Source organism: Edaphobacter bradus (assembly GCF_025685645.1).
Classification (GTDB): Bacteria; Acidobacteriota; Terriglobia; order Terriglobales; family Acidobacteriaceae; genus Edaphobacter; species Edaphobacter bradus.
This window is the reverse complement of record NZ_JAGSYF010000002.1, coordinates 115344-173014: the sequence shown is the minus strand read 5'-3', so window position 1 is coordinate 173014 and position 57671 is coordinate 115344. Positions and strand designations below refer to the sequence as shown.

General features: G+C 56.9%; 42 protein-coding genes (2 of these 42 cut by a window edge). 19 read left to right on the top strand and 23 right to left on the bottom strand.

The window, feature by feature from the left end:
- Both OHL16_RS06865 and OHL16_RS06860 read right to left on the bottom strand, forming a co-directional pair.
- Positions 1 to 462, bottom strand: the 5' portion of a protein-coding gene (locus OHL16_RS06865) for a YkgB family protein (RefSeq protein WP_263366374.1). It extends 114 nt beyond the left edge of the window; 462 of the gene's 576 nt are visible here — the first part of the coding sequence; the start codon lies at positions 460 to 462; its stop codon lies off the left edge, out of view.
- A 283-nt stretch (positions 463 to 745) separates the two neighbouring features.
- Complete coding sequence (locus OHL16_RS06860) at positions 746 to 1285, bottom strand: carboxymuconolactone decarboxylase family protein (RefSeq protein WP_263366373.1); 540 nt, start codon at positions 1283 to 1285, stop codon at positions 746 to 748.
- A gap of 121 nt (positions 1286 to 1406) precedes the next feature.
- On the opposite strand from OHL16_RS06860, the gene OHL16_RS06855 reads away from it, so the two are divergent.
- Positions 1407 to 2285 (top strand): AraC family transcriptional regulator, encoded by an 879-nt coding sequence (locus OHL16_RS06855; protein ID WP_263366372.1) that lies wholly within the window; start codon positions 1407 to 1409, stop codon positions 2283 to 2285.
- A gap of 327 nt (positions 2286 to 2612) precedes the next feature.
- On the opposite strand, the gene OHL16_RS06850 is transcribed toward OHL16_RS06855, so the two are convergent.
- The 7 genes from OHL16_RS06850 to OHL16_RS06820 all read right to left on the bottom strand — a co-directional run bounded on the left by OHL16_RS06850 (position 2613) and on the right by OHL16_RS06820 (position 15584).
- Complete coding sequence (locus OHL16_RS06850; protein WP_263366371.1) at positions 2613 to 3692, bottom strand: AI-2E family transporter; 1080 nt, start codon at positions 3690 to 3692, stop codon at positions 2613 to 2615.
- 713 nt (positions 3693 to 4405) lie between these two features.
- Positions 4406 to 4750 carry a hypothetical protein gene (locus tag OHL16_RS06845; RefSeq protein WP_263366370.1) on the bottom strand — a complete coding sequence of 115 codons (345 nt, stop codon included), beginning with the start codon at positions 4748 to 4750 and terminating at the stop codon, positions 4406 to 4408.
- A 189-nt stretch (positions 4751 to 4939) separates the two neighbouring features.
- Positions 4940 to 5389, bottom strand: a complete 450-nt coding sequence (locus OHL16_RS06840; protein ID WP_263366369.1) for a cupin domain-containing protein — start codon at positions 5387 to 5389, stop codon at positions 4940 to 4942.
- A 249-nt stretch (positions 5390 to 5638) separates the two neighbouring features.
- Positions 5639 to 6394 carry a hypothetical protein gene (locus OHL16_RS06835; protein ID WP_263366368.1) on the bottom strand — a complete coding sequence of 252 codons (756 nt, stop codon included), beginning with the start codon at positions 6392 to 6394 and terminating at the stop codon, positions 5639 to 5641.
- Between the two features lie 1051 nt (positions 6395 to 7445).
- Complete coding sequence (locus tag OHL16_RS06830) at positions 7446 to 9095, bottom strand: hypothetical protein (protein WP_263366367.1); 1650 nt, start codon at positions 9093 to 9095, stop codon at positions 7446 to 7448.
- 55 nt (positions 9096 to 9150) lie between these two features.
- Positions 9151 to 11094 carry a glutamine--fructose-6-phosphate transaminase (isomerizing) gene (gene glmS, locus OHL16_RS06825; protein ID WP_263366366.1) on the bottom strand — a complete coding sequence of 648 codons (1944 nt, stop codon included), beginning with the start codon at positions 11092 to 11094 and terminating at the stop codon, positions 9151 to 9153.
- A gap of 134 nt (positions 11095 to 11228) precedes the next feature.
- Positions 11229 to 15584, bottom strand: coding sequence for a beta strand repeat-containing protein (locus OHL16_RS06820; protein ID WP_263366365.1), 4356 nt, complete (start codon positions 15582 to 15584; stop codon positions 11229 to 11231).
- Positions 15585 to 15750: 166 nt separating this feature from the next.
- Between OHL16_RS06820 and OHL16_RS06815 the strand changes: the two genes are divergently transcribed.
- The 3 genes from OHL16_RS06815 to OHL16_RS06805 are packed head-to-tail and all read left to right on the top strand — an operon-like array spanning position 15751 to position 21224.
- A complete protein-coding gene (locus OHL16_RS06815; protein WP_263366364.1) occupies positions 15751 to 17526 on the top strand; it encodes a mechanosensitive ion channel domain-containing protein in 1776 nt (591 codons plus the stop codon).
- A 55-nt stretch (positions 17527 to 17581) separates the two neighbouring features.
- The gene (locus tag OHL16_RS06810; protein WP_263366363.1) at positions 17582 to 18787 is read left to right on the top strand and encodes an acetate/propionate family kinase; all 1206 of its coding nucleotides are present in this window, start codon (positions 17582 to 17584) and stop codon (positions 18785 to 18787) included.
- A gap of 28 nt (positions 18788 to 18815) precedes the next feature.
- Positions 18816 to 21224 carry a phosphoketolase family protein gene (locus OHL16_RS06805; protein WP_263366362.1) on the top strand — a complete coding sequence of 803 codons (2409 nt, stop codon included), beginning with the start codon at positions 18816 to 18818 and terminating at the stop codon, positions 21222 to 21224.
- A gap of 69 nt (positions 21225 to 21293) precedes the next feature.
- Here the strand turns inward: OHL16_RS06805 and OHL16_RS06800 are convergent, their stop codons facing one another.
- Positions 21294 to 24668: a TonB-dependent receptor gene (locus tag OHL16_RS06800; RefSeq protein ID WP_263366361.1), complete on the bottom strand. Its 3375-nt coding sequence runs from the start codon at positions 24666 to 24668 to the stop codon at positions 21294 to 21296.
- Positions 24669 to 24998: 330 nt separating this feature from the next.
- Entirely contained in the window at positions 24999 to 25682 is a 684-nt protein-coding gene (locus OHL16_RS06795) for an RNA polymerase sigma factor (RefSeq protein WP_263366360.1), read from the bottom strand.
- A gap of 171 nt (positions 25683 to 25853) precedes the next feature.
- On the opposite strand from OHL16_RS06795, the gene OHL16_RS06790 reads away from it, so the two are divergent.
- Both OHL16_RS06790 and OHL16_RS06785 read left to right on the top strand, forming a co-directional pair.
- Entirely contained in the window at positions 25854 to 26258 is a 405-nt protein-coding gene (locus tag OHL16_RS06790) for a DoxX family membrane protein (protein WP_263366359.1), read from the top strand.
- Between the two features lie 34 nt (positions 26259 to 26292).
- Positions 26293 to 26631 (top strand): hypothetical protein, encoded by a 339-nt coding sequence (locus OHL16_RS06785; protein ID WP_263366358.1) that lies wholly within the window; start codon positions 26293 to 26295, stop codon positions 26629 to 26631.
- A gap of 3 nt (positions 26632 to 26634) precedes the next feature.
- Here OHL16_RS06785 and OHL16_RS06780 read toward each other — a convergent pair whose 3' ends face one another.
- Positions 26635 to 27462 (bottom strand): glycosyltransferase family 2 protein, encoded by an 828-nt coding sequence (locus tag OHL16_RS06780; protein WP_263366357.1) that lies wholly within the window; start codon positions 27460 to 27462, stop codon positions 26635 to 26637.
- Positions 27463 to 27694: 232 nt separating this feature from the next.
- Between OHL16_RS06780 and OHL16_RS06775 the strand changes: the two genes are divergently transcribed.
- A complete protein-coding gene (locus tag OHL16_RS06775) occupies positions 27695 to 28216 on the top strand; it encodes a GNAT family N-acetyltransferase (RefSeq protein WP_263366356.1) in 522 nt (173 codons plus the stop codon).
- A gap of 164 nt (positions 28217 to 28380) precedes the next feature.
- Here the strand turns inward: OHL16_RS06775 and OHL16_RS06770 are convergent, their stop codons facing one another.
- From OHL16_RS06770 to OHL16_RS06745, 6 genes are all read right to left on the bottom strand, one after another.
- Positions 28381 to 30189 carry an ArnT family glycosyltransferase gene (locus OHL16_RS06770; RefSeq protein WP_263366355.1) on the bottom strand — a complete coding sequence of 603 codons (1809 nt, stop codon included), beginning with the start codon at positions 30187 to 30189 and terminating at the stop codon, positions 28381 to 28383.
- Positions 30126 to 32030, bottom strand: a complete 1905-nt coding sequence (asnB, locus tag OHL16_RS06765; RefSeq protein WP_263366354.1) for an asparagine synthase (glutamine-hydrolyzing) — start codon at positions 32028 to 32030, stop codon at positions 30126 to 30128. Before asnB ends, OHL16_RS06770 begins: the two co-directional genes overlap by 64 nt.
- 419 nt (positions 32031 to 32449) lie before the next feature.
- Positions 32450 to 33676: a beta-ketoacyl-[acyl-carrier-protein] synthase family protein gene (locus OHL16_RS06760; RefSeq protein ID WP_263366353.1), complete on the bottom strand. Its 1227-nt coding sequence runs from the start codon at positions 33674 to 33676 to the stop codon at positions 32450 to 32452.
- A gap of 38 nt (positions 33677 to 33714) precedes the next feature.
- A complete protein-coding gene (locus tag OHL16_RS06755; protein ID WP_263366352.1) occupies positions 33715 to 33975 on the bottom strand; it encodes an acyl carrier protein in 261 nt (86 codons plus the stop codon).
- 157 nt (positions 33976 to 34132) lie between these two features.
- Positions 34133 to 35101, bottom strand: coding sequence for a type III polyketide synthase (locus tag OHL16_RS06750; RefSeq protein WP_263366351.1), 969 nt, complete (start codon positions 35099 to 35101; stop codon positions 34133 to 34135).
- A 221-nt stretch (positions 35102 to 35322) separates the two neighbouring features.
- Entirely contained in the window at positions 35323 to 36186 is an 864-nt protein-coding gene (locus OHL16_RS06745) for a TTC39/IML2 family protein (RefSeq protein ID WP_263366350.1), read from the bottom strand.
- A gap of 451 nt (positions 36187 to 36637) precedes the next feature.
- On the opposite strand from OHL16_RS06745, the gene OHL16_RS06740 reads away from it, so the two are divergent.
- Together OHL16_RS06740 and OHL16_RS06735 are read left to right on the top strand one after the other, a co-directional pair.
- Positions 36638 to 37219: a PEP-CTERM sorting domain-containing protein gene (locus OHL16_RS06740; protein WP_263366349.1), complete on the top strand. Its 582-nt coding sequence runs from the start codon at positions 36638 to 36640 to the stop codon at positions 37217 to 37219.
- A gap of 365 nt (positions 37220 to 37584) precedes the next feature.
- Positions 37585 to 38331 carry a PEP-CTERM sorting domain-containing protein gene (locus tag OHL16_RS06735; protein WP_263366348.1) on the top strand — a complete coding sequence of 249 codons (747 nt, stop codon included), beginning with the start codon at positions 37585 to 37587 and terminating at the stop codon, positions 38329 to 38331.
- Positions 38332 to 38459: 128 nt separating this feature from the next.
- Here OHL16_RS06735 and OHL16_RS06730 read toward each other — a convergent pair whose 3' ends face one another.
- The gene (locus OHL16_RS06730; protein ID WP_263366347.1) at positions 38460 to 39434 is read right to left on the bottom strand and encodes an SDR family oxidoreductase; all 975 of its coding nucleotides are present in this window, start codon (positions 39432 to 39434) and stop codon (positions 38460 to 38462) included.
- Positions 39435 to 39736: 302 nt separating this feature from the next.
- Between OHL16_RS06730 and OHL16_RS06725 the strand changes: the two genes are divergently transcribed.
- Positions 39737 to 41104 carry a nucleotide sugar dehydrogenase gene (locus OHL16_RS06725; RefSeq protein WP_263367421.1) on the top strand — a complete coding sequence of 456 codons (1368 nt, stop codon included), beginning with the start codon at positions 39737 to 39739 and terminating at the stop codon, positions 41102 to 41104.
- 53 nt (positions 41105 to 41157) lie between these two features.
- Here OHL16_RS06725 and OHL16_RS06720 read toward each other — a convergent pair whose 3' ends face one another.
- The 3 genes from OHL16_RS06720 to OHL16_RS06710 all read right to left on the bottom strand — a co-directional run bounded on the left by OHL16_RS06720 (position 41158) and on the right by OHL16_RS06710 (position 44864).
- Complete coding sequence (locus tag OHL16_RS06720; protein WP_263366346.1) at positions 41158 to 42315, bottom strand: glycosyltransferase; 1158 nt, start codon at positions 42313 to 42315, stop codon at positions 41158 to 41160.
- 42 nt (positions 42316 to 42357) lie between these two features.
- Positions 42358 to 43608 carry an O-antigen ligase family protein gene (locus OHL16_RS06715; protein WP_263366345.1) on the bottom strand — a complete coding sequence of 417 codons (1251 nt, stop codon included), beginning with the start codon at positions 43606 to 43608 and terminating at the stop codon, positions 42358 to 42360.
- Positions 43609 to 43751: 143 nt separating this feature from the next.
- Complete coding sequence (locus OHL16_RS06710) at positions 43752 to 44864, bottom strand: glycosyltransferase family 2 protein (RefSeq protein ID WP_263366344.1); 1113 nt, start codon at positions 44862 to 44864, stop codon at positions 43752 to 43754.
- Positions 44865 to 45251: 387 nt separating this feature from the next.
- Between OHL16_RS06710 and OHL16_RS06705 the strand changes: the two genes are divergently transcribed.
- Genes OHL16_RS06705 through OHL16_RS06695 form a run of 3 tightly spaced genes read left to right on the top strand, consistent with a single transcriptional unit; the run spans position 45252 to position 48999 of the window.
- Complete coding sequence (locus OHL16_RS06705) at positions 45252 to 46781, top strand: flippase (protein ID WP_263366343.1); 1530 nt, start codon at positions 45252 to 45254, stop codon at positions 46779 to 46781.
- Entirely contained in the window at positions 46778 to 47989 is a 1212-nt protein-coding gene (locus tag OHL16_RS06700) for a glycosyltransferase family 4 protein (RefSeq protein ID WP_263366342.1), read from the top strand. Before OHL16_RS06705 ends, OHL16_RS06700 begins: the two co-directional genes overlap by 4 nt.
- Positions 47990 to 48018: 29 nt before the next feature.
- On the top strand, positions 48019 to 48999 hold the full coding sequence (locus OHL16_RS06695; protein ID WP_263366341.1) for a glycosyltransferase family 2 protein: 981 nt from the start codon (positions 48019 to 48021) through the stop codon (positions 48997 to 48999).
- Here the strand turns inward: OHL16_RS06695 and OHL16_RS06690 are convergent.
- The gene (locus OHL16_RS06690) at positions 48996 to 50045 is read right to left on the bottom strand and encodes a glycosyltransferase family 2 protein (protein WP_263366340.1); all 1050 of its coding nucleotides are present in this window, start codon (positions 50043 to 50045) and stop codon (positions 48996 to 48998) included. The two genes, OHL16_RS06695 and OHL16_RS06690, sit on opposite strands and share 4 nt — an antisense overlap.
- A 224-nt stretch (positions 50046 to 50269) precedes the next feature.
- Here OHL16_RS06690 and OHL16_RS06685 point away from each other — a divergent pair, with 224 nt between their 5' ends.
- The 6 genes from OHL16_RS06685 to OHL16_RS06660 form a co-directional block, all read left to right on the top strand.
- Positions 50270 to 50398, top strand: a complete 129-nt coding sequence (locus OHL16_RS06685) for a hypothetical protein (protein WP_263366339.1) — start codon at positions 50270 to 50272, stop codon at positions 50396 to 50398.
- Positions 50399 to 50751: 353 nt separating this feature from the next.
- Positions 50752 to 51894 (top strand): hypothetical protein, encoded by a 1143-nt coding sequence (locus OHL16_RS06680; protein WP_263366338.1) that lies wholly within the window; start codon positions 50752 to 50754, stop codon positions 51892 to 51894.
- A 32-nt stretch (positions 51895 to 51926) separates the two neighbouring features.
- Positions 51927 to 52718: a polysaccharide deacetylase family protein gene (locus OHL16_RS06675; protein ID WP_263366337.1), complete on the top strand. Its 792-nt coding sequence runs from the start codon at positions 51927 to 51929 to the stop codon at positions 52716 to 52718.
- Complete coding sequence (locus OHL16_RS06670; protein WP_263366336.1) at positions 52715 to 53866, top strand: glycosyltransferase family 4 protein; 1152 nt, start codon at positions 52715 to 52717, stop codon at positions 53864 to 53866. Before OHL16_RS06675 ends, OHL16_RS06670 begins: the two co-directional genes overlap by 4 nt.
- A 29-nt stretch (positions 53867 to 53895) precedes the next feature.
- Positions 53896 to 55047, top strand: coding sequence for a glycosyltransferase family 4 protein (locus tag OHL16_RS06665; protein WP_263366335.1), 1152 nt, complete (start codon positions 53896 to 53898; stop codon positions 55045 to 55047).
- Between the two features lie 838 nt (positions 55048 to 55885).
- Positions 55886 to 57671: the 5' portion of an Ig-like domain repeat protein gene (locus OHL16_RS06660; protein WP_263366334.1), read on the top strand. 3788 nt of this gene lie beyond the right edge of the window; the window shows 1786 of its 5574 coding nt (coding positions 1-1786); the start codon lies at positions 55886 to 55888; its stop codon lies beyond the right edge, outside the window.

Genomic DNA, 57671 nt, shown 5'->3' with positions numbered 1-57671 from the left:
CCTCATCCCGTGAATCCCAGGTACGGAAATAATCGCGCCGGGGGTAGTTATGACCATAGTGCTGGTTGTAAAGAACATGATCGTTGCGATGAGCCCTCCTACGATGCCGGCCTTGGGGCGAAAATAGCCTGCGATAATCAAGACGGCGGAAAGCCACTCGGTAAGGCCGATAAGGTCCGATCCCATATAGGGACCGAATAACTTAAAGTGCCACCAGATCAGAGGGCTGTTAGAAACCAGGGGAACTATGCCTTCGGCGCCGGGAGCCGTCATCTTATAAGACCCGGCCCAAAGGAGCATAACGATCATGCCAATACTGGTGATCAGGAAGGGGACATTGCGATCATTTATCCATGCAGCTAATTTGGTTAAATTGCTTTTTGTTTTAGTTGAGAGGTCAGCAGAAAACATTATGTCTTCTTTTTCCGCGATAGTTGCTTGTCCTGACAGAACCCGGTTCATGATAGCTTCTCCTTACTGTGGTTGAGGTAGTTGCGTATATGTGCTCTGCCAATAGGCACCCCTTCAATACTCCGGTGGGTGCCCATCAGCGTGGAGCAGAACGGATCTTGTCTGTCCGACGATGATCACGTGCTCGTTGCCCCTAGATGGAATGAGGTAGCGAAGCGCGAATGAAGCGATAGTCAAGGTCTCCCTGGAAGAGCCGCATTTGATAGAAACTTGATAAGCTTGATCATCGTTTTATCCTTTCCTTCCATCCTTGCCGCAGTCCTGTGCGCCCGAATCAGAACTTCACCTCCACCACGGGAAAGTCGATCTCAGTACCGGCAAGTTCATTGGCATAGTTGGTCAACGTATTCACCGCGACATTGGCAACGACCTCCATCATCAGGCCGTCATCGATCCCCGCCTTCCGCGCGTTCTTGATATCCTCGTCCGAAACATGACCGCGCTGACGAACGATCTTCTTCGCGAACGACGCCAGCGCACGGTCAAAGGGATCCTCGCCGTCTCCTGCACGCGCCTTCAGGGCTTCCGCCTCGCTTACGCCTTCAGCCTTCGCCATGGCCGTATGCGCCGAGAGGCAGTACTGGCACTCGTTCTCCTGGCCTACCGCCAGGGCCACAATCTCGCGCTGAGCGGCTGAAAGGCGGCCACGCGAAAGCGTCTTCGACAGCGACAGGAACCCATCCAAAGCCACGGGAGCATGTGCCAGCGTCGCAAACAGGTTCGGAACCATTCCCAGACTCTTCCCTACCTGGGAAAGCGTGCTGGCAACCTTGTTATCGACATTCGATGAAACAACAGGACTAATGCGGGACATCGTCTTCTCCAATCTCCTGAAGCGCCTCAGCGCCGCTCAGGAATCGTTCTGAGTATGAGATGGTACGAATTGTCACGCGGAGTATCGTTGAGATATCTTATAGTCTCGTTGAGGTCTCATCATGGATCGCCTCGCCCCATTCTTCGAACGATTCACGCTCTCCGCGCGCATGTTTTACTCCGGAGCCTTCTGTGGCATCTCCCCAAACCTGGACGAACAGGCCGGCCACCTTCACGTCCTCAAAAAAGGAAGGCTGACCGTCACTCATCCCAACGCTCGCCCCATCGTCGTCAATACTCCGAGCATCATCTTCCTCCCGCGCCCTCATCAACATCGTCTTCACGCCTCCGAGGAAGAGGGCACCGAGCTCGTCTGCGCCACCGTCGAGTTCGGCACCGGTATGCTGAACCCTCTCACCGCGTCCTTCCCCGAGCCCTTCATCATCCCGCTCGACTCCCTCCCTGAACTCACGCCAGCGCTCCAGCTACTCTTCTCCGAGTCCTCCTCCGACCTCCCCGGCCGCCAGACCGCGCTCGATCGCCTCTTCGAATACGTCCTCGTGCTCCTCTTCCGTTCAGCCATGAACGCGCGCCTGGTCGACAGCGGGGTCTTAATCGGCCTCAGCGACCCTCGTCTCACTAAGGCCATCGAGGTCATGCACAAACACCCTGAGACCTCCTGGACACTCGAAGAGCTCGCCCAGCGCGCCGGCATGTCGCGCGCACGCTTCGCTGCTCACTTTCGCAAAGTCGTCGGCATCACGCCCTTCGACTACCTCACCAACTGGCGCCTCGCCATCGCCCAAACCATGCTGCGCAAAGGCAACTCGCTGAAGCTCATCGCAACCGCCGTTGGATATGCCAACGCCACGGCTCTGACGCGAGTCTTCACCCAGCGTCTCGGAATGTCCCCATCGGAATGGCTGGCTCGCAGCCGTAATGACGTCGTTCAGCGGTACGCACGGGACCCAGTCGGAGCAGGTGGAGGTGCTCGGGCATGAGGACGTAGCCGAAGAGATAGAACAGGTGGCGCCTCGGAGTTTTTCGAGAGTCTTCAGGAAGACGATACGAGCGTGGTTGTTGTTCAGGTGTGGGAGTCGCCGGTGACAACTGAAGGTGATGAAATGATCGTGGCCTTCGGTTTGGTAACGCTTCACCACCCCAGCGGGCAAAGACCGCCCGCTGGGGACGCCGGCTTCAGACGGCTCGGTATGAGGTCATCGTAAACTCAGACATCCTCGGGCCTCACCCATGCGCGATGAGGCCGCGCATGAATGGGGCACCCGATGTGTGGGCGAGTTTTTTATGTGTGGGCCACCCGTCCACTATCATGCGATTCCTTGTTTCGCGATCTCAGGGCCCTGCAGCCAGGCAAGAAAGAGCTTGTAGCCGACGGACAGAATGATGGCGCCAACAAAGAGGCCGATGGTACCCATGACAAGGAATCCACCGATCGCACCCAGAAAGATCACAGCGGTAGGAACGGCCGCGCCGCGCCCCAGCAGCAGGGGCTTTAGCACGTTGTCGATAAGACCGACGAAGGCGCACCAAAGCAGAAACAAGACTGCCTTCGTCGTGCTGGCGATAGCAAACATGTAGATGACGGCCGGGATGAGCACAACGGCGCCGACCTGAAGGACCGCAGCGAAGAGAAAGATCAAGGTCCACAGGCCCGCGCCGGGAATTCGGGCGACCAGAAAGCCGAGTCCGGCGAGTACGGTCTGGATCAATGCGACGCCGAGGATTCCGTTCGTGACGCTGCGGATGGTCGATGCCGCGAGCTCCTCGTATTCGGGGCCCTGATCGCCGAAGAGGCGGTTGGTCAGCGAGCGCGAGACTTTGGCGCAGCCCGAAGCCTTCGCGAGCAGAACGCCAGCAAGCAGAATGGACAGGACGAATTGCAGAACAGTGAGACCGACTCCGGCGGTGGCGGAGAGCAGACCGGGGACGATTGCTTTAATCTGCGGAGCGAAACTCGTGAGCAGTTCGGTGAGGTTGGTGGAGGCCATGGTCCAGGCACGGAACAACGGCGCCCCAATGAGGGGCCAGGTGGCGACGCTGTCGGGCGGAGGGGGGACGCTGAGGGTTCCATTCTTGATGTGAGTGGTCAGGTTCTGGACGCCCTCAATCATCGTCTCCGTCAATAAGGCGACCGGGACGATCAGGACAGCGAGGAAGAGCAAGGTACCCAGGACCGCGGCCAGCGTTCCGCGTCCGCCGAGGAGGCTCCGGAACTTGCTGTATGCGGGATACACGGCGATTGCAATGATGATGCCCCAGGCGACGAGAGGGAGAAATGGGCGCAGAATAAGGAGGCACGCCGTTGTGAGGAGAGCGAGAAGACCGATGTTGATTGCGACTTCAAGGGCGCGCTGGACGTGATCCTTTGAATGCGCTTCTGTGGCCACGGATATGTCCTTTTGGAGCGGATTGGACTGGATCCCGGGTATTTACTGTGGCCCAATATTACTCTTGCGAATCAGTTCAGCAAGAGTACTGACGCGTCGCTCCCCCCTCCCCCGGTTTTTTGTGCAAAATCTTCCAAACAGAGACTTTAGGTTTGGACTTCGTGCACAATTGGCGTGCCAAACCCAGGAAATCCAAGGAATTTGGCATGGAGTTGGCGCAATGTCTTCAAAAGACAGTTGTTCGTTGCGGTTATAGGTTGCAAGTTGATCAAAAAGTAAAAGCCCCGGGTTGGTCCGGGGCTCTTTTCTCTTCTGTTTCTATTATAGCGAGTGGCACGAACTGGCATGCCACTTCGGGCGAGTTTATTTGTTGTTTGTTTTGTGTTGGTTAGGGGCGTTTTTGCGAGTTTGGGGACTTGACACCATGTGAAGATGGCGAGGTTGTGGGAGCGGCGGGCCCTCTCGATGACTCGTTCGAGGATGTTCTTAGGTTCGGGGTCTTCAAGATGGGGAAGACGTCGGTAACAACTGAAGGTGATGAAGTGGAGGTTGCCCGTTTTCTGGTATCGCATTAGGCCTGTGGGCATCGAGGGATTTTAGCTTGTCCGGGTTCGCGCATTCGCGCGAATGACCCACTCGTGCGATGAGACCGCATGAATGGGGCACCCGATGTATGGGCTGGTTCTTATGTGTGGGCCACCCGCGGGCTGGGGTTATGGGGCTGGGCTCTTTTCTACGCGGACGATCTTGCACTCGAGCTTTTTGTTTTGCCGGGTTTTGATCTTTGCCTTGTTCTTGTCGATCTCGTAGTTGATCTGGCTGCCGACGACGAACTCGGTGGCGTCGGTGGATTTTTTTGAATTGGTGCGGCAGGTGTAGCTGTGGCCTTCGGCGTCGAAGGAGAGGTCGTAGGCCTGATGCTTGTGCTGTTTGTCCGTGGTTCCGAAGGGTTGGAGGTCCTTGAGCGTGGCGGGGCCTTTGAGCTTATCGGCGGACGCGGAGAGCGTGGCGGCGATGGCTGCCAGGGCGAGGATCGCGGTTGTGGCTGTTCTGCGCATGGATTCACCTCGAGAGAGGATTGTAGGCGGAGAGAAAGGCGGGCGGGACTAGCAGTTTTGATAGGGACGGAATCGCAGCGGTTCGCGCATTCGCGCGAATGACCCACTCATGCGATAAAACCGCATGAATGGGGTACCCACATTGGGAAATTTATGGGTGGGCCACCCGTCCGGATCGCCACTCCTAATTCAATATTCCTCTTTCTCTCCCTTCGCGGGAATTGAGGTGGGAACACCTGGAGTGCCGGCATAGGTGATGAGCAGTACCGTAGGTTCGTCACCTGACTCTCCCCGATGTACATCGTCAACGGTCTCGCCTAGGGCTTGCCCCTGATGAAGGACCAGAGTTTTACCGCTGTCCCTGTCGTGCAGAGTGAGAGTGCCGGATAGCACATAGACGACATTTGGAAACGGATGGGTGTGCCATGGCAGAGCGGTATGTGGAGCGATGGTCAGCTTGATCATTGTGAGTTGCGGCTGCCCGGTTGGATAGTGTGTGTAAGGTTTGCCGTTCCAGGATTGTGTCGTCTGTAAGAGGAGATCGCGGTGGCCGCTGGCAACGTTTTGAGCGAGGATGACCGCCAAAGATGCTCCGCAGAGGATGACGGCTATTGCAAGGATGCGGTATTTGGAAATCATATCGGACCTCTCCATGGACATTAGGTTTGGCTATGCGGTCGCTTGAAGGTGATGAAGTGGTCGTGGCCTTCGGTTTGATAACGTTTGTGACGGCTCGGCATTAAGTCATCGTAACGCCAGGCATCCCGGACCCCACCCATGCGCGATGAAGTCGCGCATGAATGGGGCACCCGATTTATGGGTTGGTTGGATGTGTGGGCCACCCGTCCCACCCGCCCACCCATCCTTCAACACACAGATTTAGTCAGGTTATGGGTGGGCTACTCGTTCCTTATATTGCTCCATGAGCGTCAAAATCAATTCGTTTACGAACCAGCCGGACTCCGCACCATGTAGTGCTTGAACGAATACTTTTTCCGGGCCGTTATTTTGAGATACACCTATGCCATCTGTGTAAGGTTGGGTTCGAAGAATGCTTCGATATGGGATGTGAAGGGTTTTATGCTTGCCGCCGAAGTAGATGGATCTGTCAGTAACGAGAAAGTCACCCTCGTCAAGTGGCTGCAGGCCTGTAACAGCTCTGTTCCCGTATGAACCGGTATTAAACCTGATCCCGTCACCCAGCGGAACGCTAATCCCAGCGTAGTTATGGCTAGAAATCGTACGCTCCTCGGCCAGGGTAGTTGAGCCGAAGCAGAAGATAGGGTTTTCGTTATATTCCAAATTGAATTGAGTTCGCCCTAAACCGTCATAAGGAAGCGGGGAGTATTGTTTTACATGCCATAAAATGTTGCTCATTCCAGCGTACGAGAAGCCAAAGCGTTTATTCGCGACATTGGCTGGATCGGCAAACTCATATTTGTAGTGACAAAGCAGCTCATAGATATTCTCAAATTCCTGAGGGCTCAAGGCGACCTTCCTAGCCTTTTCTGAAGTCGCCCTATCCAAGGCGGAAATTGCGGTTTCTTTGGCATCGAGGGCGGGAATTCGATACTGTTCAGTTAATCCCGTCATTCGAGGGATCACATCGGCAGCATTCCCACCCTCTAGAACAGCTTTTTCCACTAGTTCACGTAGTAAAGTCTGGCCTGTTCGCGCTTTTTCCGCGCACTCGACGTGTTCGTTTCGGAAAAGTCCAACTTTCGCGTTGCAAAATCGGCAGAGGGACATAGTGACCGACATCCTCTCATAGAGAGATCAGGCTTGCGACTCTTTTTTAGCGTAGGAAGGGTGGGGCACTCGCCCATTAGGTCATCGTAACTTCAGGCATCTCGGACCCAGCCATGGGCGATGAAGCTGCGCATGAATGGGGCACCCGAATGGGGAAGTTTATGGGTGGGCCACCGCCCACCCGTCCTAGTTTGATCTTTGGAGCGTTTTCCAATCGGAAAAAGCAACGACATACAGAACAATTAAATTGACTAAAGGGAAGACCATCAACAGCCCTAGCCATCCTGAGAATCCGGCTTTAGAGAAAATCTTCCAATACGGCAATATCAGGATGGGAATAAATACACAGATGAAAAGCAGTCCGGCTACAACTCTGATGATCGTGACGTTGTCCACGGATAGAAACTCCCCTGTTTGACTTGGATTTATGGATTCCAGGACCAAGAGTACGAACGCGATGTTCTTTTGTCGAGGATTTATTTCAAGGAATCGGGTGGGCCACCCGCCCACCCGAAGTATGGGCTGGTTTTTATGTGTGGGCCACCCGTCCCACCCGTCCCACACCCGTCCACCCGATTTTATGGGTGGGTTTTGATGTGTGGTCACCCGTCCATGATTCAACTTCCATGTAGGGCCTCCCGCCCTTCGCGCCGAAGATGGGCCACCCGGCCCTGCACTTACGATTTGCTCAAGACCAATTGTTTTGGCCGGCGCCCAAATCGCTTTCTACGGACCTTTTTTGTTGAGGGCTTCTGAGATGTAGTTTTTACGATGGCTCCGTGCTTATCGTTAGTTCGTGGTTTTGCCTCAGATAGACGATGTGCAAGTTCCTGAGCGGAGTCGCCCAAATTCTTGACGAGAGTTGTCCACTCTGCCGGGCTGACGTGATTTGAATGCCGCGCCAAATACATCAAAATAGCGGCTTCTTTTGACGAAACACTAGTCATCAGGGCTCCTTCCCTTCCTTAAGGAAAATTGGATGTACTCCTGAGAGCACAGGATAGCCAGCGTTGCGGTTGTCCCCTCTTCCATCGGCTGTCCACTCTTCGTGATACTCGACGGCTAGATTCAATAGCAATGCGCTCGCTGCTTCCGGGAGTTCAAGTTCGGTGGCCCCATTTTTAGCATCTCTCCACAGCGCCACATTGCGGTTTTTATTGAGTGAGCCAGTCATTGGTTTTGAAAGTGTGGCTGCTCCGAGACTGGTCAATGTTAGCACTGAAGAACCGGGATCATCTGCCAACGCACCCACATAACGACCCGGCCAGCGGCTCATGAGTTGTGGTGCGTCGCACAAAAGCGCAATAATTAAATTGGGTCCAACTGCACGGAGAACATCGCCTACAGGATCCGGCCTCGCAAGATCTTCACAGATCAGGACGGACATGGTAAGCCAGGGCCGAAATGTCACAAAAGAGATGGTCCGTCCTCCAACCTCAATGTGTTCCCACCATTGTGCTCCCGGATGCAAATTGCTGGCCAAACCATACTGCAAAATCTGCGATTTATCCAGCTTCCAGCGGTGATGTTTTTTCTGTGTGAAGGTCGTCCTCATAAGCATATCTTCTCGAAGCTCGATTCCAACTTCGAGAAGGGCCTCATTGGCCCCACATTGATCTGATGAAGGAGCCGAACGGCCGACTCCTGAAATTAAGAAACAATTTTCATTCACAAACTCTTTTGAGAGGTGCTCGAATTCAGAATGCGACATTGCAAGTTCAGGGAAGATTATTCCATCGACAGTGCCAACAGTCGCTTTAGCTTCGTCGATAAGCGTTCTAACGAACTCAATGCTCGGTCCCCGAGATGAGTCAAACGTAAACATCCCGTATGCATGTTGATCCAATCTATCCGATACCCCTTGGGTTCGTGTGGGGCGAAATTGTGTTGGTTCGATGCTGAAGGGCCAGGGAATCGCGAGCAGATTGAAGCTGTGGTGCTCGTTGTCTTGGGCTGCGCTGAGCCATTCTGGACATACATCCGGTGAATACGAATAGGCCAAATGATGAGAAAGAGAACGGACCGTTAGCCCATTCTGAGGGGTGTGCATTTTGGGCAATACCCGACCCTTGCTCGGCGAAATTTCCTTACAAAGCGTAGCCCCCGTTTTCATCTGGGCCGTCAAAAACAAATGTCGTTGCGCCTCATCCTCGAACGCGTCGGAGTTCCTCGTTTCCTGGAAGAAGAGCCCTAGCCCTACGCAGGATTCATCTGCTGCAGCGAGAAGATTGAGCAAACCTAGGACGCACGGACGGTGATTCGGTATTTCGTTTAGGGGGAGGTTTTTTTGCTGTATTAGTAGTGACCACCAATTCTCTAACTGAGACGGAAGCTTCCTTTTGGTCGTTGAAGAGCGACGCCAAGATTTTCCTAGACGCTTTAGTTCTTCCGCACGCTGCACCTTCTTTTGTCGACCTTTGTGTGGTGGATAGTCGTCGACCACGCGCGAATATGCGCCAGATGCCTGCAGCAAAGATGCACAAATGCAGAACACATCGGCTGGCCAGCGTGGCAACGATTTCTTGGAAGCATTAGGAATTAAATAGTCAATTCTAGTGCCAATGGTTTCGACGGGAATTGCTGTCGTCCGCTTCATCAAGTTTCCCAATAGTAGTTGATGAACCCGCTTTTTACAGAAGTTCTTTTCGCGGTCACTCCACGGTAACGCTCTTCGCTAGATTTCTGGGTTGGTCTACGTCGCAGCCTCGGCGGACGGCTATGTGGTAGGCGAGAAGTTGGAGGGGGACTACTTCGAGGATGGGGAGGAGGAGTTCGGGGGCCTGGGGGATTTGGATGGTGTGTTCTACGAGGTGCTTGATCTCCTCGTCTCCCTCGATGGCTATGGCGATGACTCGGCCGCTGCGGGCGGTGACCTCCTGGATGTTTGAAAGCGTCTTCTCGTATTTCAATACGCTGGAGGGGTCGTTGGGGTCTTTGGTGGCGATGGTGACGACGGGGAGGGTCTCGTCGATGAGGGCGTTGGGGCCGTGCTTCATCTCGCCGGCGGGGTAGCCCTCGGCATGGATGTAGGAGATCTCCTTGAGCTTGAGGGCTCCTTCGAGGGCGATGGGGTAGTGGATGCCTCGGCCGAGGAAGAGGAAGTCGTTGGCGGTGTGGAAGACCTTGGCGAGCTCCTGGCACTGGAGGTCGACTGACCGCAAAACGTCTTCGACCTTGGAGGGGACTTTGGAGAGTTCGTCGACCAGGCGGAGGGATTGGTCGGCGGTGATGGTTCCTCGGACCTGGGCGAGGTGGAGGGCGAGGACGAAGAGGGCGGTGAGCTGGGCGGTGAAGGCCTTGGTGGAGGCGACTCCGATCTCGGGGCCGGCGTTGGTGGTGATGGTTCCCTGGGCCTCGCGGGTGACGGCGGAGCCGACGACGTTGCAGATGGCGAGGGTCTTGGAGCCTTTGGCGATGAGCTCGCGCTGGGCGGCGATGGTGTCGGCGGTCTCGCCGGACTGGGTGATGAGGAGTCCGATGGCGGCGGGGTCGGAGATGGGGTCCCTATATCTGTATTCAGAAGCGTAATCCACATCTACTGGTAAGCGCGCCAATCGCTCGATCATGAACTTTCCGGCGAGTCCGGCGTGCCAGGAGGTTCCGCAGGCGGCGATGGAGATCTGGGTGGCTTGCTTGAACTCCTGCTCGGTGATTTGGAGATTGTCGAGGAAGACTTTTCCGGTGTCGAGGGAGATGCGGCCGAGGGTGGTGTCGCGGATGGCGCGGGGCTGCTCGTTAATTTCTTTGAGCATGAAGTGCTTGTAGCCGGCCTTTTCGGCCTGGATGGGGTCCCACTGGATGCGCTGGATTTTTAGGTGGAGCGGGTGGCCGTCGAAGTCGGTGAGGGTGACGCCGTGGGGCGTGAGGACGGCGAGCTCGCCGTCGGCGAGGAAGTGGATGTTGCGGGTGTGGTGGAGGATTCCGGGGACGTCGGAGGCGAGGAAGAATTCTCCGTCGCCGAGGCCGATGACGGCGGGAGGGCCCATGCGGGCGGCGACGAGCTTGTTTGGCTCGTGGGCGGAGAGGACTCCGATGGCGAAGGCTCCGGTGAGGCGGTGGACGGTGCGGCGGACGGCCTCTTCTAAGGGGATATTTGTGGCGTCATTCGCGAAATGCGGGGGTTCTTCGCTGCGCTCAGAATGACGACCGTTATTTTGCTTGCCGTTTTTAGCGGCGTCGGCGAGTTCTTGTTCGATTAAATGAGCGATGATCTCGGTGTCGGTTTCGGTGACGAAGATGTGGCCCCTGGCGGTGAGCTCGTGCTTGAGGGCGAGGTAGTTTTCGACGATGCCGTTGTGGACGACGACGAGGGAGCCGGTGCAGTCGCGGTGGGGATGGGCGTTCTCCTCGGTGGGTCGGCCGTGGGTGGCCCAGCGGGTGTGTCCGATGCCAAAGGTGCCGGAGATGGGGTTGGCGGCGATGACGGCCTCGAGGTTGACGAGCTTGCCGGGTGCGCGGCGAAGTTCGAGACCGGCCGAGTTGCCGGCGACGGCGATTCCGGCGGAGTCGTAGCCGCGGTATTCGAGGCGGCGCAGGCCTTCAACGATAACGGGGACGACGGGCTTGGGTCCGATATAGCCAACGATTCCACACATGGATTTGAGGGTAAATGGTGGGCGAGGATTTTGTGAGGGGGAGATGGGACTTTTGTGGGAAGTAATGGTCGCGGCAAGAGAAAGGGGCGTGTCCGATAGGAACGGACACGCCCTTTGGGTTGAAATGAGGCGATTTAGTTGATGGTGAAGGTGATGGAGCTTGAGGCCGAGGCTCCGGGGTTGGTGACGATCAGGGTGGCCGATCCGGCGGCGGCGAGGTCGCTGGCGGGTATGGCTACGGTGAGGTGCGAGGAGTCGACCCAGGTGGTGGTGCGGTAAGAGCCGTTCCAGGTGACGGCGGCTCCCTGAAGGAAGCCGCTGCCAGTGACGGTGATGAGAGTGTTTCCGGCGCCGTTGGTGATGCTGCCGGGTGTCGCGGCGGTGAGGGTGGCGGCGGCGTTCTGGTTGAGGAGCTGCGGGACGACGACGGGTCCGCGGAGGATGTAGATGTGGCCTCCACTGGTGAGGGCGGCGAGGCCGTCCTGGCCCCAGCGGATGAGGTCGACTCCGTTGTACGAGGTATTGGTTCCTTCGGTGGCGGCCATGTTGAGAGAGACGGCCGCGGTGGGAAGGAAGGTCTTCTGGTCGTAGGCGATGATGCCGTCGACGTTCGATGTGTAAGAGGTTGATGTGGAGGTGCTGCCGAGGAAGAAGACGCGGCTCAGTGAAGTGTCAGGAGCTACGACCTGGTTGGCATAGCTGTTTTGGTTCAAGGGGGCGTAGTAGCCGAGTTGGGTAGCTGGGGTTGTGCTGGGGTCAGCGGCTCCGCCGTTGTTGGCGAAGGCCAGGCCACCGCTCAGTTTGAACGAGCCAAAGTGCAAAAGGGTGGAGGAGGTTCTCTGGGTATTGTTGTAGTACTGCAGACCGGCCGAAGTGATGGGATAGCTGTCGAGGGTCTGCCAGGTATCACTGTTGAAGACGAGCAGCGTGTTGGGATTGAGGAAATGCAGGCTCGTACCGCTATACAGACCAGTGACTGCACCTCGAAGAGAGGCAGTTTTGTTCGTCGGATCGAAGTCATAGAGGCCGAGACCGCTCGTATAACCAAGATCCAAGGCTATGGTGTTCTCACTACCCGAGAGGACGGCGATGTCCCGGAATCCGTTCGTGCTTGCGGAGTATGTGTTTGAGGCAGGCGTGTAGGAGAAGTCGGCCTTTTGAGTGAGCATGTTGAACCGGGCGATGCTGCTGCTGCCGGTGAGGATGGTATAGAGGATCTGGCCATCGTCAGAGAGCGCCAATGCGGTGGGCTGGCTGCCGATGGGGATTGGGGTTCCGATGGAGCCGGTTTCAGGTGTGATCGCTGCGATGGAGTTTCCGGTAACCGTCGCCGAACCCGAGCCTACGCTGGCGTAGAGTTTGCGGGTGAAGGGATCGTAGAGGATGTGGTTTACGCCAACGGTGATGACCTTGTAGATCGAGAGCGGGAGGACGGTCGATACTCCGCCTCCGGGTGTTGGGGTGGAGACACTGATGGCCGCCCAACCGAGAGTAGTGAGGCTGGAGGAAGGGACAAGCGCGGTGAGCTGCGTGTTGCTGGAGACGGAGGTGGAGATCGGCGAACCGTTGAGCAGCACGGTCGTGGCGCTGGTGAATCCAGTTCCGTTGACCGTGACGGTTGTGTCGGTCGAGCCAGCCAGGATGGCAGCGGGTGAGATGGAAGAGAGGGTTGGCGCGACGTTGTAGCCGTTGCCCGTGACGGTGACGGTGGAGGTCGCCTGATTGTTAGCGAGGGAGTTGTCCGCTTCGGAACCGGTGACCTGGGCCGTAAGAGTGGACTGGCCTGCGGTGGTCTGCTGGACGACGATGGTGATTGTTGTGGACGAGCCGTTGGTGATGCCGCCGAGGTTGCACTGAATTGTTGAACCAGGGGCGCATGTGCCCTGCGACGGTGTCGCGGAGACGAGGACTCCGGAGGAAGGAACGAGTGCTGTGAGCACAACGTTGGTGGAATCCGAAGGCCCTGCATTGCTCACTGTAACTGTATAGGTGGTGTTGGATCCGGTTGTGTTTGAACCGGAGGCGGCAATCGCTACGCCAAGGTCGGCGGAGGTTGAGGAGAGATCCTTGACCAGGTTGGAGCGGAGGCTGAAGACACCGTTGGATGCCCGGAAGGCGAGGCCATTTGTGCCCCAGCGTGTAAGATGCGATGGATTGCCGCCGGTGCCTGTGTAGATGGAGCTTACACCGTTGACGGGGATGACAGAGGAGGAGGCCGAAGTGTAGTCGGAGCTGTTGAATGTCTGGATCTGATTGTAGCCGTAGCCGAGGCTGGAGTAGTCGAGGACGAAGGCTTTTCCGAGGGCGGTGTCGGCGACGATAGGACCACTGGCGGGCGTGGTTCCGGATGCGTAGAAAGTTCCGAGGAGCGCGCCGGATTCGACATCGTAGGCGTGGCCCGAGTCGGCATAGATGCGGCCTCCGGTGGCCTGGAGGTCATCAATTCCATAGGCCGCCGCATATGTTCCAGTTGTTGCGGTCGTTTTCAATGTGATGCCGGTGGAGTTGTAGGTGTAGACGTAGTAGTCACTATTGGCGGCGACGTAAATTTCGCTCTTGGTGCCGTCGACCTGTAAGGCGTAGCCGCTGTTGTAGAGGTAATTATTGGTGGGAGCCGGACCGCGCCTGACTCCGTTATCGAAGATGGCGATACTGTTGCTGAGGGAGACGACGACAGAGTTCGGAGAGCCTGGGAGAGCGGCAAGCGCGAGCGCTGTGAGCGGATTGGCGTAGATGCCGGAGTTGCCGCCGAGGCCGAACTGAAGGCCTGCGGTATTGCTGGTGAGATTGACCTGTCTGACCGCAGCAGCACCATCGAGGCCTACCCAGAGGGTGGTGCCATCAGAGGAGATAGCCAGCTTGTTGGGTTCGCTGCCGACGAGGATGGGGTTTCCGAGAGCGCCCGTCGCGGGGTCTACCGAGACGACAGAATCTCCGTAGGGAGCGCCCGCCGAACTGGGGACCGAGACATAGAGCAGTCCGTTGGCAGGGTTGTAGACCATGCTGTTGTTGACGATGGGAATGTAAGAGGTAAATGCAAGCGAGGAGCTGGTGCCGCCTCCCGGGGCTGGCGTCGTAACCGTGATGGAACCGTTGCCCGGAAGCGCATCCAGGTTAGAAGGAATCTGTGCCGTCAGACTCGTCGAGCTGCCGTATGTTGTCGTCAGTACAGTTCCATTGAAGGAGACCGTGGAGGAGGCAGTGAAGTTGGTTCCGTAGACTGTGATCCTGGTCGCGGTCCCAATGGGCGCAGAGTTGGGGTTGATCGAGGTTATGGCGGGAGCAGGTGGTGTGGTGATCGCGATGGAGGCCGTGTTCGAGGTGCCGGGTGTTGCGGTTGGAGTCGTGACCGTGACACTTGCAGTGCCGACTGAAGCCAGAAGGGCTGCGGGCACAGTGGCGAAGAGTCTTGTAGAGCCCGAGTGAAAAGGAGTTGCCAAAGGCGAGCCGTTCCACTGCACGACTGACTTGTTCGTGAAGTTGGTGCCGTTGACGAGGAGAGTGCTGTCTGGAGAGCCGACGATAAATTGCGTCGGAGAGAGGGAAGCGATGGTGGGAGTCAAGGCCGGAAGGTCAACGGCGAGGATGGTTGGCAGGGAGGTCCCGCCACCGGGAGCCGGGTTGGTCACGGTGACGGCGAGTGTGGCTTGTGTGGCCTGATCGGTTGCCGCGAGCGTGAATGTAAGGTGGGTAGCGTCGACCAAAGTAGTTGAGCGGGCTGAGCCGTTGACGTTGACGACGGAGTTCGAGAGGAATCCGGAGCCTGTGACCGTGATGGTCGCTGCAGGTGCTCCTACCGTAACTGTTGACGGGGTGAGAACGAGCCCTGTGGGGATCGGATTGTTGACAGGTACGGATGCGGCGGCAGAGGTGCCTCCACCGGGCGACGGGTTGGCGATTTTGACCGAGAGGGTTCCTGCAGCGGCGAGATCGCTGGCGGTGAACGCTACATTGAGCTGCGTGGGACTGATATATGTGGTTGGGCGTGCGCTGCCGTTGACCTGAGCGCTGCTTGTGGAGACGAAGCCCGAGCCCGCGATGACCAGGGGAGTGTTCGTAACGCCGGCGATGAAGTTCGCTGGGCTGAAGCTGCTGATCGTTGGTGAGGGGTTGTCGATTTCAAGATTAACGGCCTGGCCGGTCGCGCTGGTGGTGGAGCCGTTAAGGACTGCGACGGGCAAGAGGGCGGCGCTTGCGAAGAGGCTTGACGGGACCGAGGCCTGAAGTTGCGTCGCGCTGACAAACGTGGTCGGTTCACTGACGCCCGCGATCTGAACAACTGATGTCGAGATGAAGTTGCTTCCGGTAACCGTGATGGTAGTAGCAGCTGCGCCGACGGTGACTGATGTGGGTGAGACCGACGTCACTGTCGCGGGAGTGGGGGTTGAGGATGAACCACTGGAGCCTGAAGAGCAACCGTTGAGGCAGAGAGCGAAGAGGGCAGACACAAGGAGGGCGGCGGAGACAGAACGAACGAGTCTGGTTTTCATGAGGAGTTCCGAGTATAGGGCAACAAAAAGCCTTTCAGTTCAAAAAGATGTGAATGCAACTTTTGGGGGATCAGGGCAGGAGGGGACGCATTCGGTAAAGACGGCATCATAACTGCTGTGCGGAGCAAGACGGTTTTGTGGCAAGTCTACGGTTTATGGTGAATGGATGAGAGATTTGCGGCGGCTCTTTGTTGTGGTTCCGGTGGCAGTGCTGGTGGCTTGTGTTGTGGGGATCATTCTGACGCAGGGCTCGATGGCTCACCTGTCGTTTTTGAAGGGGAAGCACACGGCGGGAGAGTTGGTGGACCAGAGGCCGTGGCAGACGGCGCAGGCAATGGCTGCGATGGCGGTGTCAGCCGAGGAGCAGGAGTATGCCAGGCAGGCGCTGCGGCTGGCGGACCATGAGGTCGACCAGGCGTTTGCGCAGGCGATGCGGCAGGCGACGGTGGATACACGGACGCTGACGGGAGATGCGCTGGCGCAGCAGCAGAAGGTGGCCAGGCTCGAGTCTCTGGTGAAGGAGGACCAGGCCAAGGTCGATCAGTTGACGGCAGCGGCGAAGGGCGCTCCGGCTGGGACGGAGAACGACGATCTGGACCTGGCGAAGGCGCAGGCTCAGTTGGACAGCGATGAGCTGACAGATGCGAAGGGTGACCTGGCAAAGGCGAGCGGAGATAAGAGCGCGCAGATCAAGGAGGAACTGTCGGCCCGCGAAGCCGAGATGAAGAAGTATGACGCCCAGATGGGCGACACGACGCAGACGGCGGTGGTTTCGGCGAAGCGGTATGGGACTCTCATGGGAAGGATTGGGGCGTGGCTGGCCCAGCGGACCAGGATGGAGGCGCTGCGGCAGGCAAAGGCACAGGCCGATGCGGATGCAGCCGCACTGACGTTGCAGCACAGTGAGATTGATAAGAAGCTGAATGCGCCAGGCAGCGCTGACGCGGCCCAGACCAGCGCGAAGAGCAGAGTGGCGTGTCTGAAGCAGATGCGTGAGATGGTGACGATTCAGGGGATTCTGGATGACCGGATTCAGGCGCATCAGCAGCTCTCGCAGGTGTACGGGCAATGGCTGAACCAGGTGAAGTTGCAGCATACGATTGTGGTCCACATGATCCTGGTGTCCCTGGCGTGGATTGCGTCTCTTGTGCTGTTGGGCGCGATCGCAGGGATGATTGCGAACAAGCTGCTAGACCGGTTGAGGGTGGACAGACGCAGTCAGAACACGCTGCGGAACGTGGTGGGGCTGGGAGTTCACGTTGTGACGCTGGTGCTGGTGCTGCTGGTGATCTTCGGGACGCCGAGCCAGATGCCGACGATCCTTGGGTTGGCGACGGCGGGGTTGACGGTCGTGTTTCAGGACTTCATTCTGGCGTTCTTCGGCTGGTTCGTGCTGATGGGGAAGAGCGGAATTCGAGTGGAGGACTGGGTGGAGATCAATGGAGTGAGGGGAGAGGTGGTTGAGGTGGGGCTCTTCCGGACGACGTTGCTGGAGACGGGCAACTGGACCGCCCAGGGGCATCCGACGGGACGGCGGGTAACCTTCATGAATAGTTTTGCGGTCAGGGGGCAGTACTTTAATTTCTCGACGTCGGGACAGTGGATGTGGGACGAGATCAAGGTAAATATCCCGCGGGGAGCTGAGACCTATAAGCTGATTGAGTCGATCCATGGTGCGGTGGCAAAGGAGACAGAGGAGAACGCCAAGCAGGCCGAGCGGGAGTGGCAACGAGCGACAAAGCAGGGCGGGTTGAGCCAGTTCAGCGCAGAGCCGTCGGTGGAGTTGCAGCCGGCGTCTTCGGGAGTGGATATGGTGGTGCGGTATGTGACACGCGCGGGTGAGCGGTTCGATGTGAGGAACAGACTTTACCAGAGGGTGATCGATCTGATGGGCGAGGCGGAAGACGCGGGAGTCCAGTCTGTAGTGGGAAACAAGGCGTAGAGCGGTCTGATTTTTCAGGTTTGCGGTTTGCAGAAATGCATCAGGAGCAGAGTGCGTGCATATTCTTGTAATCAATAGCGGTTCGTCCTCGATTAAGTTTTCGGTGTACTCGGCGGGTGGCGCGGAGCCGCAGTCGATGTTCGAAGGCGAAGTGAGCGGGATAGGCTCAGGGAAGGCGAGCCTGAAGTTCCGCGATGCTGCGGGACGCGACCTGACGGGCGGCAGTCCGGAGGTGAAGGCTGAGAACCCCGTTGAGGCGATCGGCGTCGTTGAAAGGGCGCTGAATTCTGGCGCGATGCCGCAGATCGACGCGGTGGGCTATCGGGTGGTGCATCCGGGACCGAAGTTGAAACGCCATGTGCGGCTCAGCGATGAGGTGATGCGCGACCTGAAGGAGGCCGCAGAGTTCGCTCCGCTGCACGATCCGGTGGCGATCGAAATGATCGAAGATGCGATGCAGCGTATTCCGCGGGCGGCGCACTACGCGTGCTTCGATACGGTGTTTCACGAGACGATGCCGGAGGCGGCCTCGACGTATGCGCTGCCGGAGAAGTATCGGGAGCAGGGCGTACGGCGGTATGGGTTTCATGGGCTGAGCTGCGAGTCGGTAGTGCGGCAGTTGAGGACGGCAGGGATTCGCCTGCCGCAGCGGATGGTGATTGCTCATCTGGGAAGCGGATGCAGCGTAACGGCACTGCTGGCGGGGCGCTCGATCGACACGACGATGGGGCTGACTCCGACGGGCGGCGTGGTGATGGGGACGCGGCCGGGCGACCTTGATCCGGGACTGGTGCTGTATCTGCTGCGGAAGATGAACGGAGATGCCGAACTGGAACGGATGCTGAACCGTGATGCGGGGATGGTGGGGCTGACGGGTCTTCCGAATGATATGAAGATGGTCCGCGAAGGGGCGGCGAAGGGAGATTCGCGGGCGCAACTCGCGATTGAGGTGTTTACGCGCAGCGTGCGGAAAGCGATCGGCGGCTTCAGCTGGCTGATGGGGGGATTGGACGCGGTGGTGTTTGCCGGAGGGATCGGCGAGCATGATGCGCGGTCGCGTGCGGAGATCCTGGAGGGGCTGGAAGAGATGGGGATCCGGGTGGACCCTGTGTTAAACGACGCAGAAATACATGACCCGGCAGATATGCTTCGGGCAATTCATGCATCTGAATCAAGATCGAGAGTGTTTGTTGTGCCGAGCAGGGAAGACCTGATGATCGCGGTGCATGTGGCGCGGATGAGACGGGAGGCAACTGCTTAGCGAGTCAGCAGGTCAGCGAGGGGGTACGATGCGTCGTCGTGTTGGTATCGCCGAGGAGAGTGCGCAGGCTGGAATTCTGAGCGCGGATGAGTTGCGGAGGATGGATGGTTACTGGCGCGCATGCAACTATCTGTGCGCGGGGATGCTGTACCTCCAGAAGAATCCACTGCTGCGTAAGCCGCTGAAGGCGGAGCACATCAAGAACAGGCTGCTGGGGCATTGGGGCTCAGACCCCGGGCAGTCGTTTACGTGGGTGCACCTGAACCGGCTGATCAGGAAGTATGACCTGGATGTGATCTTTCTCTCGGGGCCGGGGCATGGGGCTCCCGCGACTCTCTCGAACTGCTACCTGGAGGGCGTCTACTCGGAGGTTTACCCGGACAAGAGCGAGGACGAGGACGGGATGCAGAAGTTCTTCAAGCAGTTCTCGTTTCCAGGAGGGATTGGGAGCCACTGCACGCCGGAGACTCCGGGTTCGATCCATGAGGGCGGCGAGCTTGGGTATAGCCTGTCGCATGGGTTCGGCGCGGCGTTCGATAATCCCGACCTGATCGTGACGGTGATGGTGGGCGACGGCGAGGCGGAGACCGGGCCGCTGGCGACGAGCTGGCATGCGAACAAGTTTCTGAACGCGGCGCGCGATGGCGCAGTGCTTCCAGTGCTGCATTTGAATGGGTACAAGATTGCGAATCCTACGGTGCTGGCGCGAATTACACCGGAGGAGCTGGATTTGCTGTTTCGTGGCTATGGGTGGACGCCGTATGTCGTCGAAGGCGACGAGCCGGAGGCGATGCACAAGAAGATGGCAGAGACGATGGAGCGGTGCGTTCTGGAGATTCGGGAGATTCAGGCGAAGGCTCGGAAGAAGGATGCGAGCAAGGTGGAGAGGCCGCGGTGGCCGATGATTGTGCTGCGCACACCGAAGGGATGGACGGGGCCGAAGGAGGTCGATGGACACAAGGTGGAAGGGTTCTGGCGCGCGCACCAGATTCCGATCCTCGACCCGAAGACGAATCCGAAGCACCTGAAGCAGCTCGAGCAGTGGATGAAGAGCTATAAGCCGGAGGAGCTGTTCGACGCGAGGGGCAGGCTGGTGGAGGAGCTGCGCGAGATGGCTCCGAAGGGGACGCGGAGGATTACGGCGAATCCTCATGCTAACGGAGGCCTGCTGCGGAGGCCGCTGGAGATGCCGGACTTTCGTGACTATGCGGTGGAGGTGAAGGAGCCGGGGCAGGTGGAGGTGTCGTCGACGTTTGTGCTCGGGGGCTTTCTGCGCGATGTGATGCGGAAGAATATGACGAGCTTCCGCGTCTTCGGGCCCGACGAGACGGCTTCGAACCGGCTGCAGACGATCTACGAGGCGAGCGAGAAGACGTGGCTGGCGCAGATCAGGCCGGAGGATGCGGACGGATCGGAGATCGCTCCCGATGGCCGTGTGATGGAGATGCTCAGCGAGCACACGCTGGAGGGATGGCTCGAAGGGTATCTGCTGACGGGGCGCCATGGATTTCTTTCGAGCTATGAGGCGTTCGTCCACATCATCGACTCGATGTTCAACCAGCATGCGAAGTGGCTGGAGAAGAGCAAGCTGGAGCTGCGGTGGAGATCGCCGATCTCGTCGCTGAACCTGCTGATTACTTCGCTGGTGTGGCGGCAGGACCATAACGGATTTACGCATCAGGACCCGGGATTCCTGGACGTGGTGACGAACAAGAGCCCGGAGGTGACCAGGATCTATCTGCCTCCGGATGCGAACTGCCTGTTGAGCGTTGCGAACCACTGCCTGCAGAGTTTGAACTATGTGAATGTGATCGTGGCGGACAAGGCACCGCACCTGCAGTACCTGGATATGGATGCTGCGGTGAAGCATTGCACGAAGGGCATCGGGATATGGGACTTCGCCAGCAACGATGCGGGCGATGAGCCGGATGTGGTGATGGCCTGCGCAGGAGATATTCCGACGGCGGAGGCGCTGGCAGCGACGGCGATCCTTCGCGAGCACTGCCCGGATCTGAAGATACGGTTTGTGAATGTGGTGGACCTGTTCCGGATGATGCCTGAGTCGGAGCATCCGCATGGGTTGTCCGAACGTGAGTTCGACAGCCTGTTTACGCTGGACCGGCCGGTGATCTTCAACTTCCATGCTTATCCATCCCTGATCCACAAGTTCACTTACCGGCGCAAGAACCATGGCAACATTCACGTTCGTGGGTACAAGGAGATGGGGAACATTAACACGCCGCTGGAACTGGCGATTGTAAACCAGATCGACCGGTTCAACCTTGCGATCGACGTGATCGACCGCGTGCCGAAGCTGCAGGCGACGGCGGCGCACCTGAAGGAGTGGCTGAAGGACCAGATCATCGAGAGCGTGAACTACGCGCACGAGCACGGGATCGACAAGATGGAGATTACGGAGTGGAAGTGGCCGCTGTAGGTTGCGACCGAGACGATAAAAGGCCCCACCCTTGATTAGGTGGGGCCTTTTTGTGTGGATGAGAGTTGGCTAGAAGATGATCTTCGCTGCCCACTCGGTATTGAAGGGTTCGCCGGGGCCGATGGTGGGGCTGCCTAGATACGGTCCAATTGTGGAACCGATTGTCCCGCCCTCGCCAGTCGACGGAAGACCGACCGGAGCGAGATTCGTTCGGTTGAAGAGGTTATACATATTTGCCTTGATCTGAATCTTCACCCTCTCTGTGATCGCTGTGGTCTTGATGACAGAGAGGTCAAACGCGCTATAGCCGGGGTTAAAGTTCTGTCCACGGCGTGTTGGGGAGTAGGTTCCGGGGTTGGGGTCGACAAATGCATTCGGGTCGAACCACTGAACCGAACCGTTGACGATGGCGTGAGAGACGCCCGCTGTTGGGTTTCGGACCACCTGCACCGCTCGGTCTGCATTGTCGCCGTTGCCGCTGACATTCGAGCTGGCAACGACTGTATAGGGCAATCCACCATGGAAGGAGAACCCGGAGTTCAGCTCCCAGCCATGGGTGAGCCGCTCTGGTCCGCGGAAGGCTGGTATTGCGTAATTGAAGTATCCCGTGAAGGTATTGCGAACGTCGTAGTCTGAGTTGCCATACTCTGCCTTCTCGTTGCGCGGGTCCTGCGGGGCATAGGGCAGGAAGCCGGTCTCATAGTCGAGTGCGTGCGACCAGGTGTACCCCAGCTGCGAGGTCAGGCCGTGCCAGCTCTGGAGGCGCAGGGTGGTTTGAAGCGAGTTGTAGATGGAGCCGAGGTTGCTTCGGTCCGAAGCGATCACGCCGAATTGAGGAAACTGTTTGTAGTACGGGCGAGTTGTGGTATCGGGCGACTCGGAGGGGTTGGGTAGTGCGGGATTGATGTCGAACAAGCCCTGAAGATGAGTTCCCTTTGAGCCCACATAGCCAATCTGGGCAATGACCGAGTTGGTGATGCTGTGCTGGATGTTCAGGTCCCAGAGCTGGACATCGGCGGGCTTGAAGTTCTTGTCGAAGGTGGAGATATTGATGCTGCCCGGCGAAGCAGCGCCGCCGCTCGCTTGCGCAAAGGTGGGATAGATATCCACCCCCGGCTTGATCACCTGGTTGAGCCCCTGGGCGTTCGCGACTTGATCGCTACCTGCCGGGTTCAAGCCTGGTCCGAAGACCGAGATGATCTGGGATCCGTTGTTCTGCAGGATCGACTTCATATAGACGGTGTCATAGTAAAAGCCGTATCCGCCGCGAAGAACTGTGTTGCCGGTGCTATCCAGTTGATAGCTAAATCCGATTCGAGGGCTTACTCCTCCCCAGAACTTTGGATAGATATTTTCGGCGTTCTGCCCTACTACCGCGAGGCCGGATGGTTTCGTTGGGTCGAAGATCGAGAGGTTTGGATAGTTGGAATGGACGGGGCCTGCGTAGTCGTAGCGCACACCGTAGTTGAGGTTGAACCGATGAGTGATCTGCCAGTTGTCCTGCCCGTAGAGGGCAAAGGTGTTTAGGAATACCTGCCGCTTTGGATTGCCGAGGACGATGCTCGAAGCTGTTGGGTTGAGGCATCCTGCGAGGAAGTCCGCCAGGAACAGGACATTGGATGGCGTGCCTGCTGGGGGCGCCGCGCCCTTGTTCTTTGTTGCTAGAGCCGCGCAAGGTGTCTGCGCTGCTCCCCCCGAAAAGTTCGATGTGTTCCAGGGGCCCTGAGAGCCGTCGAAGTAGAGCGTTCCGCGCTGTCCTGTCTGATAGAAGTCGTCGACCTGGGCTTGACGGAATTCACCTCCGAAATGGAACTGATGGGCACCCTTTGTCCAGTTGAGATCGTCGTCAAGATGTCCGGTGATGTCATTTCTTCCTGAAGGAGAGGTAACGCCGGTCGGGTCGAATCCGGTGTTGTTGGCGGTGAGCCCGGAGCCGCTGCCGGTTGGACCGATGACCAAGTGGGGGGAGCCCGGCAGGGCCGGATCGGTAACACCTGTGTTCAAGCCGAGGCCGATGGGATTGAACGATGTGTCGAAATCGCTGAACACCTGGTTGAAATAGCTGACTCCCGCGGCAAGCTGATTGGCCATCGACGGGCTAATAACACGGTTGTAGATGATGGAATAATTTTGGACGTGGATCGGCGCGTTCTCAAAGTAAGGCGTCAGTTCAGAGGATGTTGGCGAAGTCTGGGTGCCTTGGCCTACGAACCACCTGGCTGAAAGATGATCTTTGTCGGTGATGTTGTAGTCCAGCTTGATGACGCCGTTGAAGCTATGCCCGGTCACATTGCCGGATGCCTGATAGTTTTCCGGCTGGGCAGGTCCGGTGAGTGCAGAGGCTGGCCAGAGGCCCTTGAGCGTGCCGTTTCCGTTCAGAAGGTTCCTCGATACCGAGTTATGGGGCACGCCGTAGAAGTCGAGGACGGAGTATGCAGCGGTCTGATATGCAGCCGACGGTTCCGTTGCGTGATTCAGAGCGCCGATCAAAAAGTTCTGGTGTTCACCGGCGGCAAAGAAGAAGAACTTATCCTTGAGAATCGGGGCACCGACGGAGAAGCCATAGTGCTGATTCCTCGACGCGGGTTTCGTGGAAGAGAAGGGATTCTGCCGTTCGAAGAATTCGTTGTGGTTGAAGTAGTACGCCGAGCCGTGAAGCTGATTGGTGCCGGACTTAATGATGAGGTTTGCGGTGCCGCCAGGATTACGCCCAAGCGCGGTCTCGCCTGTGGTGACGAACGAGAAGTTCTCGATGGCGTCAATGGGAAAGATGACCCCGGCGATGGCAGAGACGCCGCCCTGGTTGACAGCGGGGATGTTCCACCATAGATCGTTGTTGTCTGTGCCTTCGATCTGCCAGTTTACTGCGTTGGTCCTGGTTCCATTCACACTCGCATAACCTCCGCCGCCGTTTGAGGACAGTCCAGCGAATCCCGTGGTTTGTGCGATCAATTGCGTAAAGTCGCGGCCGCTATTCGGCAGGTTCTGCACGACCGTCTCCGGCAGGATGGTGGCCTGCACGTCTGAGGCCGTATCGAGTGTCACGGCTGCGGCTGTTACCTCTACCGTTTGGGAAGAGGACGAGATGGCGAGCTTCGCGTTAAGAATGTAACTGGTGCCGGCTACGACCTTCACCTCGTCATACTTGGCGGTCGCGAATCCGGTAAAGCTGATGGTGACCGTGTAGCTGCCCACAGGCAGATTCGTAAAGTAGAACTCGCCAGCACTTGAAGACACGGTCCGGTAAGGCACGTTGGTCGAAGTCTCCACGGCCGCGACCGTGGCGTTGACGACGGCGGCTCCGGTGTTGTCGGTGACGGTGCCGTTGATGCCTCCGCGGTAGGTTTGTGCTGTAAGTGGAGGGCTACAGACGAGAGCGAGAGTAAGGGCGATGAGGCTGAGAAGAGCGGATTTGGGTGAGGGTTTTCTTGATGATTGACGCATACGACCTCCGAAAGGACAAACGGTATTAGCCATCCTGAGTGGATGGACTTTCTTGTGTGGAGACGGGGGAGGGGATACCTGCATCATGGAAGGCTCGCCACTGTAATTCCAACGCCGGAGACAAAAAAGGCAGTTAGAACTGCAACCTATAAAGAAAAGTGGAATTCACACTAAAACTCTTTGGTGTAGATTGCAAGAATTTTCCGGGATGAAAGTCGTCTGCGAGGATCAATGGTCGAAGTCTTGCCACGAGAAGCGGGGTATTTCTTAGGCTCCGCAGCGCTGGATCCCCTTTGTCTTGAGGACGATAGGGCGGCGGGGCGTCGATGGCTACGGATTCGAGTTCTGGAGACGGGCGAAGGTGCCATGCACGACGCGGTCGCAGCGAACGCCCATGAAGGGAAATGCTGAGTGGGTTTCGCCAACACGCTCGAAGAGCCATTCGCGCATCATGCCGTGACCTCGATGGAGGCGCACCTTGACATTCTGCTCGGTGAGGTCGAGGGCAGCTGCGGTCTCTGCTGTGCTTAGCCCTTCGATATCGCGAAGCATGATGACGGTCCGGTATTGATCGGGGAGGTCGAGGACGGCTTCTTCCAGGAGCTCGCTGAGTTGCATCCGCGTAGCGACCTGCTCCGGGTTGGGAGATTTAGATGCCATTTCCATTGCGGTTGCTCCGTCAGGTTCGGCGTCGTCGATCTGCTCGTGGCGTTTGCGCAGACGCAGTCGCCCGAGGGCTTCGTTCACGGCAATTCGCGTCAGCCAGGTGGAGAACGACGAGCGGCCGGCGAACTGGTCGAGGTGCTCATAGGCGCGGACGTAGGCGTCCTGCATGACGTCTTCGGCTTCAGCGTCGTCGTGCAGAATAGAGCGGGCGACCCGATAGAGGCGCTGATTGTAACGGCGCATGATGATCTCATACTGGGCGAGGTCTCCAGCGCGAACCTGATTGACGATCTCTTCGTCGGTCCAGCTGGTTGGCTTTGCTTTGTCGAGAATTCCGTTCGATGCCATAGACGCCTACAGAATGGAGTCCCGAGTTGCAAAGAGGTTACAGATTCGCTCTGTTGCAAGTAGGATTATCCGCCGGATGGTGCTCATCGGCAATCACCTCGATCCCCGATGTTGCCTCCCGCCTTGTAACGGATTCCGGTTTCGCCGCTCTCTTATGTGGAGGGTTAGATTGTGAACGGTTTCGATCAGCGTCTGAAAACCAGCTGGTGGGCTTTGAGGATTGCACTGGGAGTCGGCCCCATTGTTGCGGGAGCGGATAAGTTCTTCAACAAGCTGGCCGACTGGGGGATGTATCTCAGTCCGTACGCGAAGGTTATCCCCATCAGCACGCCGGCGTTCATGCATGTTGTTGGAGTTGTGGAGATTGTCGCTGGGCTGATTGTCCTGAGCCGCTGGACGCGGATTGGCGCCTATATCGTAATGGCGTGGTTGCTTGCTATTGCGATCAACCTGGTGACGACGGGCATGTTCTATGATCTTGCCGTTCGGGATGTGGAGATTGCTGTGGGTGCGTTTGTGCTCTCGCAGCTTACGGCTGTACGTGAGTCTGCGCTATCGGCCGTGGCCGTGGCGTAATTGTTGGCGAACCAAGAAAAATAGGAGGAAAATTATGCGAATCCTTGCTTCATTGCTGGCTGTCGGCTTGCTGGCGTTGCCTGCGCTGGCGGCGACAAAGTCGTTCAACGATGTTTCGGTTGTGGATGTGTCGTGCTCGAAGAAGGTGGCGGCGAATCCCGATGCCCACACTCGTTCGTGCGCGCTGGCGTGTGAGAAGAGCGGGTATGGCATTCTTACCGCTGATAAGCAGTTCTTGAAGTTTGATGCGGAGGGCAACGCGAAGATCGCCGGTGCACTGAAGGCGTCGAACAAAGCGGACCATCTGCGTGTGGATGTGAGCGGCGATGTGGTGGGAGACACCCTGAAGGTGACTTCGCTGAAGCTGCTGTAGACGTCAAGCTCCGCCACGCTCCAGTTCCTTCGTCTTGAGGACGATGAGGTACTCGTAGAAGGACTGCAGCGTGGCGTAGGTAATGCCTGCGGCGCCGTCGAGGATGGCGCGGCGGTAGAAGACCATGTAGAGCCACTTGAGGAGCGGGCGGCCCGGGAGACGGTAGAAGATCGCCTTCTGGTGACGCCGGCGGGTGTGGAAGTCGCGGTCGCGTAGTGCGGTGGTCAGCGAGGGGTTCTGCAGGCCCTGCTGTTTGTGAATGAGTTCGGCCTCCAGGGTGGAGTAGAGGTTGTGCTTGGCGACCCAGTGAGCGATGCCCTTTGAAAATGGATAGTGGTCGAGCGGGTGACTGAGGTCGGCGACGCGGCCATCGAGCTCGAGGACTTCGTTGATGGTCCGGGTGTAGCGGGCGCGCGATGGGCGGATGAGGCGGATGTAGAAGGGCGAGAGCTGCGCGTGTTTGAGCCAGGTTCCGAAGAGGAAGTCGCGTCGGCGGACGCGGTAGCCTGCGGTCTCGTCGCTGGCAGCGAGGACGATCTGCTGCATCTCGCGGACTAGCTCAGGGGTGGGGCGCTCGTCGGCATCGGGCAGGAAGACCCACGGGTGCTTGAAGGGAACGGTGGCAAGGGCGGCGTTGCGGTGAGTGGCGTAGTCGTCGAAGGGGCGCTGGTGGACGTGCGCGCCGGCCTGTTGCGCGATGGCGACGGTGTTGTCGGTGGAGAACGAGTCGAAGACGTGGATGTCGTCGGAGAAGGAGACAGAGGCGAGGCAGCCAGGGAGGTCGCGCTCTTCGTTTTTGGTGAGGATGAGGACTGAGATCGGCTGGGTCATGATCTGGGGTAATTATTGTCCGTATTCTGGTGCTCTCGTGTTGCCGACGGAGTTACCTTGTGTGGACACCCCTCCCCCGTCAAAAGTGTGCAAAGTCTTCGAAGTAGATACTTTAGGTCTGGACTTCCGATGCACGTTTGATGCCATTCCTTGCAGAAGCAGAAAGCCCGGCTGGTGGCCGGGCTTCGGTTTACTCCCTGATTTAAGGTTATCAGGGGTGTCAAGGGTGGGTGTGGAAATCGGCAGTGTCGAGTCCGCTGATGGCTATACTCCGGGGATGATGCGGGTGTCTCTCAGGAGCGCGCACATTGAGGATAGCGACGGTATCTCGCGTTGTCTTGGCGCGGCGTTTGAACCCTATCGCGCGCAATATACCGTAGGGGCTTTCGCGGATACGGTGCTTACGCCGGAGAGGGTTCGAGAGCGAATCGCGACGATGAGTGTGTTTGTGGCGGTGGATGAGTCGGGTGATGTGGTGGGGACGATCGGCTGCTCCGTGGTTGGGGAAGGCGAGGGGCACGTGCGCGGGATGGCGGTTGATCCGAGGTTTCAGGGCGGTGGGATCGCTCGCCGGTTGCTTGAGGCAGTTGAGGCGGAGTTGATGGATTGCGGATGCACGCGGGTGAGTCTGGATACGACTGCTCCGCTTAAGCGGGCGGTGCGGTTTTATGAGAGGAATGGGTTTCGTGCTTCGGGGAAGGTTGTGGACTTCTTTGGGATGCCGTTGTTTGAGTATGTGAAGATGTTGCGGTAGAGAAGCTTTATTGCGTGCGCCCGAGAGCGGATCGTGCTTCGCGCGATCACCCACATCTGGCGATAAGGCCGCCAGATATGGGGCACCCGATTTTCGATGTGGGCCACCCAGCCAAATTTCCATTGTTTGTCCTATATAGCCATGCGGCTAGACGTAATTGGGGGTTATCGATTACTCAGCAGATAGTTTCCACCGCTTGTGGCCACGACCCGGAGATCGACGCCTAGAAGCTCATGCAGTTGGGGCAGGTCCACGCCGTAGACGAGAAGGTATGTCTGCTGATCGGCCAACCAGAGAGCCTTCAGTGTGGAGTCATCGACGAAGACATTGGCTGCGTTTGGGGCGTTGGAGCCGTACTCGAGGTTATTGCTCCGGCCATTCCATAGGAGCGCTGTCCGGTTGGTGTAAAAGAAGACGGACGAGAAGGCGTAGTAGGCATCGCCCTCGATCAGCGGGCCGGGTTCGGAGCGGTTGAGAGCGTCGGCGAGATTCTTCGAGCTGAGGTAGGGGTCGAAGGCGATGAGCGCAAGGCGGGCCGCCTGGAGGAAGGTAAGCATCATCAGGGCGAGGACGGCCACGGCAGCGGCGGTCCTGCGGACGCGGATGAGTCCGGCCACGCCGATAAGGAGAGCGACGGCGGCGACGGCGAGGGGGAGGCGAAGGTAGGCAAAGGAGCGCAGGGTGAGGTCGCCCATGTGGCCAAGTGAGAGGGTGTAGAGTTCGGGGTTCTGGGTGAGGGCGGTGGAGATATCTCCGGGGGTAGAAACCTTCGCGGTCCAAACGAGGATGAAGAGAACAGCGCAGAGGCAGAGACCGAGGGTGGAGGCCAGGATGATGCGCGGGACGAGGGGATATCGCTCTCGGGCGGCAAGATCGCTGCCGAGCAGAATAGCAAGCGCCGGATAGATGGGCAGGGAGTAGTACTCCTGCGTTGTGGACAGGGTGAAAAAGAGCATGACGAAGCCGATCCAGATGAGGGCGAGGAGGCGGACCCTGGCTTCGCGCGTGGCGGGACGATAGCTGTGCCGGAAGGCGGTGAAGAAGGTCGCGCTCCAAGGGAAGAGCCAGACGAAGTGGAGGAGCCAGAACCAGAGTCGAGGGACGGTGTTGTAGTCGCGAGGGTAGCGGAGGTTGAGGAATCGGAAGAGATGCTCGTTGAGGAAGTAGAACCAGAAGAAGCCGTGGTAAGCGCCGGGGCCGCTATGCATGGTCCAGTCGAAGTAGGGCGGATTGCGCAGGATGGCGAGGACGTGCCAGGGGGCAGCGATGAGGAGGAGTACGGCAAGACCGGAGAGTGGGCGGAATCGGCGGGCGAGTTCGCGGATGGAGGTCTCGCGGGTGATAGCGAGGAAGATGATGCAGATTGCGACGGGGAAGACGGCGGCGATGAGGCCTTTGAGGAGAAGACCGCACGCGAGTGAGATGTAGAGGGTGAAGAACCAAAAGCGGGATCGGGGCTCTGCAGGGTCAAGCAGGCGAAGAAAGGACCAGAGGGCGAGAGTGATGGTGAGGGTGAGTGCAGCGTCGGGGATGAGGATGCGGGTGAAGAGGAAGATCCCGATGCAGGTGGCGAGGATGGTTCCGGCGCAGAGGCCAGCTCGCCTGCCGAAGGCCCACATGGCAAAGCGTGCGATGACCCAGCAGAGCGCGATGTTGATGAGGGCGAGCGGAAGACGGGCGGCCCAGTCGTGGACACCGAAGAGGCGGAAGGATGCCGCCATGATCCAGTAGATGAGCGGTGACTTTTCGAGATAGGCGATGCCGTCGAGGCGTGCGGTGACCCAGTCTCCGCTTTGAAGCATGTTGCGCGCGATCTGCGCCTGGACCGCGTCGACATCGTCCATGAGGTGAGGCGGAGTGATGACCAGGGGAAGAAAGGCGCAGCAGGCAACGAGAAGGACGAGGAGATCTACACGGAGACGGTAGAGGACTCCTCGAAGGCCTGAATATCCAGCGCTGGTTGGATCTTCCATTGCCTGATCCAGAGAAACAACATCAACATACCCCATAGGTGATAACCGTAGTTTGCCCTTCTTTGCATGTGCTGGTCGAGGATGGACTGGATGTAAGGCCAGGAGAGGAGACCGGACTCTTCGACAGTCTTCTGGTTCAGAGTATCCATCAGCAGAGGTTTGAGGTGGCCGCGCAGCCAGTCGTGAACGGGGATATCCAGCCCCTGCTTCTTCTTGGCGAGGATGTTCTGCGGGAGCTTGTCTTTCATGAGCCGGCGCAGGAGGCGCTTCAGGGTGCGGCCCTGGATGGCGTAGTTCGCAGGCAGGGTTGCGGCAAACTCGACGATGCGGTGATCGAGAAAGGCGGGGCGAACCTCGAGGGAGTGGGCCATGCTCATGCGGTCGACCTTGACAAGGAGGTTGTCGGGCAGGAAATAGGCCTGATCGAAGGCCATGAAGCGCCGGATGTCTCCTGAGGGTGGGATGGTGGCGAGAAGCTTGAGCATGTGGGAGTGGTGCTGCGAGAGCAGGAGGTCGCGGCGCTGTTCCGGCGAGAAGGTCCCGTTCCAGAAGACGTGTGAGTGGCGCTCATCGAGCAGCGTGCCGTGGAGGAAGCGCTGCAACTTGTAGTCGAGGCCGATCTTCTTGTTGGAGGCGCGGAATCTTCCGGCAGATTGCAAGGCGAGGCGACGGAGGCTGCGGGGAAGCAGGCGAGCGCGGCGGGCGTAGGTATCGGCGAGGTAAGTGATATAGCCACCGAAGAGCTCGTCGGCACCTTCGCCACTGAGGGCGACGGTGACCTTCTGAGCGGAGAGACGGGAGAGATGCCAGACGGGAACGGCGCCGGCGTCGGCGTTGGGCTCGTCGGAGTAATAGGCGAGGTCGGTGATGGAGTCGGGAGTGACGGTTGCCGGGCTGAGATCGAGTTCGTGGTGCTCGGTGGAGTAGCGCGAGGCCATCTCGCGGATGGAAGAGGCCTCGTTGAACTCGCGGCCGTTGAAGGTAATGGAAAAGGTGTTGAGGCGCGTCGCGGAGTGCTGGCTGGCGTAGTGAAGGATGGTCGACGAATCGATGCCTCCGCTGAGCCAGACCCCAACGGGGACATCGGCGGCGAGATGCTCTTTGATGGACTGGGTGAGAAGATGGTCAAGCTGGGTAACGGAATCTTCGAGGGAGGGGGGAGCGCCGTTGGGCGGGAAGACCTGCCAGTAGCGGTGCGAGGAGATCTCGCCGTCGTGCCAGGTTAGAAAGTGGCCGGGCTTGAGTTTGACGATGCCTTCAGCTAAGGTGCGGGAACCCGCGACGTAGTTCAGGCCGAGGTAGGTGTTGAGCGAGTTGAGGTCGATGGAACGGCTGATCTCGGGGTGGCAGAAGATAGCTTTGAGTTCGGAGCCAAAGTAAAGGTCACGGCCGCGACAGGCGTAGTAGAGCGGCTTAATCCCCATGCGATCGCGGGCGAGAACGAGACGCCGGCGCGCCCGGCACCAGATGGCGAATCCGAACATTCCGCGGAGCTTTTCGATGCAGGCTGTGTCCCAGTGGATGAAGGCGCGGAGAACGACCTCAGTGTCGCAGGAGGTGCGGAATGTGTGGCCGTGCCGCTCGAGTTCGCGGCGGAGCTCGGCGTGGTTGTAGATCTCTCCGTTGAAGATGAGCGTATAGTCGTTGTCTTCAGACGAGATCGGCTGAGCGCCGGCTCCAATATCGATGACTCCAAGGCGGGTTGCACCGAGGGAGATGGTTGGGTCCTGCCAGACGCCTTGATGGTCGGGGCCTCGATGAATGATCGAAGCCACAGCCTGGTGGATCCTCGCGGGCAGGAAAGTCCCATCTACATGGGTGAAACCAGCAATTCCACACATCGTTGGCCCGACCTCTTTGTATTATTCATAATATTACTCGAAACTTTTTTCATGAGGGTGTGTTTTAAGCGCAATTACAGACGTATAGCGCATCTGCTCGGCCTTATCCGCAGTTCCTGCAGCAATTGTTCGCAACGAACTATCTAATTGCCGCCGGAACTAGTCGATAAGTGAGACCTTGCCGGAAAAACGCCCGTTCGAAGATTCCGTGCACCTGGAGCGAACCACAATCGATTGAATAGGGTTCCTAACCCGCCAGTAAACGGGAAAGCGCTTCTGGTCACTGATGAACGAGGACTGAGTAGATTCAGTCTGGGCTTTGCTGTTTCTGCTTCTCAATTGGTGATGAATCGCCAATTCGCTCACCGAACTTGGCAAGCTTTTTGCGCAAGTCAGTCGCGACTATCCAGCGAGCGCGATCAGGAGAAACGACGGAGGGCTATGACTGCGTTTAGGCCTCCGAAGGCCAGGGAATTGGAGATGGCTACTGGGCGGGTAGTGTCGGCGGGGCGCGGTGTGCCGGTGATGACATCTACGTTCAGGCTGGCGTCGGGAGTGGTGACTCCGGCTGTGTGGGGAAGGCGCTGAGCCTGCAGTGCGAGGATCGTCGCCAGCGCTTCGATGGCCCCGCTGGCTCCGATGGAGTGGCCGTGCAGGGCCTTGGTGGAGCTGACGGGGATGTGCGGTGCGCGGGCGCCGAAGACCTGGTGGATGGCGGCGGATTCGGTGGAGTCGTTGGCCTGGGTGCCGGTGCCGTGGGCGTTGATGTAGCCGACTTCGTCGGGTGAGGCGTTGGCGTCGGCGAGGGCCTTGCGCATGGCGGTTGCGGCGCCTTCTACGGAGGGGTTGGTGATGTGGCTGGCGTCGGCGGACATGCCGAAGCCGACGATCTCGGCGAAGATAGGGGCGTTGCGGGCCTGTGCGGATTCGAGGGTTTCGATGGCGAAGATGGCGGCGCCTTCGCCGAGGGTCATGCCGTCGCGGTCGGCGGAGAAGGGACGGCAGCGTGTGGGGGAGACGACGCGCATGGAGTCCCAGGCGCGGTAGAAGCCGAAGCTCAGGGGAGCCTCGTGGCCTCCGGTGATGGCCGCTGTGGCCATGCCGGAGCGGACCATGTGGAAGGCCAATCCTATGGCGTGTGTGGCCGAGGCGCAGGCGGTGGAGATGTCGAGCGCGGGGCCGGTGATCTTCAGGTCGATGGAGATCTGGCTGGCTCCGGCGGAGGACATGGTGCGGACGATGGTGAGGGGATGGGCGCGGGCGTCTCGAGTGTAGAGTCCTTTTACTTCGTGCTCCTCGGAGGAGCGGCCTCCGCAGGCGCAGCCCATGATGATGGCGATGTCGCCGGGGTTGTGGTACTTGAGGAGGTCGGCCTGCTGGGCGGCCTGGCGGGCGGCGACAATGGCGAATTGCGTGTTGCGGTTACTGGCGGCGATGACACCGGAGGTCAGGTGCTGGCTGGGGTCGAAGTCGAAGACCTGTGCGGCCTGGGTGTAGCGGACGCCTGGGTTGCCGTCGGGGGCGTCGGGTACGTCAGCGATGGTGGAGATGCCGGTGTTTCCGGCGAAGAGATTTTCCCGGAAGGCTGCGACCGAGGAACCGATGGGTGAGATGCAGCCGAGGCCTGTGATGACGACACGATTCACTGCGACGGGAACTCCTGAGAAGCGGTGCAAAGTTGCGATTAGGACGTTGCCACTTTGGGGGGCTTGTTTGCGACTAACTGTCTGACGCCATTGACGACGTCGCCGACGTTCTTCAGGCTGCCCAGGGCTTCGTCGGGGATATTGATGTCAAAGGCCTCTTCGACCTCGAAGGAGATGTTGATCTTGTCGAGCGAGTCGATATTGAGCTGCTCGAAGGTGGTGTCGAGGTTAATGGTGTCCGCCGGAATGTTTTTTGATTTAGCGATGATCTCGATGCACCGTGTTGCGATGTCGTCCATGGTGTGGCCGCCTTATTTCCTTCGTTCAACTTACAGGGATACCTGAGTCAGTGTAAAGGCAGCTTGAGCCTCGCCTCTACATCGGGTCCCGGTAAACGCACATCCCTCCGCACAGCGGAGGGATGGTGGCGATGGTAGCGACGTTGATCTGCTGAGTTCACCATTGGAGCAGCACGAGTTCAGAGCAGAACGCCGGGCCCATAGCCGCGAGGATGCTGTAGGTCCCGGGTTTGCCGGGGTGGATTTTGAGGTAGTCCTCGAGCACGGCGAGGACGGAGGCGGCGGAGAGGTTGCCGACCTCGCGGAGGCTCTTCCATGAGGGAGCGAGAGCGTCGGGAGGAAGGCCGAGCGAGGTTTGCATGGCGTCGAGGACCTTCGGGCCTCCGGAGTGGAAGATGTAGCTCGAGATGTCGTCACGGGTGAGGTTGTTGTCGGCGAGGAAGCCTTCCACGTCGCCGGGGAAGTTCTGCTCGACGACTTTGGGGACGTCGGGGGAGAGGACGATCTTGAAGCCGGTGTCGACGATGTCCCATCCCATGACTCGCTCGGTGTTGCGGTAGAAGGTGGAGCGGGTGTCGATGACGCGGGGGCCGGAGCTGCGTTTGGCGATTTCGGTCTCGGCCCCGGCGACGACGACGGCGGCAGAGCCGTCGGCAAAGAGGCCCGTTGAGATGAGGTTGGCGATGGACTGGTCGTCGTCCTGCCAGGTGAGAGAGCAGAGCTCGACGGAGAGCAGGAGCGCGATGTGTTTGGGGAAGGCGCGGACGTAGTCGGCGGCTCGGGCGATTCCGGCGGCTCCAGCAACGCAACCCAGCCCGAAGATGGGAGTGCGCTTGATGTTGACGGGGAAGGGGAGTCGATTGATGAGGCGGGCGTCGACGGTGGGGCTGGAGATTCCGGTGACGGAGGCGAAGAAGATGGCCGAGATATCGGCGGGAGAGACGCCAGCGTGGTCAAGCGCGCGGCAGATGGACTTCTGACCGAGGTCGACGGCGACCTTGATCCATGCGTCGTTGCTCTTCTGGAAGGTGTTGAGGTCGAGGTAGTGTTCCAGCGGAAAGGCGATATTGCGGAACTCGACGCCGCAGTTGGCGTGGAGGCGCGTGAGCAGGCGCGGCTCTTCCATCTTGTGCTCCCAGCGGCCGCGGAGTGCTTCAGCGATAACTGCCTGAGGGTAACGATTCGGGGGATATGCCGTACCGACGGAACAGATGCGCATGCTTGGAGGAGCCTCTAAAAAGTGGTATCGATGCTAACCGACGTTTGACTGCTTAGACGACTAACCAGAACTACAGCTTTGCTGAAGGATACATTGCGAGAGGGCGTCTGGCGGAAGGAATTCGTGACTTAGTGGATTCGCGCGAGTTCACGATCGTAGAGAGCGTTCCGCGGGAACTCCTTCTTGAGATCGATGAGGATAGCGCGGGCATCCTGGGGGCGGTTGTCGCGGAGGGCAGCGACAGCGAGCATCATGCGAGCAAAGGGCGCAAGATAATGGCCCTGTGTCGCGGTGAGATGGAGAAGGCGGAGGCCTTCTTCCCGGCTGGTGGAGGCTCCGGTGAGGTTGAGGAGCCAGCGGAGCGGCGCCCATTTGAGGCTAAGCATGTAGTTTTCGACCCCGCCGGCGAGGTAGGCGTCGTAGAGGGTGGGGTTGGCGGCGAGGGCCTGTTTGGACCAGGAATTGGCCTCCTTGCTGTAGTTGAGGGCGGCGACGTCGTGTTTGTCGATCATAAGGGCGTAGTTGGAGCGCATGCCGGAGATGAGGGTCTTGACGTATAGGGCGCGGTCGTCGCGGGCGTTTTGCTGGAGCGCGGTGTCGGCGAGGCGACCGGCCTGATCGAGGCGGTCCTCGAAGGACTTGCGGACTGTGGGGTCGGGGGTGAGGCGCTGGCGGTTGTCGAAGCGGTCCTGATTGGCAAAGAGTTGCACGTCAATGACGTGCAGGCGCTCGAACTCATTGAAAAGAAAGGCGGCGGCGTCGGAGACGGGGCCCATTGGATCCTGAGGGTGGGTGTCGATCCACTGCTGGAACTTGAGGTGGGCATCGGGGAACTGCAGGTCGTACATGTCGCGGTAGCCCTGGTCGAGCGGGGTTCCGGCGAAGGGAACACTGGCTGAGAGCGTTGGGATGGCGATGAACAGGAGAAGGGCGAGAGACGCCAACGTGGATAGGATGAAGCGCGGTGGGTGAACCGCGGGGGATGGTGGCATTGGCTGACTTCGACCTCTTACTACGATTGTACGACTCTTGTTGGACGAAGAGACCTTGCGAAACGCTCGCAGGAACTATGTGGATGGTGAGTGCGCGCACAAGGACGGGGCGGAGTTTATTGATGCCATGAGAGCACTTTTGTGGATTTACAGGATGCAAGAGAGTGCACGTTGCCCAAGATGGCTTTTGCAAGCTATTGCATCGTAAGGGGCAAGATTTGGCAGTAAGAATGCATTCAATATTGTCCAGGTGCAAATCTGCGCCAATGAACATCGAGTAAGTTCCACTTTTTTTGAATCAGGCATTATGGAGGACTCCATGAAGCAATATCTTAGATTGGTTGCTTTCGGGGCGGTTGTAGCTTGTTCAACCGCCTTTGCATCGGCAGATACCTTCCGGTTCGGGAGCTATGCGAGTGGTCAACCGAGCATGGGGGATCAAAATTCGGCGATGGCCTTTGTTCCCGGCTCATCGACACCCGACTCGGGTGTCGTATACACGCCCGGAACCGTTGCCGTTGCACCGGGCTTATGGCACAGCCCGGTGCCGAACTCGACCTGGATCTCCTTCGGTCAGACGGGACCGACGACGCCAGTGGGAGCCCAGCCAGGCGGGCATTTTGCGCCGAACGGCGACTACTTTTTCACGACGACGTTCACGCTTAATGGTCAGGCAACTGCGTTCACCTTCAGTGTCCTTGCCGATGACACGACGGCTGTTTTCCTGGACGGAACGGGCAGCGGAAACACTCTTATGAAGGCGGCACCGGGTGGTAACGTAATCTGCCAGAACGCTCTGCCGAACTGCCTGAACGTGGATACGGTGACGCAGGCCGATATCCCGGGTGCTCTTGCTTTGTTGACGCCCGGAACTCATACCCTGACGTTTGATGTGCAACAAATTGGCAGTTTTGATTTGGGCCTCGACTGGGACGCTACGGTCAACACAGTTCCTGAGCCGAGCACACTGTTTTTGCTGGGAACGGGCCTACTCGGAGGTGCAGGTGCGATGTACCGGAAGATCCGCGCGTAAGTAACGCGGTGAGAACGAAACTCTAAATGGCCCCACTTTAGTGACGTCGGGAGCGTCCCTAAAGTGGGGCTTTTGTGTGCGAATTGTTTCCGCATAATATGCAACGGATTGCACATTTTGGAGAGCCCATCCCACATAAGTCATTGATTTATATGCTTCTTTGCTTTGGTCTTTGATCTGCACATAGAACAGGGCAGGAAATGCCTGTGCAGCAAACAAATGGAGTCTACGGGGAGATCCCGGCTCGGACTTCAGACACGCACGTCGAGACAGATGTTTTTGTACGAGTTGTGTCATGTAACGCATTTAGATTCAACCGCTTCCAAGCGGAGATTGATTTTGACTTCAGCTAAAGGGGGATTTTTATGAAGTTCTATTCCAAGCTTTCCGCCCTGGGAGCGGTTCTCGTACTGACGACTGCTTTCGCGGCGGCTGACACTATAACTGTGGGAAGCATGGCAACCGGCGACCCTGCAGGGGCGAACAGCAACACGGCTCTTGCGTTTTCACCCACGACTCCCGGCGGAATTACGCCGTACACAGGAGGGGCTTTCGGTGGTTTCACGACACAGCCTGGAACCGGTGGCACCACCACGGTGGCACTTTTGAACGTGACGCCGACCTGGACGGCAGCCCAGCCGGGTTCGGAGTGGGTTTCCTTTGGCCAGACCGGACCGGCTACGCCTGCGGGCAGTCAGCCTGGCGGTCACTTTGCTCCGAATGGCAACTACTTCTTCACCTCGACGTTTGACATGACGCATGTGGCTGGCGGATCGATCGACCACGGCTCATTGAGTCTTCTGGCGGACGACACCGTTACGGTCTTCCTGAATGGCCATCAGGAGAACACGCCGACGGATCCAGGTGCCTTCAGCCACTGCTCGAATGGCACGCCTTCGTGCATGACCCCGACGGTAATCTCGCTCAACTCCGCCGACTTTGTCAGCGGGGTGAACACGCTGACCTTCCAGCTTACGCAGGGTGGTTCGTTCGATACCGGCTTCGACTTTACGGGCAGCGTTTCAGCTACTCCTGAGCCGAGCTCACTGCTTCTGCTGGGAACCGGTCTGATCGGTTCGGCAGGCGCGCTGCTCCGCCGCAAGCGGGCATAGCTTCAGATCCAGTTTTCTCTGTACGGGGCTGTCGGGAGCGGCCTGATACGGAGATTCAAAGATGAAGGTCGCCAGGAATTTATCTGGCGACCTTTTTCTTGCTGGTCTGAATAGAAGAGAGCGTTGAGCTATTTCGTACCGGAGGCCAGCAGTTCGCTGCTTCGGTGGCTTTCAAGGTACCAGGCCACGGTCTTTTGCAGGCCCTCGTAGAAATCGGCCTTGGGCTTGTACCGGAGCTCGGCGGAGGCGCGCGTGATGTCGGCAAGGGAGTGCTTGATGTCGCCCTCACGCGGCGGGCCGTAGATGGGCTTGTCCGTGAAACCGATGTGCTTCGCGATGGTTTCGTAGACCTCGTTGAGAGTGTGGCTACTGCCGGTGCCGATGTTGAAGACGCGGCCGGTCGCTACCTCGTTGGGGGCCTGGCAGGCGAGCAGGTTCGCGCTGACGGCGTTATCGACGAAGGTGAAGTCGCGGCTGGTGAGGCCGTCGCCGAAGATGGTGGGGGTGATGCCGGCCATCATCTTGTAGGTGAACTGGGCGATGACTCCGGAGTAGGGCGAGTCGGCAGCCTGGCGTGGGCCAAAGATATTGAAGTAGCGCAGGCAGACTCCCTCGAGGCCGTAGGCGCGATAGAAGGACTGGATGTAGTACTCGCAGGTGAGCTTCTGCACCGCATAGGGAGAGAGAGGCATGGGGAGCATGTCCTCCTGCTTGGGCTGCGTGGGCTGATCGCCGTAGGCGGAGGAAGAGGCTGCGTACACGATGCGGCGTACCTTGGCGTCGCGAGCCGCGATGAGAAGGTTGAGCGTTCCGTTGATGTTGGACTCGTGCGAGGTCAGCGGATCCTTGACGGAGCGGGGAACCGAGGCGAGGGCTCCCTGGTGGAGGATGTACTCCACGCCTTCGCAGGCGGCCTTGACGCCCTCGACGTCCTGAAGATCGATCTGCTGAAACGAGATGGCGTGCCGGATATCGGCGAGATTTTCGAGGTTGCCCGTGGAGAGGTTGTCGATGCCGCGGACCTCGTGACCTTGCTCCACGAGAACGTGAGCGAGTGTCGAGCCGATAAAGCCTGCGATTCCGGTGATCAGATAACGTGCCATGAAAAGGACTCCGCCCAGAGGCCTTGCCCTGGGGCTGTTACGTAGAGATTTTATCGTGCTGTTTGTGCCAGCCGCTGAATCAAAGGAGACGTGCAGCGATGACGCCAAGATTCAAGCCTGCATGCCCCCGCCGATGGAGTCCATGCGACTTTCGTGCAGGGCGGCCTGTTCACACCGGTGTGAAGCATTCCGCGGCTTCGATGCTGTAGATTCCCGATAAGGTCAACCCGAAGGAAAACGCGGCCCTGGTTCGGCGAAATCAATCGGTTTTGGGAAGATAAGGTGATGCAATAATGGTGAACATGTCAACGATGAGCGAAGTTGCTTTGCCGCAGATTGCGCGTGAGCGCTACGAGCGCCTGGAGGCCCGCACAGCCAAGATTGGAGTCATCGGGCTGGGCTACGTGGGCCTGCCGCTTTCACTGCTTTTCTCCGAGGCCGGATTCAAGGTGACCGGCTTTGACATTGATGAGACGAAGGTGACTTCGCTTGAGGCCGGACGGTCGTACATCTTCCGGATTCCGGCGGAGGAGATCCAGGCGGCGCAGAAGAAGGGCCTGCGCGCGACCACGGACTTCTCGCGCCTGTCGGATATGGACGCCATCATTATGTGCGTGCCCACTCCGCTGACGGGACATCGTGAGCCGGACCTGAGCTATGTGGAGAATACGTCCAGAGCGGTCGCCCCGTGGCTGCAGGAGGGCCAACTGGTGGTGCTGGAGAGCACGACGTATCCGGGAACCACCGAAGAGCTGATGATTCCGATTCTCGAGGCCGGGAACAAGGGCGGCCTCAAGGTCCAGAGCAAGGGAGATCCGAAGGAGCGCGGAGTGTTTTATGTCGCGTTCTCCCCGGAGCGCGAGGACCCGGGCAATACTACAGTCGCGCGTCACAACATCCCCAAGGTAGTGGGCGGGCATGAGGAGATTGCTACGGATCTGGCGGCGACGCTCTACCAGGGAATCTTTACGCATGCCGTTCGCGTCTCGTCGACGCAGGCGGCGGAGATGACCAAGCTGCTGGAGAACATCTACCGTTGCGTGAACATCGCGCTGGTGAATGAGCTGAAGGTGCTCTCGCTGCGGATGGGCGTGGACATCTGGGAGGTCATCGACGCGGCGTCGACCAAGCCATTCGGCTTCCACCCGTTCTATCCAGGGCCGGGACTGGGCGGGCACTGCATCCCGATCGACCCGTTCTACCTGAGCTGGAAGGCGAAGGAGTACGACTTCAATACGCGGTTCATCGAGCTGGCCGGCGAGGTCAACGAGGCGATGCCGGCGTATGTCGTGCAGTCGGTCTCGAAGGCGCTGAACCAGCACAAAAAGGCGCTCAACGGGTCGAAGGTTCTGATGCTCGGCATGGCGTACAAGAAGGACATCGACGATCTGCGCGAGTCGCCTTCGCTGACGATCATAGAGCTGCTGCGCGAGGAAGGCGCGGAGGTCCTGTACAACGATCCCTACTTCCCGACGGTGGGCCGAGGCCGCCATTACAACCTGAACATGACGTGCACGCCGGTGGAGAATCTCGACCAGTACGACTGTGTGCTGATTGTGACGGACCACTCCGACTACGACTACCAGGACATCGTCGCGAAGTCGAAGCTGGTGGTGGACTCGCGCAACGCCACGAAGGGCATCAAGTCACCGAAGATCGTCCGCTGCTAGAAGCCGCTCAGGGGATCCTTTGAAGTTGGGTGATTTTAGAGCTGCTCGCCGGACTAGCTTCCGGCGAGCAGTTTTGCGTAGGTTTGGGTTGTCCGAGTCATCATGACCTGCTGGGTAAATTCCTCCGCTGCCCGGGCCTTTCCGGCGGTGCCCATCTGCGCGGCCTTCGCGGGATCGGCGAGGAGGCGGGTGATGGCGGCGGCGAGAGCCTCGGGGTCTTCGGGTGGGACGATGAATCCGGTAACGCCGTCCTGCACGGCCTCTGCGTTTCCGCCTACGTCAGTTGCGACAACAGGCAGCGCCGCCGCCATGGCTTCGATGATGGCGTTGGAGAAGCCTTCGCTGCGGGAGGGGAGCACGAAGATGTCGGCGGCGGTGAGGTGACCGGGCAGGTTGGAGACGCCGCCTGTGAAGTGAAAGTTCATGGTGAGGTTGAGGCTGGCGACGAGGGCCTGAAGTTCAGCGAAGTAGTCCGGTTCGAGCACGTCTCCAGCAATGCTGAACTGCGCCTGCGGGAACTGCTGAATTACGGATGCGGCGGCCTTGATAAAGATGTCGTGGCCTTTGACGCGCCGGATGTTACCGGCCGTCGTTACGACGGCGCGGCTGCGGTCTCGGGATGAGGAAGAGACCTGCCAGGCGGAGATATCGAGGCCGTTGTAGATGGTGAGGACGCGGGCGGGGTCGACATGATCGACGTCGATGATGTGCTGGCGTACGAGATTCGAGACCGCGAAGACGGCATCGGGAAAGCCTGCCATCATCCGGTAGGCGGCTTCGTGCTTCGAGGTCCGGAGGATTCCCATGTCGCGGCGGCTCCAGATGAGCTTCGCGTCGGAGAGGGCCTTGGTGACGAATCCAGCCCAGATGTCGGAGCTTTCGAAGAAGGTCTGAACGATCCTGACCTGCTGCTGTTTGAGGAAGCGCCTGAGGTGCAGTGCAGCCCGCATGGCACGCAGGTCGTAAGTGCGGTTCAGCGGCAATAGGTAGATGGGGCACGGAGGCGAGTCAAGCGCGGCGGTCTCGGGGTGGAGACTGAAGGTGAGGATCGAGGCACGATACCCGTAGTGGGGCAGGAGTGATGCCAGCTTGAGGGCGATTCGCTCTCCGCCTCCGAGTGTTTTTCCAAGCGTATCCACGACAAGGAGAACGTGCGGGAAGCGCTCCTGACGCAAGACTGAGAGCTGTCCCCCATGTACTTGTTCAATCATCGTGATCCAGGTTTCCTCGAAAAATCAGATGTTGCGCCGAGCCTATCTCAACACGAGGTACGGGTTTACATCCGCAGCACCCGGTTCAAGAGAGGGAGCTTCGACGGCAACGGGCTCGCGGAGAAGAGCGGCACGTGCCGCCGCAGCATACAGTACCCATACCATGCCGCTTATCTCGACGTAGGTCCAGCGATCACCAAAGAAGTTAAGAATGATCGAACAAACGGTCATAAGCAGACTTCCCAGGCCGAGGCCACGATAGAGTGGATCTTTGGCGTGTCTAAAGAGACGAATTGACAGAGAAAGCATCTGCAGAAGCAGAACAAGCGCGATGATGCCGCCGATGATTCCAGTCTCTACCAGGACCTTAACATACCAATTGTGGGTATCTCTGAGATTGTCCGTGTGCCGCGTCATTTGGTAGCTCGCGTATCCGGTCCCGAAGATCGGACTATGGAAGAATGTTGATTTAGCGTCTTCCCAAAGTCGAACGCGCTCTTCGGCGGATTGTTCAAGCTGTCCGTTCGCGTTCTGCGTCATGTTGACGCGCTGGGTGACGGCCTTTGGGACAATTGCCTGCCAGGTGAGCAGGAAAGCGACTGAGACGAGGATGAGCTTTCGGTCCTTGAGTATCCCGAGAAGCAGCACTCCTGTTACTACAGCGAGATAAGAGGCTCGCGAGAAGGTATACATCGTTGCGAGAAGTGTGAGCGCTACAAGGGCGTAGCCTAACAATCTGAACTTCTTTTGCTTAACAAACTGCAGAAAGCCCCAATAAAAAATAGAAAGCTGCGCCAGTAAGGCAGCCAGACCATTGGCACCGGCATAGCCGAGCGGACCGCCATCGCGTTTGTCTTCATCGAAGGTGGCCCACGACCTCGACAAGCTGTTCATCAGGGCGCTTCGGTCGATTGCCAACAGCGAAATTGCAGTGATGAGAACTACGGTTCTGACGGCCTTTCTGTCTTCGATAACCAGCCCTGCCGCGACGAAGATCAGCGGTATGAGCATATAGTCCTTCCAGGTTACGAAGTTGAGATCATTAAGCCAGAGGGGAGCAGACGCATTTCCCAACATCGTTCCGATCCACATTGAGAAATAGAGGTAGGCCCCGAACACAAGCCATGTAACATACAGGGACGTTCTGGGTAGACGTTTCCCTTGCACCAGGGCGCTGACGATGATGGAGGCGACGAGAATCGTCAGAACATTTCCGCCGAGCGGGTAGTCCAGGAAGTGATCCCGCATCGTGCGGTAAGGAATCAGGAGGATGGCGAAATAGAGCGTCTGCACTGGTTTTCCAGTGAATGCGCGAATCACCATGACCCAGCAAACGAGGTAACAGACGAAAGGGATGTAATGTCCAAGTCCAGTTCCCACGACGCTAACTCCCCGCGCTTATGAAGTGATAAAAATCGATTCTTGATGAAGCGTTTTCATCTGGCCCATACCTTGTTCCGGCCCGTGATGAAGTTGCAAAAGGCAAGTGCAGCCGCTGCATTGAGCACGACAAACGTGCTGGCTATAGCGATTGGTTTGAATCTTCTGATGGGAGTGCCGAGGCCTCCGAGCGCAGCCATGAGATAGAAGAGCACCTCGATCGAGAAGATTGCGTGATAAAAGGCCCCTCCGGCCAGTGCAGAAGTTATCAGCATAACAATCAACAGCATCGGAACGAGCAGCCTGAGCAATTTATGGCTGATAAATCGAAAGAGGAGCGGATTTTTGAGTGAGAGTAGCCATGGTTCCAGACGAAGCAATTGATAGTTTCCGGTCAGAGTGCGAACCTTTCTTGAAAATTCTTTCCCTTTCTCGGTTGAAACATGGTCCCGTGCAATCGCTTCGGGATGAAAGACGACTCGCCGGCCGCAGCGTGCAACGTGCATCGGAATGTAGACGTCGTCAAGGAGGGTTCCTTGTGGTATCTCCGTATAAAGGCTACGTCGGATCGCATAGATCGCACCTGTCACTCCGACGACTGAACCGGATGCGGACTCCAGTTTGCGTACCAGCTTTTCAATCTTCCAGTAGATGCCGAGAGCTTCGCCGGAGGGCCTTTCTGATGGCGTCTCAAGCAATAGTTCGCCACTGACAGCCCCGACCTGAGGGTCCGCGAAGCAGGATACGAGCTGGGAGACGGCGTCGTACTCGACCGACTGACGGGCATCAAAAAAGACGAGAATATCGCCAGTGGCTCGGTGCACAGCCTGGTTGAGAGCGGTCGCTTTTCCCTGCGATTCACTCAGGATGACAGGAAGCACAGCAGGAGCGTTTTCTTGCAGAATCTCAGCGGTGCGATCTGTGGATCCGTCAGAAGCGACGATGATTTGCAGCCGATCAGCGGGATAGTCAAGGAGGCGAAGATTGGCTAGCTTGGCAGGCAGCGTTGCTTCTTCATTGCGCGCAGCGATGATGATGGAGACAAACGGGACTGCTCTCTCTCTAAGAACGGGTCTTTTGTGCAGCCGGACAAGAAGCCACAACCACGCTGCATAACCGATGTAGGCATAGACGACTACACCGAAAGACGACCAGAAGAGGAGTCTCATCGAGCGCTCCATGGCGCAGGCAAATAGGCAGAAGCGTTAGAAAGTGCATGATCGCCTGCGAGATTGTCACACCGACGATGGTTGCTGTTCCGAACGGTCATTGCGGCACACGGAGAACACTCTAGGTTCAAGCAACTTCTGCTCCGATCATACGCTGGGCTACACACCCATACAATGCCGTACCTGGTACGCAAGTGGTATTGAAAACTATCACTTGCCGTTGCACTATTGGAGGACGATATGCAACATATCGAGAAGAGCCTCCAGGCGTAGGGCCAGAGAGACGGAGGATTGTTTCGGCCTCTAAGGCAATTGCGCCTCTATTGAGAATGTCAGCGCTAGCGAAACCGGCTGATATCATCTTGATGATTTACGAGAAATAGACTGATGTTCACCACCAAGCGCTTTGCATTCAATGTAGTAATGAATTGGGTTGCCACGGCCGTGGGCATGGTGGTGCCGTTTTTCTTAACCCCGTTCGTTGTTCGAAACCTTGGACCTACCGCGTACGGAGTCTGGATACTCGCAGTTTCCACTGCGGCGTATCTGAATCTCTTTGATCTGGGGCTGCGGAGCGCAGTCATACGTTTTGTCTCCAAGGCGGAGGCTCAGCAAAATCACGAAGATGCACAAGCCGCGGTGGGCGCTGCCTTATGGTTCCGTCTCTTGATTGCGGCTGGCGTTGGGGGGCTCAGCGTCGTTCTTGCCCTGTTATTTCCGCACATCTTTAAGGTGCCGCCGGATCTGCAGCGAGCTTCGCAGATTACGGTTTTACTCTGCGCGCTTGGCATCTGCGTGACACTTGTATCGGGTGTCTTTGGAGCAGTCTTATCTGCGATTCATCGCTTTGACATCCTGAGTTCGATAACGATGACGCAGACGCTGTGCAGAGCGGGCGGCGTCCTTTTGCTGCTGCGCAGCGGCCATGGCCTGGTGGCCCTGGCCATCCTAGAGATTACGGTTGTGCTGATGGCTGGGATCGCGACTTGCGCGGTCGCACTGAAGATCTTTCCAGACTGCCGAGTGAAGGTAAAACGTCCGGACGGAGAGACTCTTAAGGAGATCTGGTCTTATAGCCTTACTACGTTCATTTTAATCGTTGCAGTTCAGATCATCATCAATACAGACAACCTTACCGTAGGAGCATTTCTCTCGGTAGGTCTAGTTTCCTTTTATTCAATCGGCGGGAGTCTTATCGCCTATTCGAGCCAGGTCGTCTCAGCGGTATCGACGACGTTTGCCCCGATAGCGAGTGGCTTTGAAGCTTCGGGCAAGTTTGAGGAGCTACAGAAGTTGCTGATCCGGGGAACACAGGGAACGCTTGCCTTGATGTTGCCGATCAGCCTGGCACTGCTGTTTAGGGGCAAGACATTCATCGGCCTATGGGTTGGGCCGCAATACAGTCAAATAGCGGGCAATGTTTTGCAGATTCTGATGGTCGCTCAGTTTTTCAGTGTTGTGGGAGCGACTCCCGGGACCATCATGATGGCGATCGGAAAACACAAGCCCGTTGCCAAGTGTGCGGTTGCTGAGGCAATTCTGAACCTTGTGTTAAGCATTGTGCTTGTGAAGACGGTCGGGCTTTATGGAATCGCCTGGGGAACGTCGCTCTCCTGTCTGATACTGTATGCCGTCTTCTGGCCCTTGTATGTACGGAAGGTGCTGAGAGTGGGAGTAGCCCGATATGTGTGGAATTGCTGGGTGAAGGTAACCCTATACGCAATTCCATATGGAATCGCCTGCGCTCTTGCCGACCGATTTTGGCATCCGCGTAACCTGATCACATTTTTTCTTCAGATACTAGCGACGCTCCCTGTATATGGGGTCTGCATCGCTATACCGTTCCGCGGTCAAATTTACGCTGCTTTCGAGAGATGGCGTAAATCGAGGCGCTTACAGGCAGAGGCAATTCTGTGAAAGAAGCCGGACGTTTACATATCAGGCTTGTGACCGATTTGTTCCCGCCTCACGCAGGCGGCTCTCGGTATTACTATTACAACTTGTTCAAGCGAATCGCCGGCATGGGCGAGAATGTTGTCGTAGCGACAAGCCGGGTTCCGGGTTGGCAGGAGTTCGATGCTCGTGAACAAACAGAAAACTTCAAAATTGAGCGTCACTTTACAGCGTTGCGCGACCTGAGCTATTCCCAGCTTCCAAAGATCGCCGGACCGTTACTTTTCGAGGGCTTTAACTCGGTTGCACATCGTCCTCAAATTCTTCACTGCGGCGACCTTTACCCCGCTGGTCTGATAGGGGTGATTCTCAAGAGATCGTTGAATATACCCTTTGTCGCTTACTGTCATGGGGAAGATATAACGCTGACCGCCAGACGAAGATTCCAGCCGAAGCTGCGCAATATCATCTATCGTTCCGCAGACGCGATTATCGCAAACGGAAGTTTTGCGATCGAAAACCTGCTGAGAACCGGGATTCCGCAAGAAAAAGTTTATAAGATCACCCCGGGGCTCGATTCCCGCGTATTCTTCCCCGAGGCTCCCGATCCCGCATTGCGTCGGCAATACGGAATCAAAGATGGTGAAGTTGTGATCGTAACGGTAGCCCGGCTAGTTGCTCGCAAGGGCCATGCGCGCGTGATCAAAGCTCTGGCTGCTCTTGCGCCTGAAGTGCCGGCCTTCAAGTATGTCGTCGCGGGACGAGGACCAATGGAGGCAGAATTAAAAGGACTCGTTGCTGAACTGAAGCTTCAGGACAGGGTGATCTTCGCGGGGTTTGTCTCCGACGACAAATTGAATCACCACTACAATATGGCCGACATCGTTGCGCTGCCCAACACAGATGAGGATGGGGACGTTGAGGGCTTTGGGATGGTCTTTCTCGAGGCAAACGCCGCCGGTAAGCCCGTCATTGGCGGACGATCTGGAGGGACTGCGGAGGCTGTTGCGGATGGCGTATCAGGACTTCTGGTGAGCAGTGACGGCGAGCATGAGTTGCAAGACGCTTTGCGGAGGTTGCTCCGAGATCGTTACCTGCGGGAGCGCCTGGGCGCCGCAGGGCTCCAAAGGGCACGAATGGAGTTCGACTGGGATTCTCGCGCCACCATGCTGAGAGAGATAAGCCGCGATGTGATTGCTTCGCGTCGACGGGCGTTGCACACAGGCAGGTAGCGGAAAGGAAGTTTTTGGAGGCTTTGGCGATGGAGCAGCGGAATCGAAAGGTTGCAACGGTCAGCGTGCTGGTTCCGACTTACAATCGCGCATCGCTGCTTCCCGAGACGTTAGACAGCATACTTTCGCAAACTTACTCACCTGAGGAGATCATCGTAGTCGACGACGGTTCTACCGATAACACTCGAGAGATCGTGGAAGGCTTCCATGCAAAGGTGAGATATCGCCGAATCGAAAAGTCCGGAGTGCCCACTGCCAGAAACGTTGCGGCCTCCATGTCACGATGTCCCTATATCGCTTTTTGTGACAGTGATGATCTCTGGCGAGCTGACAAGCTCGAAAAACAGATGGAGCTTCATCTTCGTTTCCCGGAGATCGAGCACTCGTTTACGAATTTTTCTATCGTGACGGATGGAGTCTGGTCCAAGGAATCTAAACTTGACAATGCGACGCCAACATTTTTCACCAATTGCAAAAAAGTGCTTGAATTCGGAATGGTATGCGAGGCTCCGTTGTATGAAGAGATTTTGCGATTTCAGCCTATCTTTCCGTCAACCACTCTGGTGAGCAAAGAGTTTTTTGACCGGATCGGTGGATGCAAAGATCCGACGGGAAAGATCTACTCGGAAGATCTTGAATTTGCGCTACGTTGCGTCCAGCACGCCCCTGTCGGAATTATTACTGAGCCAGTGGTCGGCATTAGAAAGCATGCTTCCAACGTCTCCGGCAACCTGTACGCGACAAAGTGTGGCGAAGTCGAAATTTTGAGCTATGCCCTTTTGAACCATAACGCGCCGGAGTCGGCCCAGACTGTACTTCGCGATCAGATAGCGCTCCGTCGTGTCGATGCGTCTTACTGGGCTTTTAAGCAAGGCGATTTCAAGGCTTGTACAGAGCTTCTCGGTCCGGTCCCTAACCGTTATCTGACACCGAAGGTGCGTCTGAAGCTCTGGATTTCGCGCGCCCCGGTCCCGGTCGCCAGCATGCTGCGGCGTCTTGTTGCGCCCTAATACCATTCGCTATGTTTTCTAACGACCGCTGCAGCCAAAGCAGGCATATTCAGGCGCTCGTTGTATGGGCCGGTGCGGCCGCGCCACCCGTTCCATAGGCCGGCGAGAATAGCCTGACATGACGTTGGATTCTCCTTCAGCAGCTTCAAGTACGTCAGTTGCTTCGTGTAATGCCACCATAGAGCCTTCAGCAATCGGAAACGACTGGAATGCTTCTTCCAAAAGCGAATCTCATTCCTTGCCATGTAGTACCAGTAGTGCGGCTTGATAGTGTGAGGATCGTCTTTGGCAAATTTCTCTGTATGTCGGACTACGGAGTTGAGATCAACAGCGACACGAAATCCAGCCTGGTGGGTCCTGACAGAGAGGTCGGTGTCTTCCCAGTAGGCAAAGAAGGTGGGATCGAACCCCCCAATCTTTCTAATGAGGGAAACCCTGACCAAGAGTGCCGTGCCCAGGAGGGCAAGCTGGTCCGGGACGGTGGCTATCCAGCGCTGCGCAGTTTGGGGATCCTTTGTGATTTGATAAGAAGGTTCCTGCAGGTCGACTTTTCCCAACAAATAGACCCGCTCTTGCGGATCATGAAGCGAGACGATGGCGGGAGACAGGAGGCCTATCGAGGAGTCGTTCTCTGCAATCGTTATAAGGGAAGTAAGTGTATGCGGCTCTGTAACCGCATCCGGATTCAAGAGCCATACGTAGTCGGCCTCGTTGCAAAGTGCTAAATCAAAACCGAGGTTGCATCCACCGGTGTATCCGAGGTTCTCTCCGGAGACGACGAGTTCAACATGATCCCTGACCAGTTGTCTGAGAATCCCCAGTGAATCATCCGTCGAGCCGTTGTCGATAATAACAACGCTCAGATTTGAATAATCCATTGCCAATACAGACGCGAGGGCGGCTCGAGTTTCCTCGGCTGAATTCCAGTTCAAGATGACGACGAGAACGTGGGGCATAAGAGTGCGTCGAGTACCGTTCAAACCCAAAAACGAACCGTTCAGAGAGTCGCAAGCTTCATCGTAGTGGAACGGGGGCCAGCGGTTCAATTGCCTCTCCAGAAGAGGATTCGAGAAAAGCAACATGTGCGTCTACAATGAAGACCTCCAGAGGAAACGCTCGGCCTCCGGAGTGTGGAAATGGCCGAAAATACCTCTGCAGGAGTCGGATGTGGCGAAATGGCGTGTTGCAGGCAGCTCTCTCATTCTTCTTTTTTTGTCTTTCTGCATAGGACTTGATAGAAGCGGCGACGCTGCGATGCTGACTGGAGTGGATGCACAAAATTCAGGCCGCGCTTCCTCCGTCTGGTATGTACGTCCTGATGGAGGGGATCGTAGGCAGTGCTCTGGCCGATCTGACGCACCCTATCCGGGCCGGGGTTCCCGGCAGCCATGTGCTTTGAAGCACCCGTATTATCTGTTTACAAGTGAAGACCCCGGAGATAACCGCTGGATTATTCAGGGCGGCGACACAGTGATTATAAGAGGTGGTCCCTATCGCATGGGCTATAAGGGGCCTAACCCAAAAGATGGATGGGGGGGCTGTCCCGGTGATCCCTTCAGGTGTTATATGCCTCCAGTGCCATCGGGAACAGCCGACCATCCAACGCGCCTGCTAGGCGAGAACTTCGCGAGTTGCGGGAAAAAGACACAGCTCTTCGGAGGCTATGGACTCGACTCCATCATAGTTCTGAAAGACTCGACAAATGTTGATCTCGAATGCCTCGAATTGACCGATCATGGTCAGTGCACTCGTATGGGAGTCGGATACCCGGCGTCAGAAGGCTGCAGCAGTTCTTACCCATTATCTGATTACGCGGCGGTTGGTATAACAACTAACGCCAAGACCGCTGAAATCACCCTTCGAAACATTGACATTCACGGGTTGACGACACGAGGCATCCTGGGACCTATTGGGGGCAAATTCACGGTCGATCATGTCCGAATTGCCTTTAATGGCGCGGCAGGATGGGACTTTGATGACGGCGGCAACACTCCGAGCGGACCTGCATCTGCCGTGGTTGCCTCTCATCTCACGGTTGAGTGGAACGGATGTAATGAAGAGTTTCCCATCACGCATGCTGTACCCGCGTTTAGCTGCTTTGACCAGGAGAGCGGTGGCTATGGAGACGGAATTGGCACGCCGGATTCGCCCTTGAATTTCTCTTGCGATCACTGCATTTTTCGATATAACACTCAAGATGGCTTTGACCTGCTGCACACGAGTGGAAGCGTAATTTCGATCAGGAACTCCACATCCTACGGCAACATGGGTCAGCAATGGAAGATGGGAGCGATGAAGAGCGTTCTCTTTCAAAACAATATAACGGTCAACAATTGCAGCCGAATGTCAGCTCCATTCGATGGGTCTCCAAGTACTTATCATCGATATTTGTCGCTCTTTTGCAGAGCCGGTGGTGATGGAATTACATTCCGAATCAGTAATGGGTCGAAATACATATTTCAAAACAACAGCTTTGCAGGTTATGGAGCAACAAGTTATGACATTGCGTGCTGGGAAAGATGCGACAACGTAGGAATCATCTTTCAAAATAACCTGAATATCGGTTATAAGAATCCAACTACTGGAAATGTTCCGGGTGTGTTCTATTTGGATAACGTGCAAGTTAATCCATTTGCAAGCCTGGACCACAATATTTTCTTCAATATGCGTATTTGTCCACCGGGGATTTCGCAGCGATGCAGCGATCCAAAGATTGCTAAGATGCCATTGTGGAACGGTGAGGCTTCATTGGACGATATTGACTTTCATCTGACTCCGGCAAGCCCTGCGAGGGGAGGCGGAGTTGCCCCAGTGGGGATATCGGAGGATCATGACGGAAGGGCATTGCTCCCGGGTGCAGGGTACGATGTCGGGGCCTATCATTTTCATCCGTGAATATATTCTTTGGAAGAGACGAGAATCGATCCTTGTTTATAGAGTCAGCTTCAAGAGCACAGACAGAACAAGCGCGCCGTAGTCTTTTTCTGCTTTACCATGAGCTTCGGCCAGCCAAAAGCGACTACTCCTATGTCGTGGAGACTACCGTATTCGAAAAGCATCTTGAACTGTTCAGCCAATTGAGACGTGAAAACGCCTGCCTGGTGCCGGAGGTGACCTTCGATGACGGACACCTATCCAATTTTGAGTTCGCCATGCCTTTGTTGCAATCCCACAAGATGACTGCGCAATTCTTTGTCACAGTGGGATGGACTGATAGAAAGCACAACTATATGGGATGGCGGCACCTACGCGAATTGCATCAGGCCGGACATGCGATCGGAGCGCATGGCTGGTCGCATAAGCTTTTAACACACTGCAGTAAAGAAGACTTGCAGATAGAACTGGCGCAGAGCAAGGAGGTACTCGAAGATCATCTTAGCGCGCCGATAGTAGCAGTATCTTTGCCGGGGGGCCGCTTTAACCAGCGGGTTCTTGAAGCATGTGGGGATGCGGGTTATACACAGATCTTTACTTCGATTCCGCGCGCTGAACATCCTCCGTTAGGGATAGTCGGCCGCCTGAATGTGAGGAACGAGTGGACACTGGATTGGATTTCGGAGATATTCCAGACAAACAGTAGCCGCTTGCAAAGCCTGGAGCGCGAATATCGGAGGAAAGAGTTGGCTAAGCGCGTCCTTGGAGACAATCTATATGCAAGGCTGTGGGCACTGGTAAATCGTCAGGAGTCAATCAATGAGGACGAGGCGCCTAAGCTATGAAAGTGATGCATGTTATCAGCAGTGGCGGGATGTATGGAGCTGAATCTGTAATTTTGAATATTTCACGTTTGCTTAATGAGAATTCGCATCATGCCGTTATAGCAATGTTTGCAAATTCGGCAAACATAAATATACAGCTCCATAAGAGCGCGCAGGACGAAGGGATTGAATCATATCTAATTCCTTGTGATGGTCAGGTCGATTTATCCGCAATGGAATTTATCCGTAACCTGGTTCTTCAAATTAAGCCCGATATTGTGCATGCACACGGATATAAGGCTGATGCCTATGTCTATTTAGCACTACGCAAACTATCTATCCCCTTTGTCTCAACCTGTCACACGTGGCACAACTCGACGGTTTTTGATTATATATATGGCGTTATCGACCGTCGTTTTTTGCGGAGATTCCCAGCCGTAGTTGCAGTTTCTGATGAAGTAAGCGGACAGCTGCTTCGAGGTGGAGTCCAGCCTGACAAGATCAGCTTGATCGGCAACGGGATTGACTTGCGGCCATATACGAACGCAAGGCCGTCACTTCGAGAGTCTGGTGAAGCCAATGGCTGCCTTCTGGTTGGATTGGTCGGGAGGTTAGCAAATGAGAAGGGCGTGGATATCTTTTTTCAAGCTGCAGCACGGGTCCTGTCCGAAATTCCGAACGTCCGATTTACTGTGATTGGAGATGGTCCCGATCGTTCAAAGCTTCAAGGGCTTCTCAAGCGGATGAAGATCGATAGTAGCGTAACTATGCTAGGACGCAGAGACGATATGCCCTCTGTTTATGCCTCTTTAGACCTGATGGTTTCGGCCTCGCGCCAGGAGGGCTTCCCGATGGCGATTCTAGAGGGAATGGCTAGCGGTTTACCAATTGTCGCGACTTCAGTGGGATCAGTGCCAAGCATCATTGTTCATGAGGAATCCGGCGTGCTCGTAGGGCCTGAGAATGTAGAGGTTCTAGCGAATCAAATGGTTGCCTTGTTGAAGGACTCGGCAAGGCGCCAACGTTTAGGCCGCGGAGCGAGAGAGCGAGTCGAAAAGGAATTTTCTGTCGAGCGACTGGTGGGCGCTTACTTGAGTGTCTACCAGCGTGCAATTGATTTCGTAAAAGTCGCTGACCGTGCATCGGCTCCCGGTGGAAAGGTAATGTGAAGAGAGACACTGGGAAAATTAAGGTCTTCATGATGGATCTCTGGGCGACGGTGCCGTATTACACGGCATATCTCTCCAAGGCCCTCTTATCGGAGGGGATCGATCTTACGGTTGGTTCTATCTCTTATTATCTTGACCCAGGTTGCTTCAGCGGCCGCGGTATTCGGGTTGATCCAGGATTGGTAGATTATGTTGGAAGGCTCAGACTGGGGCGGCCAATACGAAGAGTGTTGAAGTTTGCCGAAGCGATGATCAATTTGGTCGCTTTGACTCTACGCTTTGCGTTGACTCCTCCCGATGTGGTGCACGTTCAATATCTGCCCATGCTGAAGTGGCGATTGCCGCTCGACTTTTGGTTTTTAGAATATTGCCGCCGGCGAGGAGCCAAAATTGTCCTAACAGTTCATGATTTGATGCCACACGACACGGCTAATACGCATCGGCAGACATTTTTTAGGCTGTACGGTATGGTCGACAAAATCATCTGTCATTCAGACCATATTAAGAATGAGCTGCATCAGCAATTTGAGGTTCCCATTCGGAAAATTACGGTAATTCCGCATGGACCGTTGTTTTATGATATTCCGTCACAGGAGGACAAGATCCTTGATGTCCTCTGCGTTGATCGGGATTCAGTGATTGTGCTATGGCAGGGAATAATCTTTCCGTATAAAGGCGTGGACCTTCTGCTTGAGGCCTGGCAACGGGTTGAGGCCGATGGTCTGGATGCTACATTGATAATTGCGGGAACGGGAGCTCCAGACCTGCTCAATCAGATTGAAGGGCAGGTTGAGCAGCTTGGGTTGAAGCGAGTCAAGCTGCACTTTAGGTTCATATCGACAGAAGAGTTAGTCCAACTGTATCGCGCAGCAGATATAGTGGTTTATCCATATCGAGCAATTACTACTAGCGGAGCCTTAGCTACGGGGCTCGCTTTGAACAAAACGATTGTTGCAAGTAATTTGCAGGTGTTCCGAGAGCTGCTCACGCATAAGGAGAATGCGTTCTTAGTAGAGGCTGGAGACGCTCAACACCTGGCAGATGGTCTGAGAGAGCTGCTGAGAAATGCGGGTCTGCGCGAACTGCTCACAGCCGGTGTCCGCAAGCTCGATTTCGGAGAGCAGTCGTGGCGATCGATTGCGGAGAAGACAATCCGTGTCTATCGAGACGAGTCCTGTTGATGTCCAAGGATTGGATGGCTGCTATCTTATTGCGCCGGATATGAAACCAAAATCGGACTTCTAACTGAGCGATGCAGGTTGGAGCAGCGTCGTCGTGATGCAGCCCTGTTTACATTTTCGTCAGTTATGCTTATAAATGAACTATTCTTCAGGTGCGCTGTTGCATCGCAACACGCCGTTGAGCTTTATCCACGCTTTGTGGTTTATGGTTTCTGCTGGTTCTGATGTTTAGGGTCTTTGTTCACTCAATTCACTCTTAAACATTGCTGGCAGGAGTAACTATCGAAGTCTCAATCATTTCCTAAAGCACAGTATTGTTCATTCGCCGGAGAGTCCTTATTTGGGCTGCCTGTGGACAGAGGTTTGTTCAAAAGAGCAGGCCCTGCCTCGATCCGCGAATGAGAGAGGCGCACCCAGACTGCAACGAAGGCGAAGTTCTCGTTAGATGACTCGTAAGTTGCAGGTGGGCGTGTTTCCCGTGGGTGATGTCAAAAAAGAGTGGGGACTCTAGGCTCGTAGACGAGCTTCGTCTCAGGACCTTTCTTGTGTAGATCCAGGTGGTTTCAAACAGTAACCGTTGAGAAGGGCCAGAAGGAATCTTTGCTTCATGATTCGATTTGCAATACTTATTGCGCTGTTCGTCCCACAGTTTATTCAAGCGAAGACGCTTGCCAGCATTGCTTTAAACCAGCAGGCTGCCATATTGCAGACAGGTGGCACATTTTCTTTTTCGGCGACTTGCACCTATTCAGATGCATCGACCGATGACTGTACTGCCGCAGGTGGGGCGACATGGAGCACGACCAGGACTGCTGCCCTAACGGTCACGAGTAGCGGCGTGGCTACATGGGTCAGCGATCCTGGCGCAGGTAACTTTGATTTTGGGTATGTTATCGCATCGATTGGCTCGCTCAGTGATCGCGCGACAGTGTACGGGCAACACCCCGGCGACACCTGGTATCAATATCCAACACCGGACTACCGACAAATAGCTACGAATGTAGCAGTTGGTGCGACTGTTACGATTGGCTCTGGTCTTGAGATTAATCGCACCGATACCAGCGTAACGGCAGAGCCGTTTCAAAATGCCTGCAATTGGTCGAGTTCCGATACCACAAAGGCCGTCGTCGATCGCCATGGACAGGTAACGGCCAAGGCCCCGGGAACTGTGACGATTACCTGCGGGCGACTTGGAAATGGCGCATTTGGCAATAGCTCGATAACCGGGTGGCAGGCACCAGGAAATGTTATTACCCTCAACATCATCGCGGGTGGAACTGGAAACAGCACATGGTACGTAAGGCCCGATGGTGGCACTCCTTATGTAAGCGCTACGCAGACCCCATTCGGCCAATGCAACGGCAAGTCAAACACTCCCTACCCTGGAGCAACCGGCGCCCAATGGGAGCCGGGCAGGGCCTATGCGAGTGGTGCTCTGATCGCGGATAACGCCGGTTACATTGAAGAAGCAACAACGGCTGGTGTGAGTGGAACGGCCAGCGTTCCATCATGGGGGACGACGACGACGGATGGTACCGTCACGTGGACCCGACAGGGGCAATACCCAGTCGACCAGGCATGCGCCATGGGGCAACTACGCTATCTCTGGACCGACCAAACCAGCGCCTATAACCTCCGGTGGATGATTCAGGGAGGGGATACCGTAATCGTTGCTCCTACGGCGTCGGGAGTTGGATATAACACGAACCTCGATTCGGCGAGCCCTTACCAAAATACTAACCCGGGAGGAATATGGAACCCGGTCAATTGCCATGGCAATCCAGACTGCATCATGCCTTCGGTTCCCTCGGGAACCGCAACGCAACATACGAGAATCCTGGGGGCTAATTACGCGAGTTGCCACTCCGATGCCGCAAAGACGCAGCTCAATGTTTCTTATGGAGGACTTGCGGCATTTGCGTTGGGAAGCTCGCAGTATGTCGATATTGCCTGCTTTGAGATTACTGATAAGGATGCCTGCGCAACCAACGGAGCCTTCACCAATGCCTGCAAAGGAGATGGGAATAACTGGGGGAGGGACGGGATCATCACTTCTGCGCTCTCCAGCCAGATCAATATTTCCGATGTGTTCATTCATGGCGTAGCTAACGAAGGCTTTACCGGCGCGGCTGGCGTCGGAGTCGTCATGGACCATGTGCACATTCGAGGGGTTCCCATGGCCGGAGTTGATATGGATGACGCTCCCTGGTATTCCTCAAACATTTCGGTCTCAGGCGGACTCACGATGAATTACTCCACCACGGAATTTGTGGGATGCGTGGAAGAGTACCCTGTCGCCCACAACTATCCATATATCGAATGCCGCGACCAGAACACGGGCGCCTATGGCGATGGGCTCGGCACAGGAAGCACTGTTGGCAATTGGTCGTTTGACCACGATGTATGGTTTGCAAACTTTCAGGATGGCTTAGACCTTCTGCATTCGGGGATGCAGTCGCTTAGCGTAACCAACTCGAAGAGCATCGCAAATGATGGGCAGTCTTATAAGATCGGCTCTGCAGACAATGTTGTCTTTAGAAATAATGTGGCAATTAATAATTGCGCTCGCATTGGTTCCTTATTCGGTGATGAGCCGTCCAGCGCGATCGTTCCCGGAGTGACGT

Coding starts and splice junctions, on each gene's coding strand:
- OHL16_RS06860 (WP_263366373.1), bottom strand. CDS start 1,285: ATGTCCCGCATTAGTCCTGTTGTTTCATCGAATGTCGATAACAAGGTT.
- OHL16_RS06855 (WP_263366372.1), top strand. CDS start 1,407: ATGGATCGCCTCGCCCCATTCTTCGAACGATTCACGCTCTCCGCGCGC.
- OHL16_RS06845 (WP_263366370.1), bottom strand. CDS start 4,750: ATGCGCAGAACAGCCACAACCGCGATCCTCGCCCTGGCAGCCATCGCC.
- OHL16_RS06840 (WP_263366369.1), bottom strand. CDS start 5,389: ATGATTTCCAAATACCGCATCCTTGCAATAGCCGTCATCCTCTGCGGA.
- OHL16_RS06830 (WP_263366367.1), bottom strand. CDS start 9,095: ATGAAGCGGACGACAGCAATTCCCGTCGAAACCATTGGCACTAGAATT.
- glmS (WP_263366366.1), bottom strand. CDS start 11,094: ATGTGTGGAATCGTTGGCTATATCGGACCCAAGCCCGTCGTCCCCGTT.
- OHL16_RS06820 (WP_263366365.1), bottom strand. CDS start 15,584: ATGAAAACCAGACTCGTTCGTTCTGTCTCCGCCGCCCTCCTTGTGTCT.
- OHL16_RS06815 (WP_263366364.1), top strand. CDS start 15,751: ATGAGAGATTTGCGGCGGCTCTTTGTTGTGGTTCCGGTGGCAGTGCTG.
- OHL16_RS06805 (WP_263366362.1), top strand. CDS start 18,816: ATGCGTCGTCGTGTTGGTATCGCCGAGGAGAGTGCGCAGGCTGGAATT.
- OHL16_RS06800 (WP_263366361.1), bottom strand. CDS start 24,668: ATGCGTCAATCATCAAGAAAACCCTCACCCAAATCCGCTCTTCTCAGC.
- OHL16_RS06795 (WP_263366360.1), bottom strand. CDS start 25,682: ATGGCATCGAACGGAATTCTCGACAAAGCAAAGCCAACCAGCTGGACC.
- OHL16_RS06785 (WP_263366358.1), top strand. CDS start 26,293: ATGCGAATCCTTGCTTCATTGCTGGCTGTCGGCTTGCTGGCGTTGCCT.
- OHL16_RS06780 (WP_263366357.1), bottom strand. CDS start 27,462: ATGACCCAGCCGATCTCAGTCCTCATCCTCACCAAAAACGAAGAGCGC.
- OHL16_RS06770 (WP_263366355.1), bottom strand. CDS start 30,189: ATGGAAGATCCAACCAGCGCTGGATATTCAGGCCTTCGAGGAGTCCTC.
- asnB (WP_263366354.1), bottom strand. CDS start 32,030: ATGTGTGGAATTGCTGGTTTCACCCATGTAGATGGGACTTTCCTGCCC.
- OHL16_RS06755 (WP_263366352.1), bottom strand. CDS start 33,975: ATGGACGACATCGCAACACGGTGCATCGAGATCATCGCTAAATCAAAA.
- OHL16_RS06750 (WP_263366351.1), bottom strand. CDS start 35,101: ATGGAAGAGCCGCGCCTGCTCACGCGCCTCCACGCCAACTGCGGCGTC.
- OHL16_RS06745 (WP_263366350.1), bottom strand. CDS start 36,186: ATGCCACCATCCCCCGCGGTTCACCCACCGCGCTTCATCCTATCCACG.
- OHL16_RS06740 (WP_263366349.1), top strand. CDS start 36,638: ATGGCCTTTGTTCCCGGCTCATCGACACCCGACTCGGGTGTCGTATAC.
- OHL16_RS06735 (WP_263366348.1), top strand. CDS start 37,585: ATGAAGTTCTATTCCAAGCTTTCCGCCCTGGGAGCGGTTCTCGTACTG.
- OHL16_RS06730 (WP_263366347.1), bottom strand. CDS start 39,434: ATGGCACGTTATCTGATCACCGGAATCGCAGGCTTTATCGGCTCGACA.
- OHL16_RS06725 (WP_263367421.1), top strand. CDS start 39,737: ATGTCAACGATGAGCGAAGTTGCTTTGCCGCAGATTGCGCGTGAGCGC.
- OHL16_RS06720 (WP_263366346.1), bottom strand. CDS start 42,315: ATGATTGAACAAGTACATGGGGGACAGCTCTCAGTCTTGCGTCAGGAG.
- OHL16_RS06710 (WP_263366344.1), bottom strand. CDS start 44,864: ATGAGACTCCTCTTCTGGTCGTCTTTCGGTGTAGTCGTCTATGCCTAC.
- OHL16_RS06705 (WP_263366343.1), top strand. CDS start 45,252: ATGTTCACCACCAAGCGCTTTGCATTCAATGTAGTAATGAATTGGGTT.
- OHL16_RS06695 (WP_263366341.1), top strand. CDS start 48,019: ATGGAGCAGCGGAATCGAAAGGTTGCAACGGTCAGCGTGCTGGTTCCG.
- OHL16_RS06685 (WP_263366339.1), top strand. CDS start 50,270: ATGCACAAAATTCAGGCCGCGCTTCCTCCGTCTGGTATGTACGTCCTG.
- OHL16_RS06680 (WP_263366338.1), top strand. CDS start 50,752: ATGGGAGTCGGATACCCGGCGTCAGAAGGCTGCAGCAGTTCTTACCCA.
- OHL16_RS06670 (WP_263366336.1), top strand. CDS start 52,715: ATGAAAGTGATGCATGTTATCAGCAGTGGCGGGATGTATGGAGCTGAA.
- OHL16_RS06665 (WP_263366335.1), top strand. CDS start 53,896: ATGATGGATCTCTGGGCGACGGTGCCGTATTACACGGCATATCTCTCC.